Below are 55,482 nucleotides of genomic sequence, written 5' to 3'. Positions count from 1 at the left end.
GCGGCCGTCTCTTACATGTCGTCCCAGGCGGTGAACGCGCGCTTGGGCGACGAGATGTCGGCGATCCAGCGCGTCGCGACCGCCTTCTTGAGGAACTTCGCGCCCGGACCGCCGAAAGTCTGGACGGGCACGCCCTGGACGCCGTGGGCGACGGCCATGTCGCCGACGGAGACGAGCGTCCCCTTGTCCCTGTGGGTCCACGTCTTCAGCGGCTGACCGCGAATCGTGCGGGCGAGGTTCTCGCCGACGACCTCCGCCGCCTGCCACGCCGCCTGCGCGGTCGGCGGGGCGACGTTGTCGTTGCCCTGGTCGACGAGTGCCGAGTCGCCGATGGCGAAGACGCGCTCGTCGCTCGTCGAGAAGTCAGAGCCCGCGAAGATGCGGTTCGAACGCTCGTCCTTGTCGAGTTTCGCCTCCGCAACCTCCTTCTGGCCGGTGATGCCGCCGGTCCAGATGAACACGTCGTAGTCGAGTTCGGTGTCGTCGCCGACGTAGATGGCTTCCTCGTCGACTTTCGAGATGAACTCGCCGGTCATGACGTCGATGTCCTGGATGTCGAGACGCTTGCGGAGCGCGCCCTGCAGTTCGGGGTCGTTACCGGGGAACACCTCGTCGAGCCCCTCGACGATCTCGATTTCGATGGGCGCGCGGTGCTTGTCGCGGAACTCCGCGATTTCGCCCGCCGCCTGGATGCCCGAGAGGCCCGCACCGCCGACGACGACCTGCGCGGGTTCGCTGCGCGAGGCGTCTTCGGAGGCCGCCTTGATCTCCTCGTGAATCTCGCGGGCGTCGTCGAGGCTCTTGAGCGTCAGCGAGAACTCTTCGAGACCCTCGATGCCGTAGAAGGCGGTGTCGCTGCCGAGGGCGACGAGCAGGTAGTCGTACTCGACGGTCCGGTCGTCGCTCAGTTCGACGACGCGTTCGTCGACGTCGACGTTCTCGACGTGACCTTTCACGAAGTCCGTCTCCGGCGATTTCACGTCGTCGATGGGGACGGCGACTTTCGACTCGACGCTCGGGTCGCGGATGACCCGGTGGACCTCGTGGAGCACGAGGTGGTAGTCTCGCTCCGAGACCCACGTGAGTTCGGCTTCGCCGTCTTCGATCTCGTCTTCGAACGCTTTCACCGCGCCGGCACCGGCGTACCCGGCACCGAGAACGACGACCTTCTGAGTCATGCGTCTATTTGCGGAGTCATACGATAAAGGGGCTTTGGAACGAGAACGGCCTCGTCGCGCGCGAGAGCGAACGAATTTTGGGGTGCGTCCCGATTCCGTGACGGGACCGTTCGGGGGAAACGAGGCGGGTGCGCCGGTTTACAGCGAGAGGCCGGCGTGCCACTGGTCGACGCCCGCCTCGCGTTTGACTTCGTCCATCCGCGCGAGAAGCGAAACGGCGAGACTCGCCGTCTCCGCCGCCCGCGACTCGCCCTCGGTTCGGAACTCGCCGGTGATGCGGTTGGCGTACACCGAGCAGACCGCACCCGCGCGGAGGCCGTAGACGTTGGCGATGGTCAACAGCGCGCTGGCCTCCATCTCGATGTTCTTCACGTTCGCCTCCCGCAGTTCCTCGACGAGCGACTCGCTGCCCGCCGCGCGAAAGCCGTCGAGACCCGGCCGACCCTGTCCGGCGTAGAAGCTGTCGGCGCTCATCGTCAGGCCGACGTGGTAGTCGTAGCCGAGTCGCTCCGCGGCGGCGACGAGCGCGGAGACGACCTCGTGGTCGGCGACTGCCGGGTAGTCCTCGCGGACGTACTCGGCGCTGGTTCCCTCCTGTCGCACCGCCCCGGAGGTGATGACGAGGTCGCCGACCTCCATCTCCGGTTGAATCGCGCCGCAGGAGCCGACGCGGATGTACGTCTCGACGCCGACGCGCGCGAGCTCCTCGACGGCGATGGCGGCCGAGGGACTGCCGATACCGGTCGACGTGACCGAGATGGGCGCGTCGTCGTACGTGCCCGTCGCCGTGCGGTACTCGCGGTGGTACGCGACCTCCTCGTAGTCGTCCCACAGCGCGGTTATCTTGTCCACGCGCTCGGGATTCCCGGGGAGCAACACGGCGTCGGCGACGTCGCCCTCGGCGACTTCGATGTGGTACTGGACCTCGTCGTTGGGGTCCTCGCTGGCGTCGGTGTCGGTCATATCCGCTCTCGGGGACGATGCGACAAATAAACCGGTGGTGCGCGGGACCCGACGAGCGCGTCCGACGACGCGGTCGCTCGGTGGACGGAAACGCCCGCGACGGCTCACCGACGACCGTGGACGGCGTCGGCGACGCGCGCTGGTGGGATGACAGACGATAGTATGATATCGCTACGCGGGCGTGTCGCTTGTTACCCGTTAACAGTATAAATCATTCGATTTATACGGGACTCCGCGGGGAAAAATGAACGACGACGCGTTAGCTCTCGTCCGAGCGTTCGGCGTCCGAGAGCGTCCCCTCGGAGATGGTGTTCGGCAGCAGTTGACCGAGGGTGTACTCGGTGGCCCGCTCGCCGCCCTCGTCGCAGACGACGACGAGCCCGTCGTCACAGAACTCGGAGAGCGTCTGTCGGCACATGCCACAGGGTGTGACGCCGTCGCGGACGCCCGAGGAGACGGCGATGCGGTCGAACTCGCGGTAGCCGTTCTTCACCGCCTCGGCGATGGCGACCTCCTCGGCGTGGAGGCTGTTGCTGTAGTTGGCGTTCTCGATGTTGCACCCGACGAACACCGTACCGTCGGCGGTTCGGAGCGCGGCACCGACGCGGTACTCGGAGTACGGAACGTGAGCGTTCGAGAGCACCGCGCGCGCCTTCTCGACGAGTTCGTCGACCATGGGGTTTCGTCATCGCACGCGGCGGGTATAATCGCTCCGCCACGGATCGGTGGATTCCGGCACCGGACTCGGTGTCGTCTCGGCCGCAGTGAGAAAGAGTCTATAGCCGACGCCACAGAGTTCGACCGTGAACGAACTCGACGTGAAGGAATCCGGCCGCGGTCGACGCATCCTCCTCGGCGTCGGTGGCGTCGTCGTGCTCGTCGCGGCGCTCATCGGCCTGTTCGTCGGCGAGAACAGTGCGGGCGCGTCTATCGACCTTCTCGGCGTCGCGACGCTGCCAGTGAGTCCGATACCGATGGCGCTCTACGGCGCGGTTCTGGCGACGGTAGCGCTCGGTGCGCTGTTCGGCGCCGTGGAGTTCGTCTCTCGGGTGGAAGAACGCGACCGAGTGTAGTCGAAGCGTCGAACGGAGCGCGGCTCTTTTCAGGATCGGCCACGGAGTTTCGGTATGGCCGCCTCGACGAGCGACTCCGACTCACCGGAGTCGACGCCGACACCGAAGGAGAACACACCGCTAGCGGAGGAGAGCGGGCGAAACCGGAGACGGGCCGCCCTCGCCGTCGCACCGTTTCTCGCTCTGGGACTCTTCGACGTGGTGCTGCTGCTGTTCTGGGGCATCGAACCGCTGTGGGCGTTCGCCATCCTCCCGCCCATTCTCTTCTGTTCGGTGCTCGCGTGGATCGTCTTCAGCACCGACTTCCTCGACGACCGGACGTAGGCCGGTTCTCCGCCCGCCTATCGGCCGGTGTCGTACTTGTACGTCGCCGACTCCGGGTCGATGCCGAAGTCCTCGGCGCGCTCTTCGGGTTCCGACGCCTGCTCCGCCTTCGGTGCGGCGCGCTTGAACGCCTCGCGCGCCTCGTCGGGCATCTCGAACGCGTCGACGGGAAGCAGAAGCGCCACGGCGTCGGGCATCACGTCTCCGCGCTTGGCTTCGAGCCGCTCCCGGACCGTCGCGGGAAGCGACTCCGACTCGACCGGGGCGAAACCGAACTGGACGAGGTAGTTCGGCTCGTTCGTGAAGCAGTACACTCGCTCGAACCCCTCGTCGCCGGCGGTTTTCACGAGTCGTTCGACGACGTGTGCGCCGACGCCCTGGCCGCGCCACTCCGTCAAGACGCCGATACCGGTGAGCTCGCAGAACTCGCCCTCGTCGTGTTTGTGGATCCGGGTCCGACCGAATCCCGCCCGGGTGTTCGACGCCTCGTCGACGGCGATGACGTAGTCGCGCGAGCGAAACGCGACGTCGTCGAGGTCCATCGCCTCGATGTGATCGAGCAACCAGACCTCGTCTCGGTTCTTGGCGTCTCGAACGTACATGTCACCCAGTAGTCTCCGAGCGGGCAAAAGAATTTACGCAGCCGTCAGCGCCCGCGGCGGTGGCGCCGAGTTTCACATATCCCGGACGACGACACGGGAGTTGGTGACCTCCCGAACGTCGGAGCCCGAGAGGGTGTACGTGTCGTCGTCGACGTCGCCCCAGTCGAGTTCGGCTTTCAACCGGTCGGTGAGACTGGGCGAGGGGTCGACGTGGATGACGTCGCCTTCGACTTTGGCGACGATGCCGACTTCCCGGCCGCTCTCGTCGACGATGTCTTTCCCCTGGTCGTTCTCGTCGAGGTGCGTCTCGGTGTCCGCTTCGGTTCTCGGGTCGCTTTCGGCCTGTGCGCCCTCGTGTCGCTGTTCCTCGGTCGCGTCGGACGACTCGGTCGCGTCGCTCGTGAACGGTTCGTTGCTGTCCTCCGTCTCGGTCGCGTCGCTGCCGAACGGCTCTGCCTCCTCGGTACCGGTAGTGTCGGTCTGTTCGACCGCTTCAGAGCGGTTCTCCTCGGCGGCCGCCGTCCCCTCGGTTCCCGTCGGTGCGGCGGTTCCCTCGCCTCGCTCGGGTTGGTCGGTTTCCGTTCCTTCGGCGGTCGCAGCCATCTCGGCGTCGGCGGTCGTCGCCGTCTCGTGGGTCTCGACCGCCTCCATCCCCTCGTACTCGCGGTCGACGATTTCGCGCTCGACCACGTGGCTCGCGACGACGTTCGTATCGAGTAGCTCCGTCTCCGAGAGGGTGTAGATACCGCGTTTGCGCTCCTCGACCTCCTCTTCGACGATGGTCCGCTGGAACAGTTCGCTCTCGACGATGTCACCTTCGATGACCTGGCTCTCGACGATGCCCGCCTCGACGACCTCGCTCCCGACGGCGTCGCTCTCGACGATGTCGCTCTCGACGATGGTCTCTTGGACGCCTCGGATGTCGATATCCGCCTCCATCGTGTCGCTCTCGACGGTGTCGGTCTCCTCGAGTTCGGTGTCGACGACGCGACTGTGGACGATCATCCGTTCGAGAATCTCGTTGGTGTTCGACCACAGTTCCTCGATAGTCGCCTCGATGCTCTCTTCGTCGACGAACGACGCTTCGACGAGCTCTCGACTGACGAGTTCGCGGTCGACCGTGGTCTCGCCGATGGTCTCGGTGTCGACGACGTCGCTCTCGATAGTGTCGCGCTCGACGATGGTCCGTTCGACGACTTTCGTCTCCGTGACCTCGGTGGTCACCGTCTCGCCCTCCATCAGCGCGCTCTCGACCTCCTCGTTGTCGAGCGCCGCGCGCTCTGCGACGTCGGAGTGGGTGACGAACTCCCACGGTTCGGCGTCGCCTTCCGTCTCGCCTTCGGTGTAGGCGAACGCGACGTTCTCCGAATCGAACGTCTCGAAGAACTCGTCCCAGTCGCGGCGGTCGTGGGTGTCGTCTATCTCGCTCTCGCGGACGAACCGGTAGTTCATCCCACCCGTGTCTTGCTCCTCGTAGACGGGTGCGTACTCGCGCTCGTCGGCCCACTCTCGGATTCGGTCTCGGTCCGTCGTGACGTTTCGTTCACGTGTTGTTGGTTCGTCGGACATCTGTCTCCACCGAGGGTGTATCCCACGGGACAGCACTTAACAGATTGGTGAGATGTATCGGTGAATCCGTATCTTCGGGGTTCGTTACAGTCCGAAGAGACTACGGGAGTGGCCATTCTGACAGCTTCCGCCGACTATCAGATGAGTGTCGTGGTTTTTACATTTGGCGAATCGCGGGGAGCGACGAGGCGTCGGGACCGACCGTGCGGTCGTCGACGGAACGCATCCCGTCGAGCGCTCTCGCGGGCCAGTCGTCGGTCTCGATCGTTCACAGACGATAGTGAGCAAGCTACTTGACGGCGGCAGCAGAAGATGGGTGCGATGAACACGCACCCAGACACCGACGAGGTGGTCCACGAACCGACCCGGGAGTTCGTCGAGTCGACCAACGTCTACGCGTTCATGCAGGAGCACGGAATCGACGACTACGAGGAGCTCGTCGCCCGTACCTGCGGCGACGTCGAGGGCGAACCGGATTCGGGCGTCGACTGGTTCTGGGACCTCCTGCCCGACTATCTGGGCATCGACTTCTACCACGACTACGACTCCGTCCGCGACGACAGCGACGGCCCGCAGTTCTCCCGCTGGTACCCCGGCGGCACCATCAACGTCGCGCACAACACGCTCGACAGACACGCCGCCGTCGACTCCGAGACTCGAAACAAGGTCGCCTGCATCTGGGAGGGCGAACCCGGCGACGTCCGCGAGATAACCTACCACGAACTCCACCGGCAGGCCAACCGCGTCGCCAACGTTCTCGAAGCGCGCGGCATCGAGACGGGCGACACCGTGGGGCTGTACATGCCGATGGTGCCCGAAGTCATCTCGATTCTCTACGGCTGTTTCAAGGTCGGAGCCGTCGCCGTGCCCATCTTCTCGGGGTTCGGCGTCGACGCGACGGCGACGCGAATCGAAGACAGCGAGTGCTCGGTGCTCTTCACGGGCGACGGCTTCTACCGCCGCGGGAGCGAAGTGACGCTGAAAGACGCCGCGGACGAGGCCATCGAGCAGGCCGGCCACGTCGAACACACCGTCGTCTACGAGCGACTCGGTTCGGAGATAGAGTGGCACGAGGAGCGCGACGAGTGGTGGCACGAGACAGTAGAAGAGGCCGACGACGAGTACGAGACGAAGGAACTGCCGAGCGAGCAGGAGTCGATGCTGCTGTACTCGTCGGGGACGACGGGAAAGCCGAAAGGCATCGTCCACACCCACGCGGGCGTGCTGATGCAGACGGCCAAGGAGATCTACTTCGGCTTCGACCACAAGCCGTCGGACCGCTTCTTCTGGGTGTCGGACATCGGCTGGATGATGGGGCCGTGGACGCTCATCGGCAACCACGCCTTCGGCGGCACCGTCTTCATGTACGAGGGCGCGCCGGACCACCCCGAACCCGACCGCTTCTGGTCGATGATCGACCGGCACAAGCTCTCGGTGTTCGGCATCTCGCCGACCGCGATTCGCGCGCTTCGAAAGCACGGTGACGACTGGCTCGACGGCTACGACCTCTCCTCGCTTCGACTGTTGGGGTCGACCGGCGAACCGTGGGACCCCGAGTCGTGGATGTGGTTCTACGAGAACGTCGGCGGCGGCGAAGCGCCTATCGTGAACATCTCCGGCGGGACCGAGATTTGCGGCTGTTTCCTCATGCCGATGCCCATCCAGTCGCTGAAACCCTGCACGCTGGGCGGCCCCGGCCTCGGCATGAACGTCGACATCGTCGACGCGACGGGCGAGAGCATCGCTGACACCAACGAGCGGGGCTACCTCGTCGCGCGCGACTCCTGCCCGTCGACGACCAAGAGCCTCTGGGACGGTGACGAGCGCTATCTGAACGAGTACTGGTCGCGCTTCGACGACATGTGGAACCACGGCGACTGGGCGCAGAAGGACGAGGACGGCTTCTGGTTCCTCCACGGCCGCGCCGACGACGTGCTCAACGTCGCCGGTCGGAAAGTCGGCCCCGCCGAGGTCGAGGGCGCGCTCATCGACCACGACGCGGTGAACCAGGCCGCCGCCGTCGGCGTCTCCGACGACACCAAAGGCACGGCCGTCGTCGCCTACGTCGTCCTCGAAGACGGCGTCGACGCCAGCGACGACCTGCGCGCGGAACTCAGAGAAGTCGTCGGCGAAGAGTTGGGCAAGCCGTTCCGCCCGCGCGAGGTGCTGTTCGTCGATGAGTTCCCGAAGACCCAGAGCGGCAAAATCATTCGAAGAGCTATCGCGTCGGTGTACGAGGGCGAGGACCTCGGCGACATGAGCAGTATCGAGAATCCACAGGCGCTGGAGAAGGTGAAGGCCGCGAAGTGAGGGTGTGAGGAAGTCGACGGACGCTCGAAACGCCGAGCGACCACGGAATGCTTATTCTCTCGCCCTCGGTCGTCGAAATCGTCTATGAGCCCTCCGCTGACACGTCGTCGTGTGGTTCAGATTACTGCTACCACACTCACACTCGGTTTGAGTGGCTGCACCAGTTGGACGGACGCGGCCGGAGACGAAAGTACAGACGAGCCGACGAACGCGTCGTCGACGCTGTCGTCGGAACCCACCACCGAACGGAGCAGAGACGTGGGGAGCGTCGTTCTCGAAAACTCGGATTCGTCGACGCACGAACTCTCCGTCGTCGTCAAACGGTACGGCGAAGTGATTCACGAAGAAAACCACGTCTTGGAGGCCGGGAGCAGTGAGCAGGTTCCGCTCCGAGAGCCGGGTAGTTACAGTGTCACGGTGGCACTCGACGGAGAGACGGTCGCCAAACGGGAGTCGCTCACGAGGACGGACCAGTGTCGGGAGTGGCGACTCTCGTTCGGTGTCTCCTCGGACGGAGTGCTGAAGAAGAGCCGTGGAGTGGCGTGTCTCCAGTAGGAGTCGCCGTTCTATGTGGTCTCGACGCTCGGAGTGAGAGATTCTACTCCCGTCCGCGAAGATCCCACGCGACCGCGACGCACCCGACGCCGACCAGAACGAACAACGCCCGCCAGACGAGGACTTTCTCGGGCGGGCCCGAACTGTAGCTCCGCCCCGTCACGGCGTACACCTCGCCGTCGTGGGCGATGGGGTCGCGGCGCTCGAACTCGGGAATTCGGTGGTCGACGACCGTGACCGAGCCGGTTTCCACGGCCCGACGGACTTCCGGCGAGGTCCTGTCACTCGGAACCGCGATGTGGTCGAGCGCCTCCATCGTCGAGAGTTCGCGGTGGGTCAGAATCGTCCGCTCGCCGTCCTCTCTGACCTCCGGCGCGTAGAACTGGCCGTCGATTGCGACGAGGGTGTATCTAGGGTAGCTCAGACTGAACGGGTTCCACCCCGGGAATCTCTCTTGGACGGTGTGGTTGTATTCGAGCGAACCCCGTTCGGCCACCTCACGTTCGAGCGCGCAGGCTCGTTCGGTTCCGCACGTGAGCGTCTGCTCGGAGATGTAGACGAGCGATTCCGCGACCGTCTCGTTCTCTACCGGTTCGACCTCGTAGGTGACGACGGTTCCGGTGCCGTCGAGGTTGTTCGGATACAGGTATACGGGGTTCAACAGCAACCCGATTCCGAAGATGAGGAGGAGCGTCGTCTTCGTGCTTCTGGAGACCATTCGCTCGCGCGTTTCAGCCGTCAGTAAAAGAAATTTGTCATCAGAAGATAACTACCCCGGAGTCCTCGACGGACGCTCGAAATCGTCGCTCAGTCCGCGTCGCAACCCGTCCGACTCTCCGCGTCGCGGCCGCCGTCGGTCAGCACCGTCGACGGTTCGCCGGTCGATAATCGGGCCGCGAGTTCCGGCAGCCGACCTTCGAGCTCCTCGGAGCCGAGAATCACGAACCCGGCGAAGATGACGCCGAAGCCCGCGACGGTCGACAGCGAGATGGCCTCACCCAACAACGCCCACCCGCCGAGCGTCGCGACGACGGGGCTGACGTAGAAGACGAGGCTCGCGCGAATCGCGCCCACGTCGTCGAGCAGGTCGAAGTAGGCGATGTAGGCGACAGCGCCCGCGAACACGCTGACGTAGACGAGCGCGACGAAGGCGGCGGGCGTCCACGAGACGGCCGAGAGCGATTCGCCCGCGCCGAGGCTCATGCCGTGGACCATCAGCGCGCTCACGGGGAGCGCCCACGCGGTTCGGACGGTGCTCGACAGCGTGCCGTCGGCGCGGCGGATGAGCACCCCGCCGAGCGCCGCGCTCGCCGCACCGCCGAGGACGACGGCCTTGCCGACGACGCCGCCGCCGAGCAGGTTTTGCGGGTCGACGCCGACGACGAGCGCCACGCCGACGAGTCCGACGAGCACGCCGACGCCGCCGCGGCGCGAGAGTCGCTCGTCGGAGAGCAGAAACGCCGCGAGAAGCGGCGTGAAGATGGGCGAGAGGCTGAAGATGATAGAGCCGACGGCGCTGGAGACGTGCTGCTGGCCGACGAACAGGAGACCGTTGGCGAGGCCGATGGCGAGCACGCCGGTGGCGAGAATGCCCGCGACATCGCCGCGCGTCGAAGGGAGGAGGTCCTCGCGGGCCGTCGTGAGCGCCACGTAGCCGAGGAGTACCGCCGCCGCGACGTCGAAGCGGAGCGCGACGAACAGAAGCGGCGGGAAGTACGAGAGTCCGGCTTTGGCGGCGACGAACACGCCCCCGAAGAAGACGCTGGCGAGCGCGAAGAAGACGAGCGAGCGTTTGGTGACCACTACGGGGACACCTCCATCGACGCCGCGAGTTCGGCGGCCCGACCGACCGGCGAAGTGAAGCGAATCGTCATCGACTGTACAGAGGGGCGCGAGGGTTATACATATATTCAGTAAATTTTTCACAGCAAGAAATTCGGGTGGCGTTCGCCGGCCTTTCATATAGTGAAATATATTCACAGTGCGAAAGCCACTTGTGGGAGTCGGTCGAACGTAGTCCCATGGAATCGGCGCTCGAAGATATCGAGTTTCTCGCGCTCTCGGTGAACCGGGTCGAGGTGTTGAACGCGGTGGCCGAAACACCCCACACGCGCCGTGATCTCCAGGAGCGAACTGGCGCGTCACAGCCGACGCTCGGCCGCATTCTCCGGGACTTCGAGGAGCGAAACTGGGTCGAGGCGACGGGCCGAGAGTACGCGGCGACGCCGACCGGACGGTTAGTCGCGGACGGATTCTCGAACCTCCGCGAAATCGTCGAGACCGAACAGAAACTCCGTCAGGTCGCCAACTGGCTCCCCACCGAGGCGATGACGTTCGACCTCAGACGGCTCCGAGACGCGACAATCACGACACCGACGCAGACGCGTCCGAACGCCCCGGTCCAGCGCGTGCTGGAGCTGCTGCGCGACGCCGAACGCGTCGAGATAGTCTCGTACGCGTTCAACGAACAGAGTATGGACGTGGTTCGACGACGCGTCGCCGACGAGGGGCAGACGTTCGAGGGGGTCTTCTCGGCGAGCGCCATCGACGCCATCGCCGACGACTCCGCGCTCCGCGAACGCCTTCGGGAGTTGGTCGACCTGCCCGGCGCGGAACTCCGCGTCGTCGACGACGACGTACCCGTCGCGCTCACCGTCGCCGACGACGTGGTCCACCTCTTTCTGCGCGACGACGACGGCCTCTTACAGGCCTCGGTCGACACCGACGACGAGGCCGTGCTGACGTGGGCGCGCGACGTTCACGGCTGGTACCGGAACGAGGCCCGGCCGCTGGACGCCGACGACTTCGCCGACTGAGTTCACCCGCTGTACTCGCCGACGACCGTCTCGCGCATTCCGCGTACGATATCCAGATACTCCTCGACGGACCGCTTTTCGGCTTTCGCCGCCCGAATCGCGGCCTGCTTCTCGGGGTCGGCCAGGAGGTCGATGGCCAGCATCGCCGTCAGCTTCGCCGGAATCACGTACGCCATCTCCGCGTCGACGACCTCGAAGTCGCGGGCGTGGACCGCCCCCGAGAACCCGCCGACGTAGGGGTGGATGCCGGGGATAATCTGCGTCACGTCGCCCATGTCCGTCGACCCGGTGAGGTGGGGTTTGCCCGGCGTCAGCGCGTCCTCGCCCAGGAGTTCGGAGACGTTCGCGTCGTACGTCGAGACCATCGTCTCGTCGGTCCGCAGCGGCATGTAACCCGGGTAGTCCTCGATTTCGACATCCGCGCCGACGGCCATCGCGCCGGATTTCAGTGCACGATTAGTCTTCCCGTTGGCGTCCTCGACGGCATCGACGGTGCTCGCGCGGACGTACGACTCCATCCGCACGTCGCTGGGGACGACGTTGACGCCGTCGCCGCCGTTCGTGACGATGGGGTGGACGCGGACGTGGTCGTCGTCGGCGAACGTCTCGCGGTTGGCGTGGACGGCGTTCATCCCGAGCATCGCCGCGTTGAGCGCGTTGACGCCCTCCTCGGGGGCGGCGCCCGCGTGCGACTCCTTCCCTTCGTAGGTGACGAACTTGCCGACGAAGCCGTTCGAGGAGAAGTCGCTCGTGACGACGCGCTCGGGGGTGTCGCTCCCGGCGTGTATCATCATCGCGCAGTCGACATCGTCGAGGTGACCGCGGCGGATGAGTTCCTGCTTGCCGCCGAGGAACTCCACCTCACCGTTCTCGACCAGCGTCCGGCGGTAACCCAGGTCGAGATACTCTTCGGCGGGGACGGCGACGAAGTCGATAGCACCCTCCAGGTCGTCGACGACGCCCGCGGCGGTGAGGCCGTACGCCGCGCCGACGAGGTTCGCCAGTTGGGCGTGGTGGCCGCAGGCGTGACACGCCCCCGTCTCGGGGTTGGCTTTCGGGTGTGCGGGGTTGACGAGCGCGTCGAGTTCGCCGAGGACGGCGACGACGAACTCGTCCGCATCGTCCGGTCCGCCGGTTGCGTCGGTTCCCAGCCGCGCCTTCGCTCCGGTGACGGCGATGTTCTCCTCGACATCGAGCCCCATCCCCTCCAGTTCGGCGACGACCTTTCTGGTCGTCTCGGTCTCTTTGAACCCGAGTTCCGGTTCCGCTTCGACGTCTTCGGCGAAGGTGACGATGTCGTCGGCGTGCGCGTCGATGGCTTCGACGGCCCGGCGTTTTCGGTCGGCTACGTCGGTCATGACGGGTGGTTTCGCCCGAAGAACGTAGCGTTTGGGTGTCCGGCAGTTCACGCAGTCGGTTGCGACCCGAGAGCGAGGAGAGCGCTACCGAGCGAGGACGGCCGTCGGGTCGACGACGATGGGTTCCGGCGCGTCGTCCGTCGGACTCACGGCAACCTCTCCGGACTTCCCCGCGTCGGCGTCGGCGAGAACGACCGTCGCACCGGTGAGAAGCGGCGCAACGACGCCCGCGACGACGGCGCCGGGGTGCGACAGCGAACTCCGGACGACGACGCGGGAGGCGTCGGTCAGAGCGTACTCGTCGACGACGCCCTCGGCGAACTCCAGCAGTTCCTCGTGCGCGTACGTCTCGTCGGCGGCGAGCGCCGGTGTGGAGGGAGTCACGTCGTACGGCGGTATCGCCGGGTTCTCGCTCCAGACCTCCGTCTCCCAGTGAGTCGTCTCCGGACGGGTCGGGCGGCCGCCGTAGACGACGAGTTTCGTGCCTGGTGCGGGGTCGAACCCCGTCTCCCGGTCGGCGGTGGTGACGACGAGGCGCGTCCCGGCGTCGCCGCGGACCTCGAATCGGACGGGCGACCCGAGCAACGCCGCGCCGAAAAATGCGAGCAGTGACTCCGGCGACTCCGCGGGTTCGACTTCGACGCCTCGGCCGCTCGCGAGGCCGAGATGTCGAAAGACGTTCCCGGCTTTCCACGCCGTCGTACAGAAGTCGTGGTAACTCATCGTTCGGTCGGCCGCCGGAACGTGGACCGCCGAGCGGTCGGACCGCCGGTCGCGCGCGACAATCTCTCCCAGAACGTTCACGACCGCGATACGGCGAGTCCGTAGAAAAACACACCGAGCCGTCGGCACCGAGGATATCGTTCCGAATTACTGATTGTGTACCGAAACGATAACAACTCACCTGCGGAAGATGCTACCATCTCGGCCGTAACTCAAATTGTCTTGAATTAGATATATGATGGTGTCTGATGGGTTACCACGTGAGGTTCTAACGAATGTCAATGAACGCAGTGGTTTACAAAGGACCGAACGAGGTCGCCGTCGAGGAAGTGGACGAACCGGAACTCGAACACCCGAACGATGTCATCGTCGACATCACGACGTCGGCCATCTGTGGGTCGGACCTCCACATGTACGAGGGGCGAACGTCGGCGGACCCGGGCATCGTTTTCGGGCACGAGAACATGGGCATCGTCGAGCAAGTCGGCGAGGGTGTCGACACGTTGGAGGAGGGAGACCGCGTCGTCATGCCGTTCAACGTCGCCTGCGGTTTCTGTCAGAACTGTGAGAACGGCTACACGGGGTTCTGTACGAACGTCAACCCCGGATTCGCCGGTGGCGCGTACGGCTACGTCGCGATGGGTCCGTACAAGGGCGGACAGGCCGAGAAGCTTCGGGTACCGTACGCCGACTTCAACGCGCTGAAACTGCCGGAGGGTGACGAACACGAGGACGCGTTCGCGCTCCTCGCGGACATCTTCCCGACGGGATGGCACGGAACCCGACTCGCGGACCTCCAGCCGGGCGAGTCCATCGCCGTCTACGGGGCGGGTCCGGTCGGGCTGATGGCGGCGTACAGCGCGAAGATTCAGGGTGCCTCCGAGATCTACGTCGTCGACCGCGTCGACAGTCGCCTCGAACTCGCCGAGCAGCACTGCGACGCGATGCCCATCAACTTCGAGGAGTCCGACCCGGTCGAGCAGATCAAAGACGCCCACGGCGAAGGTGTCGACAAAGGCGTCGACGCGGTCGGCTACCAGGCTATCGACCCCGAGACGGACGTCAGCGACGACGCGTACGACCCGGCGCGGGAGAACCCGGCAGTCGTCCTCAACCAGCTCATCCAGACCGTCCGCGCGACCGGGAAGCTCGGTATTCCGGGACTCTACGTCCCCTCCGACCCGGGTGCGCCCGACGAGATGGCCGCGCAGGGTCGACTCGGTATCGACTTCGGAAAACTGTTCGAGAAGGGTATCGCGCTCGGCACTGGACAGTGCAACGTCAAGCGCTACAACCGACAGCTCCGGGACATGATCATCGAGGGTCGCGCCGACCCGACGTTCGTCGTCTCGCATCGCGTCGGCCTCGACGAAGCGCCCGAGATGTACGAGCGCTTCGACAGCCGCGAGGAGGGCGTCACCAAGGTGCTACTGGAGCCGTAGTCGACGGACACTACCTCGGTTTTTTTCAGGTGCGAAGCCACGTCTGGTGGTGGTTCTCTCGGAGGTGCGTCTGATACGCTCGCACCATCTCCGAGTACGATGTCGTTATCATCGACCAGTCACAGTGGTCGCAACGTCCGGTTATCACAGTTGGTCACACGCCCCTCGCTCACACCCACTTATCAATTTTCTTATTGCGTCGTCTCGGAAGCGTCACAGATGGTAGATATAAACGTGAACGCATCGTATCTATCGTGACAATGTGCCAGTACTGTAACTACGCGATGGAGGGATGGACGGAGCTCCTTCAGTACGACACCGTCTACCAGGACGCTATCGGGAAGCGGAAGGCGGCAAACGCGAACTACGGTTTCGACGAGTCGTGGGACGAACTCCGCGAGGAGTTCGCGTGAGCGGCGGGTCTGCCACCTCACTCGTCGACGGTCGTCGCTAGCGGGAACGGGTCGTCGCGCGCTGCGGGTTCGGCGCGTTCGCGCTCGTCGACGAGACAGTCGTCGAGCTCCGTTCGGAGTCTCGTCTCGTCCATCTCGCTCCCGATGAAGACGAGTCGCGTCCGCGGGGTGTCCGCGTCGTCCCAGTCGCCGATGGGACCCGCCTGCACCGACGGCCCCGCCTGACTCAGCCCCATCACCGACTCCTCGCGGCCCGCGAGGAGGAAAAACCCCTTCGCGCGGACGATACTCCCGTCCCAGTCTCGGAGCCACGCCGCGAACCGCTGCGGATGAAACGCCGTCTCGTCCGCGTAGACGAACGACGAGACGCCGTGGGCTTCGGCGGCGGTCAGTCCGCCGTGGTCGTGCTCGTGACCGCCATGGTCGTGCTCGTGATTGCCTTCGTCGTGCTCGTGACTGCCTTCGTCGTGGTGGCTCTCCGTCTCCTCACCTCGCTCGTGTTCGGCGAGTCGCCGTTTCCAGCCGACGTTCTTCCGGGCTTCTCCCACGTCGAACCGACCGGTACCGAGGATGCGCTCGGGGTCGACCTCCGAGTAGGTCGTTCGGGTGAGGTCCGCCCGAGGTTGCAGTTCACGAACCACCGACTCGATGCGGTCGAGTTCGTCGTCGGGCACCATGTCGCACTTGTTCAACAGCAGCACGTCACAGAACTCGATCTGGTCGACGAACACGTCGGCGAGCGGGCGGTCCACCGACGCCGACTCCTTGCGCGTCGTCGGGTCGAACTCCTTCCAGAACCCGTAGGCGTCGACGACCGAGACGGTGGTGTCGAGTCGGTAGTGGTCGGTCGGGTCGACGTCGCTCTCGGGCGAGCCTTCGACGAACGACCGCGCGACGGGCAGCGGTTCGCTGATTCCGGAGGACTCGACCAACAGGTAGTCGAACGACCGCGTCTCGGCCAGTTCAGCCGTTTGTTCGAGCAGGTCGCCCTGTAACTCGCAGCAGATACAGCCGTTCGAGAGGTCGAGAACGCCCTCGTCGCTGTCGCCGTCACCACTGTCCGCGGCGTCGGCGAGCAGTTCGGCGTCGACGTTCACCTCGCCCATGTCGTTGACGACGACGGCGACTTCCATGCCGCGTCGGTTCTGCAGGACGTGGTTGACGAGCGTCGTCTTCCCCGCGCCGAGGTAGCCGCTGACCACGGTGACCGGGATTCGGTCGGCGTCGGTGTCACTCATATCGCGTGAGACGGTACCGAGTAACGTATCCTCTGGCACCGTCACTCGACGGTGACACTCACCGCGTCGGGAACGTAGCTACGGTGCGCCCGCGAGTACGAGCGTGCTGTCCTCGTCGCCGACGTTGATCTGCCGCGTCGCATCCGGCGGAATCCGAACGGCGTCGCCGGGTTCGAGCGATACGTCGACGCCGTCGACGGTGACCGTCGCCGCGCCGTGGACGAGAAGATAGATCTCCTCGTGGTCTTCCTCGCCGTGGTCGTGTTCCATTCCTGACCAGCCCGCCTCGCAGTCGAGCACCGTCACGCCGAGGTTGTCGGCGTCGAGCGCGTCGCGCAGGAAGTGCATGCCGTCGGCTTTCGGTTCGACGTCGCGGTAGTTGACCTTCGAGTAGGGCACACGGAGGGTTCGGTGGCGAATTCCAAGTAAGTTGGTCGCGGGGGGGTCGAGACGACTGTTCTGTACCGCGAGCGACCGGAATTCCCGTGAGCGACTGGAGGGAGCGAACGGGTGCACGGAAGAGCGAGGCTCTTCCGGAGGGAGCGAGCGGGCCGAGGAGCGAACGGAGAGACGGCGTTGCCGTCTCGAAGTGAGCGACGGGTGTCCTCGTGAACGAAGTGAACGAGGGCTCGTCAGAGCTCCGCTCTGACGGTGCTTTTGGTCCGAGAGCAGACGCTTCGCGTCTGCTAAGCCTTCGCGGTGGAACCGCGAAGAGAACTTTTGCCGAGGGGTGGCGAAGCCACCCCGCAGCGCAAAAGGTCGGTCTAGAAGGAGTTCTTGATCTTCTCGAAGAAGCCTTCCTTCACGTCGACCTCCTCGCCGCCGGCCTCGGCGAACGCTTCCAGCGCCTCGCGCTGCTCTTTGTTCATCTGCTCGGGCGTCACGATCTGCACCTGCACGTAGAGGTCGCCCTCACCGCGACGGCGGAGTCGGGGCATCCCCTTTCCCTTCAGTCTGAACGTCTCGCCGCTCTGGGTTCCCTCCGGGATATCCATCTCGACGCTGCCGCCGAGCGTCGGAACCTCGACGGTCGACCCGAACACCGCCTGCGGGAACGAGATGGGGTGCTGATAGTGCAGGTCGTCGCCGTCGCGCTCGAAGTCGTCGTGCGGGCGAATCTGCACATCGATGAGCAGGTCGCCGTTCGGGCCGCGATTCTCGCCGGGCGCACCCTCGCGCTCCATCCGGAGCGTTTGGCCGTTCTGGATTCCGGCGGGCACGTCGACGGTGAGCGTCGCCTCCTCGCGAACGGTGCCGTCACCGCCGCACGTGGCGCAGGTCTCGTCGTACAGCTCGCCCTCGCCGCCGCAGCGCCGACACGTGGTCGTCTGCTGGACGCGACCGAACGGCGTCTGCGACACCTGCGTGACCTGCCCTTGGCCGTTGCACTCGGGGCAGGTTTGCGCCTCGGCGTCGGCAGGGTGGCCCTCGCCGTCGCAGTCCGAACAGCGCTCGGGTCGGGTGATGGTCACCTGCTTCGTGACCCCCTCGTACACGTCTTCGAGGTCGAGCGTCACGTTCGTGCGGAGGTTGCGGCCCTGCCGCGGGCGGTTCTGCTGGCCGCGGCCGTTGCCGCCCGCGCCGCCGCCGAAGAACTGGTTGAAGATGTCTTCGAAGCCGCCGCCGCCCCCGCCGCCGAAGGGGTTGCCGCCGCCGAAGCCACCGCCCCCGCCGCCGACGCCGCCGCGTTTCTGGGCCTCCTCGAAGCGGTCGTGGCCCACCTGGTCGTACATCCGGCGCTTCTCGTCGTTGGTGAGCACCTCCTTGGCCTTCTTGACCTTCTTGAACTTCTCGTCGGCGTCTGGGTCGTCGCTCACGTCCGGATGGTACTCCGCGGCCTTCTTCCGGTACGCCTGTTTTATCTCGTCCTCGTCGGCGTCGCGCGACACCCCGAGTACGTCGTAGAAGTCCTCGCTCATCAGTTGTCTCTGGTTATTCGGGGGAACTACTTGAACGGAATGGCTCGGCGCGGAACGAGACGGCGTCGTTCAGCGCGCGAGTGCTGTGTTGCTGTCGTTACTTCTCGCCCTCTTCGTCTACGTCACCAGAAATCTATGATTTCTGGTTGGCGGATGAGACGACTCTACGAGTTGTCCTCGTCTACGTCCTCGAAGTCGGCGTCGACGTACTCGTCGCCGTCGTCCGACTCGTCGCCGCCCATGTCGCCCATACCGCCGGGACCCGCGCCGCCGGGGCCGCCCGCGGCCCCGCCTGCGCCACCCGGTCCGGCCTGGGCCTGCTGCTGGTACATCTGCTTGCCGATCTCCTGCAGTTCCTGCGAGAGGTCCTCGGTCGCGTCTTCGAGTTCCTCGGTGGAGGCGTCCTCGTCTTCGAGCGTCGCCTCGACGTCCTCGATTGCCGACTCGATATCCGCGTAGAGGTCGTCGTCGATGTTCTCCTCGTTCTCGTCGAGCAGTTTCTCGGCGCGCTGGACCGCGCCCTCGGCCTCGTTGCGAGCCTCGATGCGCTCGCGGCGCTGCTTGTCCTCCTCGGCGTGCTGTTCGGCTTCCTCCTGCATCCGCTCGACCTCTTCGTCGGAGAGCCCCGCGCCGCCCTCGATGGTGATGTCCTCCTTGTTGCCGGAGCCTTTGTCCTCGGCTTCGACGTTGACGATGCCGTTCTCGTCGATGTTGAACGTCACCTCGATCTGCGGCGTTCCGGCGGGTGCGGGCGGGATGCCCGTGAGCTGGAACTCGCCGAGCAACTCGTTGTTCTGCGCCATCTCGCGCTCACCTTGGAAGACGCGGACCTGGACGGAGGTCTGGTTGTCCGCCGCCGTGGTGAAGATTTTCGACTCCTCGGTCGGAATCGTGGTGTTCTTCTCGATGAGGCGCTCGAAGAGACCTCCTTTGACCTCGATACCGAGGCTGAGCGGCGTCACGTCGAGCAGGACGATGTCGTCGACTTCGCCGCCGAGGACGCCGCCCTGAATGGCCGCGCCGAGCGCGACGGCCTCGTCGGGGTTGACGTTCTTCTTCGGTTCCTGGCCGACGAGGTCGCTCACTTTCTCCTGAACCTGCGGCATCCGGGTCGACCCGCCGACGAGGATGACCTCGTCGATGTCGGATTTCGAGTAGCCGGCGTCCGAGAGCGCCTGCTCGGTGGGTTCGACCGTCCGGTCGATGAGGTCGGAGGTGAGGCTCTCGAACTTCGCGCGGGTGAGCGACTGTTCGAGGTGGACGGGACCCGAATCCGTCGCCGTGACGAACGGGAGGTTGATGTCGGTCTCCTTGCGCGAGGAGAGCTCGATCTTCGCCTCCTCCGCGGCGTCCTTCAGGCGCTGCAGCGCCTGTCGGTCCTCGCGGAGGTCGATGCCGTGGTCGTTCTCGAACTCCTGGGCGAGGTAGTCGATGATGGCCTCGTCCCAGTCGTCGCCGCCGAGGTCGTTGTCACCGTTGGTGGCGACGACCTCGTAGACGCCCCCGCCGAGGTCGAGGATAGAGACGTCGAAGGTGCCGCCGCCGAGGTCGTAAACGAGAACCGTCTGGTCGGAGTCGTCGTCGAGACCGTACGCCATCGACGCCGCCGTCGGTTCGTTGATGATGCGCTCGACTTCGAAGCCGGCGATCTCGCCGGCGTCTTTCGTCGCCTGGCGCTGTCGGTCGTTGAAGTACGCGGGGACCGTGATGACCGCCTTCTCCACGTCGTCGCCGAGATACTCCTCGGCGTCGCGCTTGATCTTCTGGAGGATCATCGCCGAGATCTGCTCGGGCGTGTACTCCTCGCCGTCGACGTCGACCGTGAACTCCTCCTCGCCCATGTGGCGCTTGATGGAGCGGAACGTCCGGTCGGGGTTCTGAATCGCCTGGTTCTTCGCCGGTTTGCCGACGAGTCGCTCGTCGTCGGTGAACGCGACGACGGAGGGAGTCGTGCGGTCGCCCTCGGCGTTGACGATGATTTCGGGGTCGCCACCTTCCATCACCGCGAACGCGCTGTTCGTGGTACCGAGGTCGATACCGAGAATCTTGTTACTCGCCATTTGCCGACAACTACCGGTTTGCGCCGGTTAAAGGTTACTAGACTAAACGGCGACCGCGAGGAAAACACCTCGCTCCCCTCGTGCGATTTCGTCTCGCCGCGTCGGACGAGGTCGGCGGATTTTTATCGACGCGCTTTCCGAGCGAACGACCCGCACGGCCGCCCGTGAGAGATCACTCGTCGCCTTTGCTCACCGTCACCTGCGCCGCACGGATGACCTTCTCGGCCATCTCGTAACCCGGTTGGTAGACGTCGGCGACGGTGCCCTCGGGGTGGTCGCTGTCGACGCGCATCATCACCTCGTGGCGCTGCGGGTCGACGGGTTCGCCGGCGTCGGGTTCGATGGGTTCGACGTTCTCGTCGTCGAGGACGCGGTCGAACTCCTTGAGCGTCGACTCGACGCCGGGACGGATGTCGGCACCCTCTTCCTGGTCGAGCGCGCGCAGGAGGTTGTCGCGGACGCCGACGAGACGGGCGACGAGGTCCTCGGTCGCCCGGTCGCGGATGTCGTCCTGTTTCTTCTTCGCGCGCTTCTTGTAGTTCTTGAAGTCCGCCTGCGTGCGGCGCAGGCCCGACTCCAGTTCCTCGACGCGCTCGTCCTTCTCCGCGAGTTCGGTTTCGAGTTCCTCGACCCGCGACTGCAACGCGGCCACGTCGGCGGCGAGTTCGTCGTCGTACTCCGCCGCGCGCGCGGCGGGGTCGGCATCGTCGGCCGTCGGTTCGGCTTCGACCGAACCCGCCGCGTTTTCGTCGCTCTCGACGCGCTCACCGCTCGGGTCGTTCGCGCCGTTCTCGGTCGCCTCGGCGTCCGCCGCCGACGCGTCCGTAACCGACTGCTCGGTGTGCTCCTCGGCTTCTCGCTCCGCCGCTGACTCGTCGGGTGCGTCGTCGGTCATAGTCGGACTGTGCCGCTGGTTCGGCTTAAGGATTGCAGAAACAAACGGCGGGGTAGGGGTAGCGGTAGCGGTGGTCGGTGAGTATAGCAAGCCTATTTATCGGCCGTTTCATCATAGGCGGTATCGAACAAAGAAATATTTCAAGAGAATCAATTTATTTTATAGGTTGGGAAGGGCGTTGAGCCGGAGTCACGCATCTCTCGCTTCGGTCTTCACCGTAGCTTGCTGTTCCTCAATCTCCTGTTCGACCGCCTCCTCGACTAAATTGAAGAACGTATTGAGTTCTCTGACAATCTTCCTCGGTCGTGTTGAGAAAATCTCTATATTCTGTTTACCGAACCCAGAACGGAATATCTTTCCGCCAAACTCTCCGGCGTCATCCAACCGACTGATGGCACGTTCCAGATTTAGACCCTTGAGTTCGGACATCTCGTCGGGGATTTCGCCCCATTTGAGTGATAGTTTGATTGCAGTATTACCATTGCTCCCGTAAATGAGTCGTTTGAGGCGGTAGCGTCGGGTTGGCTTGGGTTCGTAACATTTGATGTAGTCTATTGAAATTATCAAAGACAGATGGGTGCTGCTGGCGAAGAACGGAATCGCTATTGGGTCGTTATCTTCATTGTTCAGGTGTTCGTTTCGGATAATTTCTTGCTGTGAATAGAGATCTCTGGATTCGCTACTTCGCCAAATTAAGAAAGAGAATAGGGCACCGATGATAGAGAAGAAGAGTATTGGAAGATTCAGATTCATCGTGTTGATGTGAGAATCTGGGCTTCTGTATTAAAAATTTGTGTGGGGTCTCACCGTCCTGCCGGTCGCGACGCAGCCCTACTTAGCAGTTGGTTCAGCCCTGGTAGGGCGGGATAAGCGAACTCCCCGTGATGAATCCACCCTCTGTATTCAGCACAGTTTCGCCAAACGGTCGGTGGTCAAGGTTTTCTCACAGAGCCTGGTCGACCGAACTGTGCGGAGCGGTGTAGTCGCGGCCGCGGCCACAACGAGACGTCGTACCGCGAGCGAGTGAAACGAGCGAGCGGGCCGAGGAACCCTCGAAGGCGCGGAGCGCCTGAGGGGGTGACGCTGTGCTTTTGGTCGAGCTTTTGCCGAGGGCACGCGAAGCGCGCCCGCAGCGCAAAAGGTCGCTACTGATACATCCGAAGCGGCTGCGCCTGCGAACTCTCGTCGTTCTCGGCGTTCTGAAGGCGCTGGGCGAGACGCTGCTTGGCCTCTCGAATCTCCTCGGCGCGGTCGACGAGGTCGTCGGTCGGCACCGCCACATCCGAGAGCGCGTTGAGTCCCTCGGTGACGACGACGCGGGCCGCCTCCGGGTCCGGGAACTGCGGGTCGGACTCGACGACGAGGCCGACGGCGTTCTGGTCGTTCTCGACGGCGTAGCTCAGCAGCGCGCCGGTCGGACCGGAGACGAGTCCCATCTCCGAGGGGGCGTCGATACCGGCGTCGTCGAGCATCGACGCGGCGTCGCCGGTGCCGATGCCGTAGAGCGCCGGGGGTTCGTCGTCCTTCTCACGGGGGAGTCCGCTGATGTAGACGGGCGTGAGGCTGATCTCGTCGAACCAGTCGCCGAGGCAGTCGGCGAACTCGGTGGCCGCGCCGGGCGAGATGGGCACGTCGCTCTGGAGGACGAGCTGGTCCCGCTCTGCGTCGCCGTAGATTCGGACTGGCGGGTGGACGCTCCGGTCGGCGTCGCGGTAGACGGCGACCTTCGGGATGCTCTCGCAGTGGACGTTCGCGTAGTGAGTCATCTCGAACGTCTCGACGAGGTGGTCGGCGGCGATCTTCCCGACCAGTCCGACACCGGGAAGCCCCTCTACGAGCAGCGGTTCGTCGAACTCCAGGTCGTCGGCGAGCACGTTGATTCGAGCCATGGGCGAGGTAAGCGCGCCATCGTTGTAAAACCGCCCTGCGAGGGCGGCAGGGCGTCCCGTCGAACGTCGCCACGACCGGTCAACTCCGAAACCGACAAGCGCGCCGCCGGGAAAGTCGACCCATGAATCCCTTGGAGCGGTACGCGCCGCTCGTCGACGACGAGGAGGCGTTCTTCGCCGCCTGCGAGCGACCGCTTCCGTCCGTCGTCCGCGTGAACACCATCAAGACCACGCCCGCCCGCGCCCGCGAGGCGCTCGACGAGGAGGGCGTCGGCTACGAACCGGCCGGCTGGCACGACGAAATCCTGAAACTCGACGGCCGCAGTCCGGGGACGACGTGGCCGTACTTCCACGGCTGGCTCCACGGCCAAGAGGAGGTGTCGGCGCTGCCGGCGCTGGCCGTCGACCCCGAACCGGGCGAGTTCGTCTGGGACGCCTGCGCCGCGCCGGGCAGTAAGACGACCCAACTCGCCGCGCTGATGGACGACACCGGACTCCTCGTCGGCAACGACAACAACCTCGGACGCCTCTCGGCGCTCCGACACAACGCCGAGCGACTCGGCGTGACCAACCTCGCGGTGACGAACCAGGACGCCCGAAACTTCTCGCTCAAACCGTTCGGCTCCGGCCAGTTCGGCGGCTACGGATACGACGGTGACGACGGCGACAGCGACGACGATAGCGACGATGCGCCCGACGACGCCGCCCGCGAGGCGTTCGACCGGGCACTCGTCGACGCGCCCTGTTCGTGTGAGGGAACGGTCCGAAAGAACCCCGACGTGCTCGACCAGTGGACGATGGACCACGTCCACAGCGTCGCAGGTATCCAGAAGGGAATCCTCCGGCGGGCGATTCAGGCGACGAAACCCGGCGGCACCGTCGTCTACTCGACGTGCACCTTCGCACCCGAGGAGAACGAGGCCATCCTCAGCCACGCGTTGGAGGAAGAAGCGTGCCGGATGGTCGAGTTCGATTCGCCGCTCGAAGCGGTGCCCGGCGTCACCGAGTGGGAGGGCGAGGAGTACCACCCCGACGTGACGAAGGCGCACCGCGTCTACCCACACCACAACGACACGGGCGGGTTCTTCTGCGCGAAACTGGAGGTGGAAGCGTGAGCGACGGTGCGGACGGGGTCGACGATGAGGGTTCGGACGCGCCGACGAACTCCGGCCAGCGGTTCGACCGCCTCCCCGCCACCGACGACGAGCGCGAAGTCCCGGGCCGGGCGACCCGCGAGGAGGTCGTCGGCTGGTGGGAGGAGCGCTTCGGCATCCCCCCGGAGACGTTCGACGGCTTCACGTTCTGGGAGAAAGGCAAAGGCAAAATCTGGGCGTTCCACGGCGACACCGTCGACCCGATACGCATCGAGGGTCTCGGGATGTCGTTCCTCCGGACACGTCAAGAGCACTGGAAGCCGACGACGAACGCCGTCCAGCGCTTCGGAAAGAAGGCGAACAGAAACGTCGTCGAACTCTCGGGCGAGACAGCAAAGCGGTTCGCCGCCGGTGAGGACCAGGAAGTGGAGTGGGACGGCGACTGGGGTTATCTCGTCGTCGCTCACGAACTCGTCGGCGAGCGCGAACCGATGGGGGTCGGCCTGTATCTCTACGGCGAACTTCGGTCGACGGTGCCGAAGGGTCGACAGGAGTCGCTGCCGGTGCTGGACTGAACGATTTCGCTCAGACTGAACGACTCTCGCTCGGTTACTCGCGCTCGGTCGCCGTGAAACGCCGCTCCGGAACGTCGCCGTACAGTGCCTCCACGTCGTCGCCGAGGCTGGCGAGCGCACCAGTTCTGCCGGAGGCGACGCGGAACAGCGACACCGCGTCGAACACCGAACCCAGCCAGACGGCGTCGTCGTAGAAGACGCCGAAACGGTGACCCGTCGCCTCGAACGGGTACGTGTCGTGGTCCTGGCTGTCGAGACGCCACGCGACGTACACCGCACCGCCGTTCGGCGGTCGCCACGGCTGGAACCAGCCTCGGAACTGCCCCTTCCGGCCGACCAGTTCGTGGTGGTGAATCTCGCCGGTATCGGCGGCGTCCGGCGGGGCCAGAAACACCTCGCTGTCGAAGACGGTGGGTATCGCGCCGAGGTGCGGCGACAGCATAGGCTCGGTGAGCGCGTCGAGCTCTGACCGAAGTCGCCCCGAGACGGCGTCGGAGAGCGCCGCAGCGTATCGTCGCGTTTCAGGCTGTTCCGGGAACGCCCCGTAGCCGAACCGGAGTTCGTCGTGCGCAGCGCGGTACGTTCCCAGTCGACCCGCCACCGGTCCGACCCGCCACGCGACGTAGAGGCCGCCGGTCCGACCGGCCCACGGTTGTATCTCCCCCTCGTACTCGGCGTCGTCACCCCCGAAGGTGCACGGAATCAGTTCGCCGCGTCGAGCGTTCTCGGTCGGCGCTGGTCCCGCTGAGTCGGTCATATCGTCGGAACGCAGGCGAGCGGTAAGTGCTTTTTATCGGTTGGTTGTCAACCGCGAGCGGCCCGGCGACGCCCCCGCGGTCCGAGAGGCGGATTAGCCTCCGCACTTCCAGACGACTACTGACCCGATGCCGGTGTCGCAAACAGCGACCCGAACACTTTCTGCTGAGCCTTCCGGAGGTGCTGGTGGAACGTCGGAGACGCGATGCCGATCGACTCGGCGATACGTTCGCCGGTTCTCTCGCGCGGCCACGCGAAATATCCCGCGTAGACGGCCGCCTCGAGTGCGGTTCGTTGACGTTCGGTCAAGTCTTCGGTCACCAACCGATGGACCCTTTCGAGACTGTCGTCGTCCCGCGTAATCTGTCGGCGTGAGGCCATCTTCGCCGTCGGATAGGTCCCTCGAACCGTGTCGATGATGCTTCGAGCGGCGACGCTGGTGGGGAGGTGGATCGTCATGTGGCAGTCGCCGTCTTCGACCTTCATCTGCTTCACGTGACCGCCGTGAGACGCGACGGCCGACACGACAGGTGGCTCGGAGACCTGTAGTTCGAACCAGTTCGTGTCGGTTTCTCGGTCGACGACCGTCATATCCGTGAAGTGAGGAATCTGTTCGGTGAGCCCCTTCACGACGTCGATGGCCGTCGCGTCGACGGTTCCGTACTGGAGGAAATCGTCGTCGCCGATTGTTGTGGTCTGTTCGAACGTGATCGTCCCATCGACGTCGAAATCGACTCCGAAGGTCTCGAGGATAGACGGGATGATAAACTGTATCTCGGTGATCTCGTCGCTCATCAGCGCCTGTTTGCGCTCGATAGCCGCGATAGCGTGACCGACGACTTCGCCGAGTTGAGCGATCACCTCGCGCTCCTGACCGTCGAACGCTTTCGGGCGGTCCGCGTATATCGCGAGCAGTCCGTACAGGTTTCCGTCGTGGACGAGCGGAATCGCGGCGCACGAGCGGTAGCCGTACTGCTCGGCGAAGTGGCGCCAGGGCTCGAAGTCGGGGTCCGACAGGGCGTCTTGGAGAACCCGTATCTCCCCCGTTCTGACGGCTTTCCCGGCCGGCCCTCGCCCCGTCGAGTCGTCCGGGTCCACGGAGATCGGAACCTCGTCGAGATACCCCTCCACGCCGGCTTCGGCTCGCACTTTCACCGCCTGGGAAGCGGCGTCGACGTCGCCGATCCAGGCGAATTCGTACGAGTCCACGTCGGCGAGGCGCTCACAGACGGTCGCCTCGATTTTCTCGCGAGTGGGCTGGTCGATGACCGTGTCCGTGATATCACGGATGATGGCGTTGAGGTCGTTCAGCGCGGCGAGTTGGTGTCTCTGCTTTTCGAGGGCTATCTCGGCCTGTTTCCGTTCCGTGATGTCGACGAGTGCGCCGAGGAAGACGACGGGGTCGCCGTCGTCGTCGCACTCGACGTGACCGCGAGCAGCCACCCATCGGAGTTCGCCGTCGGCGTTCCGGACGCGGTACTCCTCTTTGTGCTCCCCGCAGGATGCAACCGCCTCCTCTACTTTTCGCACGATTCGCTCACGGTCGTCCTCGTGGATGGCCGCGACGAATAGGTCGGACGACACACCCTCTTGGGCCAGGTCGGGGTCGACGCCGAACTGGTCGGCGAACGAGGGCCCCACGACTACCCTGTCTTCGGGGATGTACCACTCGAAGGTACCGACCGCGCCGGCCTCGGTTGCAGCCTGTAGTCGGGATTTGGCGTCGCGGATGGTCTGTTCGTACTCTTTCCGTTCGGTGACGTCCTGGCTCGTCGCCATGGCCGCGAACACGTCGCCGTCGTCGGTGGTCAACGGGAGCGTTTGGAACGCGAACGTCCGCCCCTGGACCTCCAACTCGAACGAGTTTGACTCGCCTTCGAGTGCGGCGCGGTAGTTCGGTTCGACGACCTCTAAGAGCTCTTCGGAGTACACGTCCTGTACCCGTTTACGCCGGAGATCAGCGGCGCTAAAGTCGAGCTTCTCGAAACCCCGTCCCTCGACGAGCGTGTGCCGCAACTCCTCGTCGAGGAGCGCGACCGCTCCGTTCGGAAAGTTTTCCGCGAGGGTGCGGTAACGCTGCTCGGACTTTTCGACCTCGCGCTCCTCGCGGCCGGTCGTCTCCCGAACGACCGTCACGTAGCCCTCGAGTTCGCCGCCGTCGTCCCTGACGGCCGCAATCGTAACGCTCGCCCAGAAGCGCGAGCCGTCGGACCGGACGCGCCATCCGTCGTCTTCGAGGAGACCCGTTTCGGCGGCGATGGACAGGTGTTCTTCGGGGACTCGCGCGTCCCGTTCCGTCTCGGTGTAAAACGTCGAAACGTGTTCGCCGACGACCTCGTGGGCGTCGTACCCCTCGATTCGCGCGGCGCCTCGGTTCCAGGTTCGGACGCGTCCCTCCGGGTCGAGTACGAAGATGGCGTACGCTTCGACCGCCTCGACGAGAGACGCGAACCGCTCGTGGTCCCGCCGAGTGTCGAGAGAGTGATCGACCGACGCCGATGGCGGCAGCCACCACACGCGCGCGTTCGCTCCGACCTTCTTGGTTTCGAGTTCGCCGTGCTCGACGAGCCGTTCCAGGCGTTCGTACGTACTCCGACGACCGAGGTCGAGGAGGTCCGCCACCTCGGGCGTCGTCCGCGGTTCCCCGGAGCCGTCGAAGAGGTCGAGCGTCTCCCGAAGGCTCTCGGTCAGCGAATCGGGCATTACGCTGTACCAGGCGGTTCGCACTCATCAACCCTCCGCCGATGGAGTCAAACGAGTGTAGACGACGGTGAGCGAGCCCGAAAACTACTCCCGTCCCCGCGTCCGCGAGGCGGATGTGAGGACGCACGGGGCTATTTTGAGGAAGTCTGACTCGACCGGACCTACTCAGTTTTAGTGCAGTCTTACGCGTGCGCGACCCCTTGGCGAAAGCACGACCGTCGAGATAGCCGAGAGAACGGAGACTAACTCTCATATGACTCAATATTCGCACAAATTTGCACTGAAGCGGTCGAGGGCAACCGAGTTGACTGCGACCGAGTATCACCGACTGCACGCCTCGAAGCAGCGTCGAACCGCGCTCGACGTCCTCGAGAGCAGAAATCCCCCTGTCGACCTCGAGGAGTTGGCGGCGGCGATCGCAGCGAGAGCGGAGGGGATGGGGACGGCTGACGACGAGGCCATCGACCGGATAGCGCTCCGGCTCCACCACGCTCACCTCCCGATGATGGCCAATCTCGGCGTCATCGACTACGACCCGGACGTGAAATCGGTCGAGTTCTGCCCTCGTCGCTCCGACTCTCGGACGACGTAGCGCATTCTGCTCGGTGGCTCGACGACGACTTCGCCGAGTCGGTGCGCCGAGTCTGACTCACGACGTACGCCTCGAACTCGATAGTAACGGTGGCGCGCTCGCGGGGTCTCTCCGCGCCTGTTCCGGGGCCATCCGAAACCGCTACGGGGACGTTTGAAGCAGGTGCCCGACGTCCTCTTCACCCACCGCGTCCGGTCGTTTTCACTCCTTTCGCCGAAGCGTCCCGCCGCTGAGCCCCTCCCAGGCCACTTCGTACCCGGCCTCCGAAAGCACCGAACTGGAGTCGGTGACGCCCCTGCTCGACAACAGCGCCTCGGCGTCTTCGAGCGACATCCCCGGTTCGAGCGCCGCCGCGAGTTCCTCCAACAGTTCCGAGCGAATCAGCGTTCGGCCGACGCGCCGGTGGTCGGGGAACTCGACGTCTTCGAGGGCAGCCTCGCTCACGCCGTGCGCTTCCGCCAGCGCCTCGAAGGAGGTGACGTCGGCGTCGGGCCGCAACTCGGCGGGAAGGTCCGAGGCCGATTCCGTCACCAACTGCTCTTCGTAGCTCCTGAGCGCGTCGCGAACGTCCTTCAACCGCACCGAACCAGAGTACGGAATCGCCCGGTGGTCGCGCGCCTCGATCTCCTCGCTGACGCCGAGACTCTCGTCGACGGCGACGAGCATCTCGACTCCCTCGACTCCCTCCAGCTGCGAGAGCTTCTTCTCGACGTATTCGGGCGTCCAGAAGCCCATAATCTCGAAGTAAATCCGGAAGTCGGCGAACTTGTAGTCGAACGCGAAGTCGGGAATCATCACGCGATAGCCCGTTTCGAGCGGTTCGGGTTCGCGGACGAGCGCCCAGTCGAGGTCCAAGGAAGCGAAGCGAGCGGCGAAGTCGGATTCGACGCCGCTGTCGTACGTCGGCTCGGCGACCGGTTCGACGCCCGGAACCGACACGTCCGCGTCCGTGAGCGTCAGCTCGCGGTCGGTCCCCCGGTCGTCGATGGTCGCCGTGAGCGACCAGTCGGTCGACCTAGCGACCGTCCGAAGCAAGCGAGCGAAGCCCGTCCCGTAGCGGCGAGTGCGCCGAAACAGCGCGTCGGGACCGGTGACGACGACCTCTCTGCCCCGCTCGGTCCTATGAATCTCGTACATCAGCCGGAGTCGCTTCACCGCCGAGACGAGCGCCTTCGGGTCCGAACTCCGAACCCTGACTTCGGTGGCGTCGAAGAGCGCCGTTTGCGCGAGCGAGAGGTTGTACTGAGCGAGCAGTTCGTCGGGCGACCACCGCGAATCGAACGCCGCGAGTCGCTGGTTCACGTCCCGGTCGGCGTACAGCGACGTTTCGAGCGCGCCGGTGGCGACGCCCAGCCTGTCCGCCGCGGCGTCGAGCGCCGCCGCTCGTTCCTCGTCGGTGGCGACGCCGCCGACGGCTTCGGCGCTCTCGAAGACGACGCGGCGGGTTCGCTCGGGCGGCAACGCCGCGTCGGTTTCGAACGTCGCCTCCCGCTCGGCCAGCGCCGCGAATCCGCGGACGAGTTTGAAGTCGTCCGACTCGGCTTCGAGGTCGTCCAGCGCCGCCGTGAGCGTCCCCCGACGCTCGCCGACGTGCTCCTCGTACGTGCCGAGCACCGTCGCCGCCAGGGGACGACGCGACGAGTCGACGAACTGGGGGCGGTAGCCACCGCCGCGGCGCGACACCCGGAGGAGGTCTTTCGTCAACACGGGCGTCGTTTCGTGTCGAGTGATAAAAGCGCCGCGGGGTTCGAACTGCCGGGTTCGGGCGGACGGCGTCGACGGCGAGGGCGACGCCGACGGAGGACAAGGCTCATACGGGCCCGTGCAGACGCTCGGCTATGAAGCGACGGACGTTCGTCACTGCGCTCCTCCCGGCGCTGTCAGCGGGCTGTCTCTCCTCGCTCCCGCGGGCGACGGGTCCGCGCGGGCCCCCCGAAGCACCGGCGAGCGAACCCGGCGAGACGCCCGAACCGGACCACCTCTCCATCGAGACGTTCGACTACGAGGGAACCGACGACGACCAACTGCGGGCGTTCGGCACCGTCGACAACCGAAGCCCGGAGGAACGAACCGGCGTCGTGCGCGTTCGCGTCACCGTCGACGACGAGGAGACCGTCGGGACGGCGGAAGTGACGGTTCCGGGCGATTCGACCGCCGAGTTCGAGACGGTCGTTCCGGTGTCGTTCGAGACGTTCCGGCGAAACGGACAGTTACAGGTGACCGTCGAAGCGGCCGGGTCCGACTGACTCCTCGACTACCGCCGCCGCGCCGCCACCCGTTCTTCGGCGGTTTCGGCGCTCACGAGTTCGTACAGCGTCGCCGTCTGTCCGTCTTCCTTCGGGCGTAGAATCCGTCCGAGTCGCTGCGTGAACTCGCGTTCGCTCCCGCTGCCCGAGAGCACGACGGCGACGTTCGCGTCGGGGACGTCGACGCCCTCGTCCAACACGTTCGCCGTGACGACTCGGGAGTAGGTGCCGTCGCGGAACCGCTTCAGAATCTCTCGGCGTTCGGGCGCGCCCGTCTCGTTCGTGATTGCGGGGAGCAGAAACCGCTCGGAGAGCCGGTAGACGAGGTCGGTGTGGGCGGTGAAGACGATGACGCGGTCCTCGCGGTGGCGGTCCAGGATGCGACCGAGTTCTCGCACCTTCTCGTCGGCGTTCATCATGATGTCGCGGGCGCGCTGCTTCGCGAGCAGCGCCTCGCGGGCGCGCGGGTCGTTCCCCGAGCGCTTCACGAGTCGCTGGTAGTCGCTGCCGCTTCGGAACGTGATGTTCGCCGTCCGGAGGTAGTCGACGAACGTCCCCTGGGCCGCTTCGTAGCGTTCGCGCTCCTCCTCGGTGAGTTCGACTTCGACGCGGCGAATCGCGTAGTCGGCGAGGTGGTCGCCAGCCAACTCGTCGACGGAGACGTCGTACACCCTGCTGCCGACCAACTCCTCGACGATCTCGTGCGCGCCGTCGGGTCGCTCGAACGTCGCCGTGAGACCCATCCGGGCGGGCGCGGCGAGGAGGCGACCGATGTCGCGGTACCCCTCGCCGCCGAGGTGGTGGACCTCGTCGAAGACGACGAAGCCGAACTCGCCGCCGATATCGTCGGCGCGCAAGTAGGCGGAGTCGTACGTCGAGACGGTGATTTTTTCTCGCTTCTGCTCGCCGCCGCCGAACTGACCGATAGGAATCTGAAACTCCGTTTCGAGTTCGCGCCGCCACTGTTCGAGCAGGTCGATGGTCGGAACGACGACGAGCGTCGGCACGCCGAGTTCGACCATCGCGGCGATGGCGACGACGGTTTTCCCGCTCCCGGTGGGTAGTTCCAGGATGCCGCGCCGACTGTTCGACAACCACGCCTCCAGCGCGTCGCGCTGGTACTCCCGGAGGTCGTACGTCGTCGAGAGGTCCACGGTGGTGTCGGGTAGCACCCGGTCGTCGTAGTCGGCGCCGCACTCGTCGAGAACGCGCCGCAGTTGTGCGTATCGATAGGCGGGCGTACGGGCGACGCCGCTTCGCGGGTCGTCCTCGACGAACGGAAGCGACGGCACCGAGTCGCCGCCCTCGGCGTCGATACGGATGGTGCCGTCCTCGTAGCGCAGTGTGACCGTCACTACTCCGAGATTTGCGGGTGGAGATTAAAGGCGCTCCGGAGAGCTATCGGTCCCTCGGGGACGCGGACCCGATGAGACAAGAGGCTCCGAGTCGACGGGGCGAGTATGGCAGACGAACTCGAAACCGCAGTCGAAACGTTCCTCGACGACGCCGACACCGTCCTCGGCGAGTACGAACAGGGCTACATGGACGCCGACGCCGCGTTAGGACTGCTCCGGTCGCACGTCGAAGACTTCAGGGACGAGTACGAAGGCTAACGACCGGGAGAGACGGGTCAAACACCGTCTCTCGCCGTTTCAATCGTCCTGAATTCGTGAAATACTGTTATCTCCTGAACCGCCGTCATTAGTAACATGAATATTCGTGAAGTAAGTGTGTCTGCCGTCGTGATGCTACTCGTCCTCTCGACACTCGGCGGATTCGTCGGCGTCGTCGCGGGGCAGACGGCGACGCCGCTCGACGAGTGTACCGTGATTTCGGAACCGGGACGGTATGTACTAACGGGTGATATCAGGGACGCGACCGCGGATGGAGAGGCGTGTATCGTCATCGAATCCGGTGATGTCGTCTTCGACGGCGACGGTTACGTCGTCGATGGGCGAAGCGATATGCGTGAGGGGAACACCGGTATCAGCGTCGGGGGGAGTTTCGACCCCGCCGACGATGTCACCATCCGCGACGTCGTCGTCTCCGACTGGGACACCGGTATCGAGGTTCTCTTCGATAGTCGAGTGACTCTCGAGAACGTCGTCACCGAGAGTAATCGAGTAGGAATCTACGCGCTGGGAAGCGACGTAACCGTCCGGGAGAGCGTCGTTCGCGATAACGACTTTATCGGAATTTCCGGGTCGTCCGGGACGTTCGTCGTGGAATCGACCGAAGTCGTGTCCAACGAGTTCGGCGTCGAACTCTTCGAGACCGTCGATTCGGTCGTCGTCGGGAGCAGAATCGCCGGGAACGACCGGTTCGGCCTCTCGGTGAACGTCGGCTCCGAAATCGAGGTTTCGGGCAACGTAATCGAGGACAACGAGTTCGGCGTTCTCATCTGGTCGATTTACGGAGACCTGATCGTCGAGAACAACACCATCGAGAACAACGACCGACACGGCGTGTACCTCGTCGGTGACGTCGACTTCGGTGACTCGACCGAGAACGTCGTTCGCGACAACCACGTCGTCGGTAACGGCGTCAACGGGATTTTCATCTCGTCACACACCGCCGACAACGTCGTCGAGCGCAACGTCGTCAGCGGAAACGGCAACGACGGAATCAGTGTTCAGGCCGAGTTCGAAGATTTCGGCTCCGCCGAGCGTAACGTCCTCCGCTCGAACCTCGTCGAGAACAACGGTGACGACGGTATCAGCCTCGGCGAAGGCGCCCTCGACATCGAAGTCTCGGAGAACACCGTCCGCAGCAACGGCGGTGACGGCGTCTTCGTCCGCGGTGCCGAGGGAACGACTCTCGACGGCAACGAACTCGTCGGCAACGGCGTCAACGGCATCAACGTCGTCGCTGCCCCCGGCACGACCGTCGTCGAGAACGTCGTCGACGCGAACCGCAACGACGGTATCGGACTCACGAACACCGACGGCGCGACCGTCGAACGCAACCAGGTCACGAACAACCGCGACGACGGTATCGGAGCGGGCGAGAGCGACGGGAACCAGTTCGTCGACAACGTCGTCACCGGCAACGACGACGACGGGTTCTTCCTGCGCGGGTCCGGTGGGAACGACCTCTTCGGGAACGTCGTCCGCGACAACGGTGACGACGGCGTCTACCTCCTCCGCGCAGACGAGAACGAACTCGTCGACAATGAGGTCGCGAGCAACGACGACGAGGGCATCGAACTCAGCAACTCCGACGACAACCTCGTCGAGAACAACGACGTGCGCGACAACGGCGGCCGCGAGATACTCGTCCGCAACGGTTCGAACGGCAACGTCGTTCGCAACAACTGAGTTCGACCCGTTTTCCCGGTTATAACTCGATGGTTCGACGCCCCAGAGTCACCGCTGGCCGCCCCAGCGACGCCCGTCCTTCCGCGGAAGCAAGAACTATGCTGGCGGCACACACGGATAGGTGCATGACGGAGTTCTCCGAGCGAGTCGAGCGAATCTCTATCAGCGGCATCCGGAAGGTGTTCGAGGCGGCCGGCGAGGACGCTATCAACCTCGGCATCGGCCAACCCGACTTCCCGACGCCCGAACACGCGCGGGCGGCCGCCGTCGACGCCATCGAATCCGGGAAGGCCGACGGCTACACCGGAAACAAGGGGATTCTCCCGCTCCGGGAGGCTATCGCCGCCAAACACGAGGCCGACCAAGGGGTGAGCCTCTCGCCCGAACAGATAATCGCCACCGCGGGCGGCAGCGAGGCGCTGCACATCGCCATGGAGGCGCACGTCGACGACGGCCAAGAGGTCCTCATTCCCGACCCCGGCTTCGTCTCCTACGACGCGCTGACGAAACTCGCGGGCGGCGAACCCGTCCCCGTACCGCTCCGCGAGGACCTGACGCTCTCGCCCGCGGCGGTCGAAGACGCCATCACCGAGGACACGGCGGCGTTCGTCGTCAACAGCCCCGGCAACCCCACCGGAGCGGTGTCTCCCGAGGAGGATATTCGGGAGTTCGCCCGCATCGCCGACGAACACGACGTGCTCTGTATCTCCGACGAGGTGTACGAGTACACCGTCTTCGACGGCGAGTTTCACTCGCCGATCGAGTACGCCGAGACCGACAACGTCGTCGTCGTCAACTCCGCCTCGAAACTGTTCTCGATGACGGGGTGGCGGCTCGGCTGGGTGTACGGCTCCGAGCGCCGCGTCGAGCGGATGCTGCGCGTCCACCAGTACGTCCAGGCGTGTGCGAGCGCACCGGCGCAGTACGCTGCCGAGGCGGCGCTGTCGGGGCCGCGCCACGTCGTCGACGAGATGACCGCCTCGTTCCGCGAGCGACGCGACCTCGTCGTCGACGGTCTCACCGACGCTGGTCTGGAGGTGCCGACGCCCGGCGGCGCGTTCTACGCGATGCCCAAGGTTCCCGACGGGTGGGTCGACGAAGTGCTCTCGCGGGGCGTCATCGTCGTCCCCGGCGACGCCTTCGGCGAGCACGGCGCGGGCTACGCGCGCCTCTCGTACGCGACGGGGACGGAGGAACTGAAAGAGGCCATCGAGATCATGACCGAGGCCGCCCGCGCCGTCCGCTGAGCGGGACGCTCTCGGCGCGGATGCGGTTCGTCGCGGACAGGATTTATCCCCTCGTTCGCTGGCAACTAGCCCATGGGAGTCGCACGACACGGAACCGGACCGATGGCGGCGCTTCGGGCGTTCGGGTCGCAGGTGCACCCGGTGTTCATGCTGCCGCCCGTCGCCGCGTCGTGGTTCGGCAGCGTTCTCGCCGGGTCGTTCTCGCCTGCGGTCGGAGCGGTCCACGCGCTCGCGGTGTTCTTCGCCGTCTACACGGCCCACGTCAAGGACGGCTACGTCGACTTCCACCTCCGCGGCGAGGACGACGACCACCCGCTGTCGGTCGGCGGCTGCCGACTCGCGCTCGTCGGCGCGACGCTCGGATTCGTCGCCTGCCTCGCCGCGCTCTGGGCGCTCGTCGGCCCCGCCGCCGCCGCGGTGACGCTTCCCTGCTGGGTCATCGGCTACCTCCACGCGCCGCAGTTAGACATGCGCGCGGCGACGACGACGCTCGGCTATCCGACGGGCATCTCGCTGGCGATTCTCGGCGGTTACTACGTTCAGACGGAGTCGTTCGCGGCGACGCCGCTCGCGTTCGCGCTCGTGTTTCTCGTGATTCTCACGGGGGTGAAGATCATCGACGACTCGAAGGATTACGCGTACGACCGCTCCATCGACAAACAGACCGTCGCGGTGCTGTTCGGCCGACGCGACGCGCGTCGGCTCGCTTACGGGTTCCTCGTCGCGGGACTGAGTCTCGTCGCCGTCTTCGCGCTGGTCGGCGTGTTCCCGACCGGGGCGGTTCTCGCGGCCGCGGCGTTGGGCATCGTCGTCGCCGTCTCCGCGCGGACGACGGACCCGGCGCTGGCGACGATGCTCCTAGTTCGCGGGGCGTACGTCTTCCTGGCGCTTCTCGTCGTCGCGGTCTGGTATCGACCGTTCTCGTGAGGAAGGGTCCGCCCGTCGGCCGTCGACCGTTCAGTCCGCGATGGACGGTTCGTCGCCGAGCTGGACCTCTTCGTTGATGAGCGCGACGAGGTTCGCGTACGGGATGAAGGCGATGAACTCCTCGTCGTCGGTGAAGATGTCGACACCGTAGTCGCCGTGTTCGTACTCTGCACACTCCATATCGCCGTCGGGGAGGATCGCCCTGTACATAGGTTACCAACCAGCGAGGAGATACTTGAAACGTCGGTCCACTCCTTCCCGTCTTCGCCCGTCGTCTCATCTTCGTCCGTCGTCTCGTCGAGGAATCCGTCCCCGTCGAGGAGTCCGTTCCCGTCGCGTCGCAGAGAAGTTCATATCCCGTCGAAACCTGCCGGCGTACGAGCAGTATCTATATCTACGCCCCCGGCGAGGTAGCGTCACGAAAGTGTCTTCGAAACTGAGTTTCAGATATTCGGGCTCGTTCCGCGACGGACGGAGGGAAGACGGTGTCGACGAGGGCGATTAGAGTCGTCGCGGTGCTTCTCGTCGTGATGGGCGTCGAGACGACGGTGTATCTCTGGCAGCTCAAAGAGCTGCAGGTCGGCGGCACCGACGTCGAGTATCTCGGAACCATCGCCGTCGTCTTCTTCGCCTGCTGGGTCGTCATCTTCTCGGCCGTGTTGCTCCGCATCGCAGCGACGGGGGACCCGCGGTTCGTGTAGGCGATACGACACCGGTTTAGGAGGAGCGTATGAACGGACGAAACCGCACGACTGCGTCGTGTTGCAACGGTCCGAAACGGTCCGAAACGGTCCGCGACTGACCGCCGGGAGCGACGACAAGCAACTACTAACCTCGCGGTGAAATTCATGTTCTATTGCTTAGCAGCTCGATAACTAACATCCTGAGTGTCCTCCGCTTTGATGTGAACGACCTAACTGGCTTCCAACGAGACTTGCTGTTCGTCTGTGCGGGACACGACCACCCCTCGGGGCAGGACATCAAAGCCCACATCGAAGAGTACCTCGGCGGCGAGGTCAACAACGGTCGTCTGTACCCGAACCTCGACATCCTCGTCGAAGCGGGACTCGTCGAGAAGGGCACGCTCGACCAGCGGACGAACTACTACGAGCTGACCGAAGAGGGCCGTCGCGCTATCCGCCAGCGCTGGGCGTGGGAGCGACGCCAGCACAGTCGCGCGTCGGACGCACGAAGCGACAACACCGTCGGCAGCAGCGCCGACTGAACACGCGGCTCCAGCGGATTTTTCGAGCGTCGTAGTCGAGAGCGGAGCGTCGGTGCGTGCGGTCTGTCCCTCGGGACGGTCGCCGATTCGCCGCTATGTCGCCGTGCTCACGATTTTGATGACGTCGCCCTCCTCCAGTTCGTAGGAGTCCGAGATGCGTCGCTTCGATTTGGCGTCGACCGCGTGGAGATAGCCGTCACCGATGTCGGAGTGGACGGCGTAGGCCAGGTCCGCGGGCGTCGACCCCCGAGGTAAGAGAAACGCATCGGGCAACACGTTCCCCTGTCCGTCGGTCCACTTCGACTCGTTCTGGACCGGGTACGCCGTGAGGTGGTCGAGTAAGTCGTACACCGCCGCGTTTATCGCCTGCTGGACGCCGGTGCCGCCGTACTCGGCCATCACGTCGCGAATCTGTTCGAGCCCTCTCCGCTGGGCGTCGTTCACGTCGCCGACGAGTTCGAAGTCCTCGTCGCCGGGGTCGTAGTCGACGATTCCCGCCTCCGCCGCTCGACGGAGCGCGAGCTCGCCGTCGGCGGTGGCCGGAATGACGAGTTTCTCCGTCTCGCGCAGTCGGCGGATGTTCTCCTCGGGCGCGATGTCGACTTTGTTGGCGACGAGCACGATAGGCTTCGTCCGCGCGCGCACGTCCCGGGCCAGCGCCTCGCGGTGCTCGTCGCTCCACTGCATCGGGTCCGCCGGGTAGTCGAGTTCGCGCAGGCTGGCGGCGACTTCGTACTCCGACGCGCCGAACCCGGTGAGCAGGTCGGCGAGCGCGTCGTCGATGTCGAAGTCGGGAGAGCGGGATTTGCGCTCGATGGACTCCCAGTTGCGCTCGACGATGCCCGCGAGCCACTGGTCCATCTCCTCCTCGATGAAGTCGACCTCGTCGAGGGGGTCGTACGTCCCGACTTCGACGGGTTCGCCCTCCTCGTCGGTGCCGCCGGAGGCGTCGACGACGTTGACGATGACGTCGGCGTTCGTCAGTTCGTCGAGAAACTGGTTGCCGAGTCCTTTCCCCTCGTGCGCGCCGGGAACGAGTCCGGCCACGTCGAGCAGTTCGACGGGGACGTAGCGCTTTCCGCCCTCGCAGTTGCCGCAGCGCTCGTCGCGTTCCAGACAGGGGCACTCCGTGCGCGCGTACGTGACGCCGCGGTTGGCGTCGATGGTCGTGAAGGGGTAGTTCGCCACGTCCACGTCAGCCATCGTGGCCGCGGTGTAGAACGTCGACTTGCCCGCGTTCGGCTTCCCCGCGAGCGCGATGGTGAGCATACCCTCCCTTCCGCAGTCGCGGGGAATTTCCTTTCGGTTAGAGGAGGCTACTCGATCTCGCGCGTCATGTCGGTGCGAACCAACCGCACCTCACCGCGGGCGCGCATCGACCCGTCGACGGTCGCACCCTCGTGGACGACGAGGTCGGAACACACGACGTCGCCGAGGATGCGCGCGTCGTCGGCGACGTGTACGGTTCCCGACCGGGTCGTCACGTCGCCGTGGACCCGAGTCCCCGAGCCGACGAAGATGTCCTCGCGGGCGCGCAGACTGCCGAAGATGTTGTTCCGTTCGCCCACCTGGATGGACTCCGCGCGGACGTTGCCGTGGAGTCGGCAGTCGCCGCCGATGCGGGCGGGCGTCGAGACGCGCCACGCGTCGTCGGAGACGTGGCCGCCGCGCGGGACGACGAGCGGGTCGCGCTGTTCGTCGCCGTCGGCCATCGCCGCCGCGAGTTCGTTGGCCGCGTCGCGCTCGCCGAGTTTCAGGAGCTGCGAGAGGACGATGAAGTAGAAGACGAGCGTCGGCACCGGGTTGCGGATGACGATCCAGCCGCTGGCCTCGAACCCTTCCTCTATCTCGACGTCGTCGCCGATGTCGAGGTCGCCGGAGACCATCAGGCGGCCGCCGATGTGGACGCGCTCGCCGAGGTAGGCGTCGTCGCCGACGAGGACGTTGCCGGCGACGTCGCACCACATGTCGAGGCGGCAGTCGCCGTCGGCTTCGATGTCGCCGCCGAAGGTGACGCGCTCGCCCGCTGCGAGGTTCCGGCCGCGGACGCCGAAGTCGACGGTGGCTTGGCTCCCGACGATGACGTCGCCGTCGGTGACCAGGTCGTGTTCCTCGACGGTCGTCCCGTCGGGGATGCGGAGGGCGTCGAGCGGGTCCTGACCGGGTGGCACAGTGCGCACCAAAACGTCAGGGATAATAAACCGTCCGCAAGACGCCCGGCGGACAACGAGCCACGTTTTTACGTTGCGGTGGCCAACGGCGGGTATGACCGTTCTCTCTTTCGACGAAGAAGGCGTCGACGTCGTCTACGACGGCACCGAGTTCCGCCTCGAAAAGAAACTCATCGAGGACGCGACGCAGAAGTCCTACCCCGACGTAACCGACCACGAAGTGCTCAAAATCGTCGAGAAACAGCCCGAGCTAAGCGGCGAGGCGCGACGCATCGGCGACATTCTCGCGTGACTGCTCCCACGATTTCGGTCGTGTGCTCTCTCCTCGAATCTGTGTGATCGGGAGCGACCCGGTCAGTCGCTCTCGGCGACTGGAACCATGTTCTCCGCGTCGAACAGCGTTTCTAACGACGGAATAGACCCGGGCCGAACCGTCAGTTCGTCGGCGTCGAACGCGACGAGCCCCGCCTCGTCGAACTTCGGGAGATGGACGTGGTACAGGTTGTGGGCGAGACGGTCGGCCTGCGGTGATTCCGCGTCGTTCGTCTGTGGCTCTCGCTCTTCGATGAGACGTGCGAGTTCGTCGACCGAGAGAACGTCGGCCGTCGTCGAATCGAGACACTCCCAGAGCTGTCGGCGGCGGACGTCGGAGAGCAGGTCGAAGAGAACGTCGGTCGAGGTCGAGTCGAAGTCTTCGCCAAACACTGCGCGTAGCTACTCCCTCGCACACAATGAGGTAACAGCGTGCATTTTCCCGCATCTTATATACGGATGACTGTTCTCTGGTATCGATGTCGAGCGATTGGAGGGCAGTGCGGTGATCGTCGTCGAGTTTACCCTCGACCATCCGATACTGCGCCGGGCGTTGCAGCGGGAACCGGGAACGAAGATCGTCTGGGAACGGTCCGACGCCGTCGACGGCGACCGCGTCCGGCTCCTCGTCTGGGCCGAGAGCGACGAGTTCGAGACGTTCGAGCGGGCGGCCGAGGAGGACCCGACCGTCGAGTCGCTGTCGGTGGTCGCCACCGCCGGCTCCAGACGGCTCTATCAGACGGAACTACGCGGCGAAGGACTCGCGACGAGCATCTATCCGCTGGTCGTCGAGGAGGGGGGCGTCATCCACGAACTCACGGCGACGCACGACGGATGGCAGTTCCGCGCGGAGTTCCCCGACCGGGAGTCGTTCGCCCGCTGTCACGCGTTCTGCCGCGAGCGCGACGTCGACTTCGAGTTTCACCGACTCTTCGAGGAGCGCGAGACCGCGTCGGTCGACGAGTACGGACTGACGGACGAACAGCGCGAGACGCTCCTCGCGGCGGTGTCGAGCGGCTATCTCGAAATCCCGCGCGAACAGTCGCTGTCGGAACTCGCCGACGAACTGGGAATCTCCGGGAACGCGGCGTCCGAGCGGTTCCGCCGAGCGGTGAAGACGCTGGTCGAGAACGCGCTCTCTCCTGTCGACGAGCGCAAGCGAGCGAGCGACGGCCGGCCCGAACAGGAGCGTTCCCCCGCGAGCTAAACGAGCGCTCCGTTTCGACTACTACGACAGGACGTCCGCGAAGACGTTCTCGTGGAGACGGGTGGAAACGTCGTCGGCCAACGCCCGGAGGTTCTCCGTGTCGTCGCGGTTGTACGAGACCAGCGTGTCGAGGGCGTCGTCGTCGCCGCGTTCGTACTGCCGCCAGAGACGAACCGCGTCGCGACCCGAGAGGTCCGGTCGGTCGCGGTCGATACCGACGTCTCTCTCGATCTGCTTGAGGCCGCCCGAGAGACCGAGCGTCTTACACGGGTACATCAGGTCGAGGTGCGGTGCATCGACGTCGATGCCGAACGACTCCTCTAAGAAGGGCGCGTCGAAGCGGATGCCGTTGAACGAGACGAGAAGCGGCACCTCCGCGAGGTGTTCGCGTAGCGTCTCCGCGGAGAGGTCCTGCCCGCGGACGAGCGTCGTCGTCTCGCCGCCGCGGCAGAGACTCACCGTCGTCACGTCGGCGTAGGAGGCGTCGAGACCGGTCGTCTCGATGTCGAAGAAACAGGCGTCGTCGCGGAAGTTCTCGTACAGCCGCCAGCGCGCGCTGCTCGGGAGGGCAGCGTCGAAGTAGCGCGAGTCGCCGGCGTCGAGGCGGTCGGTCGCTTCGTCGATGAACGTCTCGATTCGGTCCGCGGTCGTCTCGCCGACGGCCGACGGCTCGAACTCGTCCCAGTGAGTGACACCCGACTCCCACAGTCGACGCTCGGTTTTCTCGCCGACGCCGCGAACGGGGATGAAACTGTTCTCGATTCGCACGCCAGTACGACGGTGACGGGGAAACCTAAACCCGTCGCACCGTCACGGAGAGCGGACGGACCGACGACCTAACTCGCTCGGCGTCCTCCTCTCGAGTATGTGTGGCCGCTACACCCTCTTCACCCCGCAACCCGAACTCGAAGAGCGATTCGAGGTGACCGCCGAGCGCCCGCTGAAAGCGCGGTACAACTGCGCTCCGGGCCAGCGACTGCCGGTCGTCACGAACGACGCGCCCGACACCCTGCGGTTCGTCCAGTGGGGGTTCATCCCCGAGTGGGCGGAGTCGCGTTCGAAGTCGTTCATCAACGCCCGCGCCGAGAGCGTCGCCGAGAAGCGGAGTTTCCGCGACGCGTTCGAGCGGCGTCGCTGTCTCGTGCCCGCCGACGGCTTCTACGAGTGGACCCCGCGCGAGAACGGCGACGGCAAACAGCCGTACCGAGTGGCGTTCGAGGACGACCGCCCGTTCGCCATGGCCGGTATCTGGGAGCGGTGGACGCCGCCGGAGGCCCAGACCGGACTCGACGAGTTCACCGACGACGGGGCGGGTGACCCTGAGCCGATAGAGACGTTCGCAATCATCACGACAGAGCCCAACGGCGTCGTATCGCCGCTTCACGACCGAATGGCCGTCGTCCTCTCGCTCGAGGAAGAAGAGAAGTGGCTCTCCGCCGACGCCGACACCGCGTCGACGCTCTTGGACCCCTATCCCGAAGCCGAGATGCGTGCGTATCCGGTCTCGACGCGGGTGAACAGCCCCGCGAACGACTCTCCGACGTTGGTCGAAGAAGTGAATCCGGCGTGACGGTGTCGGCGTAGTTTGGGTATAGCGATATGGGATATACATGGCGTCGTAACGACGGACCGCGAGTTCGGAGAGTTCGGTAACGTCCCGCCGCTCGTCGGAACTGGCGCTCTCAGACGAGTTGCCGCGTGACACCCTCAGCGGACTGCTACCGGAGTTCTCCGTCACCCGGACATCGGGTCGGGTACCGCGTGAGAACGAATATGGAAATCTCTCTGGAAAGATAGACAGATATCTTTACGGGCGGCTGTCGGGAGTGTCCTCCGAAAAGCCATCCGAGGCGGTGTACTGATCCGGTCTTCCCGAACGCGGTACAGAGGCCGACGACTCAGAGTATCGAGTAGATGTTCGACTCGTACGTCTCCCGAACCTGTCCCCCCCAGTTGTGGGTGTACGTATCGATGATGTCGGTTGCGACGTCGCCGCGAAGATACTTGACGATACCCCGGTCGCCGGTCCGGTCCCGGAGATGGGTGGTGAAGAAGTGCCGGAAGTAGTGCGGCGTGACGTTCTCGGTCGCACCGCCCCCGGAGCGGTACCACCCCGCCTCGCTCGCGTACGTGGTGACGATATTGTGGACGGCGTTCGGCGTGAGTCGTTCACCCCATCCCTCGCTCGTCCCCACGAACAGCGGGTCGGCGGGTGAGACGGAGTCGGGACGGATCGCCAGCCACGATTTCAGGAGCCGAGAGAGTTCGTCGTCGACCGGTATCACGGTGTCGCGTTTCCGCTTGTTCGACGCCGACCGGACCTCGCCGTTGTGTCGTTCGCCGACCGTCGGACTCGAAGAGACGAAAATCGAGTTCGGGCGGGCGTCCAGTTGGGGTCGTCCGCCGAGGTCGTAAGCGTTCGTCAGCTCCGAGTCCTCGAGCGACACGTCCCGGAGGTCGAGGTTACAGAGCTCGCCCACTCGGATGCCGGTTTTGAGAAACGTCCCGACGAGCGCGTGGTGGAGCGGATGTCGAACGTCGGCGACGAACGCCCGCATCGTCGGGACGTCGATGTCGCGGCGGGTCGGGTCTTTCTCGATGGACTCGTCCATCTCCTCGGTGACGAGCGTCATCGGGTTGGAGTCGAAGACGCCGACCTGCGTCATGTAACCGTAGAATCTGTGGAGGTACGCGGCGTAGATGGCGACCGTACTCGACGCGACGGTGCCGCGAAGCGAGTGGACCCACGCCATGCAGTCGCGGTGGGTGGCGTCGGCGGGGACGACCGACCGGCCCGCCGGATTCCGGTCCGGGTCGGCGAGGAACGATTCGAACCGACGCAGCACCCGTTCGTACTCGGTTCTCGTTCGTTCGGACTTGCCGTGGTACACCATGTCCTGGAGGAAGTAACCGATGGGGTCGTCGGTTTCTTCGCCCGTTCCGGTCGACTCACTCGCCATCAGTCACCACGTATCCTCCTTCCCGTCCGTTGTACCGGACGCGGTTCGCCGACTGCAACGAGTCGAGGGCGTCTTCCAACCGACTCTCGAAATCTCCCGAGAGCGCCTCGACGAGTTGGTTCCACGACATGACGCCCCGTCGGTGGAGTACTTCTTGCACCCGGTCTTCGAGCACGTCACCCCCGGGGTTCGAGCCCTCGACAGGGGCCTCCAGATTCTCGTCCGACGCGTCGAGATCGAAGTCGCGCCGACCCGCCTGGACCATCGTCCGAACGAACTCGCTTTGGGTCATCCCGAGTTCGGCGGCGTGGTCGGCCCACTGTTCTTTCTGGTACGTCGGCACGTACGTCTTCACCGACGACCGACTGGTGTCCGGTTCGCTCACGGTTTGGCGTCGGAGCGACCCCACATCAAGTTATCCCTACGCACGAATCTTAGCGCACTAAGATGTGCTATTGGGACCACCGAGGCGGCCGCCAAAGGCTACAAAGATTGGACTGTATGTCTATAGAATCCGGGTGTGGCTCTAGAATGCAATCTGCAGAGGAGTCGGAGAGGAATCTCAGTCGGACGATTCGAGAACACCGGAGCGTCGTCAGCAAAGTTGGAGCGGTCCGTGTTACGCTCGAATAGCCGTCTCCTCGGAGACGTCGGAGAGAATCGCCTTGACCCGGTCGATCGCGCTGCCCCGTTCGGCATCGTTCTCCATCAACACGGTTTCACTCGGGAACAGGTGGTCGCCGAGGACGAGACCGTGGTCGCGAGCGGTCGACCCCGTCATCGTGAGATAGACGCCGAGGCCAGTGTCGGCGATGGCGGCTTCCTCTTCCCTCCCGTCGTCTGCGTCGGGGTATCGGAACGCGACGTTTTCGATGGTGTCCGTTCCGAGCACCGCCTCGACGAGCCGTTCGTACCGCGGCGAGATGCACAGTGGTCCCTCGTAGTCGGCGACGAACGAGCGGTCGAGCGTCGCTCCCGCGGGCAGCACCTCCGGCGTCGCCATCAGCGTGTGGTAGACGGTGTCGCCGAGGCCGGTGACGACACGAACGTCGGACTCCATCGGGTCGATTCGGGCGTTGATGTCGTCGATACTGCCGATACCGTCGGGTTCGAGGCTGACGACCTCTTCGAGAACGAGATCCGCGCTGTCGAATCCGAGGGCGAACTCGTGGGTCCGAAGCGCGCGGAACGGTTCCTCGCGGCCGACGAGTTGGACGTCGACGCCGTCGAGTGAGAGCGTGACGCTGTCGAAGACGATGCGTCGCGGCAGTCCGGCGCGTCCGTCTCGTAACAGGGTGTACTCGGGTTCGTTCGGGTCCGAGAGCTCGCTGTACTCGCCGAGCCGTTCGTACACTGTCCGGTCGTCGTCGGTGTTCCCTTTCGTGACCGACTTCTCGTAGCGGAGTGTCGAGGAAATCTCGTCGGCGACCGAATGCGAATGCGTGCCCGCCACGGTCGCGAAACGTTCGAGTACCGCTTCGAGCGGGCGTCCCTTCCGTGGGACGGCGACGGACACGGTCTGCGTCATTGTCCGCTGAGAGGGGGCGGCGTCGTAAACCGATTACGTTTCGGGAGATTCTCCAGAGAACTCGTGTCCGGGTCGACGGGACTACTGTTCGCCGCCGAAAACGCTACTGAGGCGGTCGCGGAACGAATCGAGCGCCTCCAGTTCCTGACGAATCTGTTCGAGTTCGGCTTCCAGTTCGGCGCGTTCGTCCGCGCTCAGTTCCTCGACGGAGACGATGTGCGAATCGAGGTCCGCGAGGTCGCTTCTGACTTCGCCCATCTCGTCGTCGAGCGATTCGACGCTCGTCTCGACGGTATCGACGCGCTCGTCGACGTCGTCGAGGCGACCCGAGACGTCGTCGACCGTCGATTCCAACTCGGAACGGTCCTCTCGCAACGCGGCGACGTCGGTCTCCAGTTCGTCGGCTGTCGCCGACAGCGACTCCTGTTCCGCTCGGAGGTCGGTGACGAGTTCGTCGGCCGTGCCGTTCTCGTCGATGAACGTCTCGAGTGCGTCGGAGTACGCATCGAGGTCGTTCATCTGCGATTGGAGGCGGCGAATCCGCACGTCGACACTCCGTGGAAGGCCGAGGTCGAGCTCGTCGCGGAGCAGTTCGAGGTCGTCGTCGTCGACCGCCCCCGACCGAATCTCCTCGGCGAGCGCCGCGGCGACGCCCGTCTGCGGAGATGGTGCGGCGTCGGACGCGTCGACGGTGTCGGAAGCGTCGACGGTATCGGAAGCATCGACGGCATCGGAAGCGTCGACAGGGGCGGCCGGAGTCTCTTCGACGTCGGCGTCGGGGGTCGGCGTACCCTCCGGTACTTCGTCGAACTGCGCGCCGAGCGGTGCTGCGTCCGGCGGGCGAGCGACGACCGCTGCGGAGAGGCCCGACGAGAGCGAACGGGGGCCCGACGTCCGCTCGTCGGGACTCTCGTCGACGGATTCAGCGGGTGATTCGGGCGACCCGCCCGTCTCGTCGGGCGTCGAAAGCGGGTCTTCGAGCGTCAGCGGTTCGGGGTCCTCGTCGGCGTCGGCGCCGGTGGCTGGCTCCGTCGACTCTGCCGAGTCCTCGGCTGTCTCTACCGGAGCGTCGGTCGTCTCCGTAACCCCGGACAGCGGGTCCTCCGCGAGGGGGTCTTCGAGTTCGAGTGGCTCCGGTGCGTCGGCGTCGTCCGACGCGGATTCCGGCGACTCCGGGGCGTCGAGGCCGTCCGCTTCCAGGCCGGGCAGTGCCGTCGCCTCGTCCGCGAGCGCGTTGCGGACCACTTCGGAGCTGTCGTCTCCGACGACGGAACTGACGGTGTCGCCGCCGTCGCCGGGGACGACCGTCTCCAGCATCGGGTCGGTGAGAAACGCCGAAACGTCCTCGTCGTCGCCGACTCGAACGCCGTAGACGGTTAGAACCTCCTCTTTGGGGTCCAACGTGCGCTCGTACTCGACGAACTGGTCCTCGTACGCGGTCCAGTTCGCGCTCTCGTAGTCGGGGTGAAAGCCGACACGCTCCATCGAAAACGACTCCGGGATGTCGTCGGAGAGTCGAACGTCGACGACGTCGTCTCGCTCAGATCGGATGACGAACTTGATCGCAGGAACCGGGAACTCCTCGGCCGCGAACGTCTTTTCGACGCTCACCCCGCCCGCCGAGACTGTCACCGTCCCTTCGTGGTCTGACTCGTGGTTCATCTACCGGGGTATCCCGGAGACAGTACATAAAACAACCGACGGATATACTGTTACCAACGATAGTTCCCGAATCGAACGAGTCGGCCGCGACGCGAGTGCAGACGGACGAGCACGGAACGAGGCAAAGCAGAGAAAAGCGGAGAAAAGCGGAGAAAAGCGGGAGTAGAGAAAGAGGGAGAAAAGCGGCGACAGCGGCGTCTCAGAGGTCGACGCGGTCGCCGATGGAGACGATGGTCAGCGCCCGCGGGTACGCGTAGCTGGCGGCGTGTTCGTGCAGCGCCGTCGGGTCGGCGGTCATCCCGCGCCACATGTCCCAGTGGCTCGGCAGCAGGCGGTCGAACTGGAGACTGCTGGCGGCTTCGACGATCTCGTTTTCGGTGCTGTACCACTTCGTGCGGACCATCTCACCGGTCTCCTTGTTGGGGATGTTGCCGATCGAGCCGAACGCGAGGATACCGAGGTCGATGTCGTACTTCTCGCCGATATCCTCGAACGCGTCGCTCGGTTTCGTGTCGCCGCCGTGGAAGATGGTGCCCGCGTCGTGTTCGACGACGTAGCTCACCGGGTGCGTCGCGTCGGCGTCGGCGGCGAGTTCGACGTGGACCGTGAACTCGCCCACCTCGAAGGAGTCGCCCTCCGAGACTTCGGTGAACTGGTCGTCGCTGACGTCCCAGACGTCCGTCCAGTTCTCTTCTTCGCGGGCGACGGCGAGACTGTCGTCGGGCGCGTAAAACTGTGCTCCCGTGTGTTCGAGAATCGGCGCTTGGCTCGGACCGTGGACGTGGTCGGTGTGCTCGTGGGTCGCGAGAATCGCGTCCGCTTCTTCGACGTCTTCGGGGTTGAACGGGACCGGAATCATCCGGACCGTCCGCGGCGGGTCGCCGACGCCGAGATACGGGTCGACGAGCAGCGTCGTCCCGCGGTTCCCCTTGATGACGAAGCCGTTACAGCCGAGATACCAGACGGCGACAGTCTCGGGTTCGGCCGTCGCGACGGCGCGCGGCAGCCAATCACCCCAGTCACTACCGGTCATACCTCTCCATCCACGGCCGACGGGCTAAGTGTTGTGGACTCTTCAGAGCGGTTCGTCGCCCTCGATGATGCGCATCGCTCGGTCGCCGAGCGCGGGTACCTGCGTCTCCATCTGCGGGTAGAGGTCGTCGTCGGAGTTGCCCTCCAGGTACCGCCGGAAGAACATCTCGCCGAGCGCCGCGAGTTTGTACACCGCGAGCGTCCGGTAGAAGCGGTCGTGTTCGTACTCGAAACCGGTCTGCTCTTCCCACCGCGAGACGAGTTCGCGGCGAGTCGGATACTCCGGATGTTCCATGAACGTCGTCGTCAGGTCCGGAACCGCGGGTTCGGGGTCGTCGGCGTCGCGCCAGTACGAGAGCATCCACCCCACGTCGGTTCGCGGGTCGCCGAGCGTCGACAGCTCCCAGTCGAAGACGGCGTCGATTTCGGGCGGCGTTCCGGGCGCGTACATCACGTTGTCGAGTTTGTAGTCGCCGTGGACGAGCGTGTGTGGGTACGCTTCGGGGACGTTGTCGGTGAGCCACGACATCACGTCGTACAGTACCGGTACTTCGCGCTCCTCTGTCGTTCTCGAAAAGGCCCACGTCAACTGTTCGGACCACCGCTCGACCTGGCGTTCGGTGAAACCGTCGGGGTACCCGAACTCGCCGAGGCCGACGGAGTCGGGGTCGACAGCGTGAATCGTCGAGAGGGTGTCGACGAGTTCCGTCCCGATTCGTTCGCGGTGGGCGGCAGCGGCGAACCGCTCGGGTTCGGCCTCGCGGAGCACGTCGCCGTCGATCCGCTCCATCACGTAGAAGTCGCTGCCGAGCACGTCGTGGTCGTCGCAGGCGAGAACCGTCGGCGCCAGCGGGACGTCGGTGCCCTGCAGTGCGTCCATCACTCGATACTCCCGGAGGACGTCGTGGGCGCTGGACGCCGTCTCCCCCGGCGGCGGGCGACGAATCACGAGTTCTCGGTTCCCCCACGTGACGAACAGCGTCTCGTTGGAGTGGCCTTCCTGGTGGTGGTCGACGGCGTACTCGTCGTCGGCGACGGGACCGAGTTCCGCGGCGAGGTACTCGCGGAGGCGTTCGGGGTCGACGAGACGGGTGAAGTAGTCGCCCTCGCGTGTCATGGGAGTACACGCGCACCCGAAGCATGAATAACTGTGTGTCGCGGCCGACGTGAGGACGCAGTTTCGAGGCGTTCGACCGCTCTCGTCGCCGGGTTCCCGAAACCGCTGCGTCTGTCTGGTACCTTGTAAACTGTATTTCGCTGTACGAAGTTCGTGGTCGGCGGTGAGACGAGCCGAGTTCACGCAGCGTCGGAAATCGGCGACAGCCGGGCACACCGGCGCGTATCCCCGCATCGCTGCCTCCGAGTCCCTTCACCCCGGGACGCCGTCGGGACGGTTCCGGCGAATCTCCGCTTCGAGTCAGTATTGCACCGGTGATGCAAACGGTTTTGAGCGAGCGTCGCCTAGCGCCGCCAAGCGATGGCGAATTCGATGGGCGAGATGCTCCGGCAGGACATGCAGTGCGAGGGACTGCTGGAGTGTTTCCACGACCTCAAGGAGATCGACAAGGACGTCTTCCGACTGCTGAACGGGACCGAAGACCCCCTCACGGTCGACGAAATCGCCGACGAAATCGACCGCGAGCGGTCGACGGCGTACCGTTCGGTCCAGCGGTTGCTGCAGGCGGGCTTTCTCCAGAAGGAGCAAGTGAACTACGAACAGGGCGGCTACTACCACGTCTACCGGCCGCGCAACGCCGACGAAATCGCACAGGAGATGCAGCGGATGCTCAACGACTGGTACGCGAAGATGGGACAGCTCATCGGCGAGTTCAACGAGAAGTACGACGACGAACCCGTCCCCTCGCCCCCGGCCGAGAGCTGAGACGGCGATTGCCCCGGTCGTCCATCACCTCGCTCGAGAGACGGAGAGCTGCGCGGGTTTCGGCGGCGACGACGTTACGTCTGTGTCACTCGCGTTCGTGTCGTCCTTCTTCGAACTCCTCGACGATTTTCTCGCAGAACGCGTCCAAATCGCCGGGGTTCCGGCTGGTGACGACGCCCGCGTCGACGACGACTTCCTCGTCGACCCACTCGCCGCCGGCGTTTCGGATGTCGGTTCGGAGGCTGTGATAGGAGGTGAGCGTCAGTCCGTCCGCCACACCTGCTTCGACGAGCGTCCACGGGCCGTGACAGATGACGCCTATCGGCTTGTCCGCGTCGAACATCTCGCGGACGAACGTCACCGCGTCGTCGTCGGCGCGGAGTCGGTCCGCCCCGACGCAGCCGCCGGGGACGACGAGCGCGTCTTACTCCTCGGCGGAGACGTCGGAGAACGTCGCGTCCACCTCGAAGCTCTCTCCCGCGTCGAGGTCGTCGTTGACGGTTTCGGCCTCCTCGGTCCCGCTGCTGACGACGTCGACGGTGGCCCCGGCGTCTTCGACGGCCCCCTTAGGCTCGGTGAACTCGACCTGTTCGGTACCTCGCTGTGCGACGAAGAGCGCGACGGTCGTGTCGGCGAGTTCGTCTGCCATCGTGGAAGAGACGGCCGCCGCGCGTGTAAACGACGGGGCGGCAAATACAAGCCCTCTCGCCGCGTCCGGCGTCCGGCTACCTTCTGTTCGTGTCGCCTCGAAGTGACCACCGTGACCGACCGACCGACTCACCGCGCTCGTCCGCGCCGTCGAGCGGGTCGGACCGTGAACGAGTGAAGTGGGGTGTCGAGCGGGTCGGACCGTGAACAAGTGAAGTGGGGTGTCGAGCGGCCGCGTTCGAGCCGTGGACCAGACCCGCCAGTCCTCAGTGGAGTCATTCCTCCTGTCCGGGCGTCGTGAACGGGATCATCGCGGAGGTCCGTTGGGTGACCGTCGCCGTCCGGGTGATGTACGAGAACAGAACCGCGAGCGGGGCGAGACCGACGACGGCGATGCCCGGGAGTACGACGTCTCTGGCGAGCGGTGGGATGGCGCTCGGCGTCGTCGTCAACGACAACAGAACGAGGATACAGAGCGCCTCCGCCGGGACGCCGACGTAGAGGAGCATCCGCGACAGCGACGAGAGTTCGTCCTGCAGGTAGACGGTCTTGAAGTACTGGCGCGCGACGTCGACGTCTTCGAGCCTGTCGACGAGGCGGTCCAGCGCCGCGTCGGTCTCGTCGGTGAGGTCGCGCTGCTCTCGAATCGCCCGCGCCCGGTAGATCTGTTCGGCGTAGTTCGTGGTCAGGGTCGCCGAGAGCGCGCGGAACGGACTGTCGTCGGTGTTTTCGATGAGTTCGACGACCGAGTCGACGTGTCTCGTCACGGACGCAACGAGGTCGTCGATCTCCTCCCACGCGTCATCGTTTCCCGGGCCGATCGTGAGGCCGCCGAGGCGCTGGGCTTCCCGCCGCGTGTTCTCCATCAGTAGGTCGAGAAACGCCGTCGGACGGACGGGAGCGACACGGCCGGCCGCGTTCTCCACGCGGTGTTTGAACCCCTCCGTGTTCTCTATCTGGGACTCCAGTTCGCCCGGCGTCCGGAGCGTCCGCGAGAGCAGCAGTTGGTTGATAGAGACGACGACGGTGACGAGCGTGAGGTTCCCGCTGATCAACCCGCCGAAGACGTAGTAGACCGGTTGGAACTGGTCGAACTGCACCAGTCCGACCGCGACGAAGAGATACACCACCGAGAACAGAATGGCCAACACGAGCGCCGAGAGCGTGACTCTGTTCCCGCGGAGGAGAACCCAGTCGTGCGCTCTCTGGAGCGCTGAACGGTCGCCGAGTTGGGACAATCCGCCGTCGCTCACGTCCGGTTCTGTCATGGGTGAGGGACGTACCACGAGTTATCGCAAGAAAGTTGGTCGGCCCGGGAGCGCGTGGCTCCGGTCGGAGACTCCCGGGTGGAGTGACGGCCACGCTGTCACCTTTATCAATCCGGCAGCCGTGGGTTCTGTCATGTCTACGGACAGGTTCAGCGTCGCCGGACAGACCGCCATCGTCACCGGGGCGTCGAGCGGCATCGGGAAGGCAATCGCCGAGGAGTTCGCCGACGACGGCGCGAGCGTCGTCGTCTGCTCGCGCGAGCAGGGCAACGTCGAACCGGTCGCAGAGGGAATCCGCGAATCGGGCGGTAACGCGCTGGCCGTCGAGTGCGACGTCACCGACCGCGACGCCGTCGAAGCGCTCGTGGAGGCGACCGTCGAGGAGTTCGGCGGCGTCGACACGCTCGTCAACAACGCGGGCGCGTCGTTCATGTCCTCGTTCGAGGACATCTCGCCGAACGGCTGGAACACCATCGTCGACATCAACCTCACCGGGACGTTCCACTGCACGCAGGTCGCCGGCGAGCACATGCGCGAGAACGGCGGCGGCAGCGTCGTCAACCTCGCCAGCGTCGCCGGACAGCAGGGGTCGCCGTACATGAGCCACTACGGCGCGGCGAAGGCGGGCGTCATCAACCTCACCACCTCGCTGGCGTACGAGTGGGCCGACCACGACGTGCGCGTCAACTGCATCGCCCCCGGGTTCGTCGCCACGCCCGGCGTCGAGAGCCAGATGGGCGTCTCCGGCGACGACATCGAGCGCGACGAGGTGAAGCGACGTATCGGCCTCAGCGAGGAAATTGCTGACATTGCACAATTTTTGGCCGCGCCCGCCTCCTCGTACGTCGTCGGCGAGACCGTCACCGCCCGCGGCGTCCCCGACGTGATGGAGACGCCGGACGTCTGAGTCGGGGCCGGTCAGTCAGGTTGGTTCGTCTCGTCGTCGCCGACGAGCGAGTCGACGACTCTGAACAGTAGGTAGAACGGCAGTAACGGGAACGTCAGCACGGCGATGAGCACGCCGATGATGCCGCCGACGAGTCCCATCTCCGCGTCCGGGGTGAAGTTTCGCTGTCGGGAAATCTGATTCTCCTCGTCGCTCGGTTGGTCGTTGTCGGGTGGCGCGCGGGACACGTTCGAACGTCGGGACCGCGAACGGTTGGCTTCCGACGTGGAGAATACAAGCGGACGAACGAGGGACGTGGCGGCAGTCGGTTCGAACGAACCATGGCGATGTGTCCAATCTGCGAGTCGCTGATCGACGAGCACAACCCGCCCACGCAGGGCCACTACCAGGGCGAGACGTACTACTTCTGCAGCGTCGAACACCAGTCGGAGTTCGAAGACGAACACGTCCAGTGAGCGAGGGTTCGGGGGTCGCCCGTCCGCGGGCTACTCGCTCGTTTTCTCGTCCGTTCGGTCGCGCTCTCGGGCCTCTGGGTCGCGGTCGTCGGGGTCGCCGTAGCCGCCGCCGCCCGGCGTGCGGACGGTGACCGTCGTCCCCGCGGAAATCTCCCGGGTCGTCTTCGCCGGGACGGCCTCGCCATCGACGAGGTTCTCGCCGACCGCGCCCGGTCTCCCGCCGGCGACGCCCGCCGGAGCGGTGCGTCGGCGCTCGGTCAGAAGCGAGACGGTGGCGTCGACGCCGACGGTGACGGCGCGTTCGACGCCGAGGCCGCCGCGGAACTGGCCGTCGCCGCCGCTGTCGGGCCGGAGCGCGTAGCGTTCGACCCGGAGCGGGTACTCGGCCTCCATCGCCTCGACCGGCGTGTTCAGCGTGTTCGTCATCCCGACCTGGACGCCGTCCATCCCGTCCTTCGTCGGACGCGCGCCGAACCCGCCCGCGATAGTCTCGTAGTAGGTGAACCCGCCGGCCTCGCGGTTGCCGAGGATGAGGTTGTTCATCGTGCCCTGTCCCTGCGCGGGGACGCGGTCGGGGGCGGCGTCGGCGAGCGCAGTGAGGACTACGTCGGTGACGCGCTGACTGGTTTCGACGTTGCCGCCGACGACGGCCGCGGGCGGCACGGGGTTCAGCAGCGAGCCCTCGGGCGCGGTGACCGAGATGGGGTCGTAACAGCCCTGGTTCGGTGGGATGTCCGGGTCGGTCACCGCGCGGACGACGAAGTAGACCGCGCTCTTTGCGACCGCGAGCGGCGCGTTGACGTTGCCCGCGACCTGGTCGGCGGTGCCCGAGAAGTCGACGCGAACCTCGCTTCCCTCTATCTCGACTTCGACTTCGATTGGCACGTCGTCGTCGGTGATTCCGTCGCCCTCCATCGCGTCGACGGCGCGGTACGTACCGTTGGGGAGGTCGGCGAGTTCGCTCGTGATGCGCTGGCGGGAGTAATCGATGACCGCGCCGAAGGCGGCGAGGAGGCGTTCGCGGCCGTGCTCGGAGGCGAGGTCGGAGATGCGGGACTGCGCGCGGTCGTTGGCGGCGATCTGCGCGCGGAAGTCCGCGCGGCGCTCGCTCGGACTGCGGACGTTCGCCAAGAGGAGGCTCATCACGTCGTCGACGACCTCGCCCTCGGAGACGAGTCGGACGGGCGGCAGGCGGAGGCCCTCCTGGAAGATTTCGCGCGCGCCGGCGGGCATGCTCCCGGGCGTCATCCCGCCCACGTCGGCGTGGTGGGCGCGCGAGACGGCGTAGCCGAGAATCTCGCCGTCGACGGCGACCGGCGAGACCATCGTCACGTCCGGCAGGTGCGTGCCGCCCTCGAACGGGTCGTTGAGGACGAACACGTCGCCCGGTTTCGGATTTCGGTCGAGGATGGTCGCGACCGAGGCGGGCATCGCGCCGAGG

At 65.2% G+C, this 55,482-nt stretch carries 57 protein-coding genes and 1 pseudogene (1 of these 58 only partly in view); 23 read left to right on the top strand and 35 right to left on the bottom strand.

Going from position 1 to position 55,482, the window contains the following annotated elements; translation table 11 throughout:
• Window positions 1–11: 11 nt before the first annotated feature.
• The 3 genes from DV709_RS00830 to cdd all read right to left on the bottom strand — a co-directional run bounded on the left by DV709_RS00830 (window position 12) and on the right by cdd (window position 2,817).
• On the bottom strand, window positions 12–1,178 hold the full coding sequence (locus tag DV709_RS00830; protein WP_117591090.1) for an NAD(P)/FAD-dependent oxidoreductase: 1,167 nt from the start codon (window positions 1,176–1,178) through the stop codon (window positions 12–14).
• Window positions 1,179–1,316: 138 nt separating this feature from the next.
• Window positions 1,317–2,141, bottom strand: a complete 825-nt coding sequence (locus tag DV709_RS00825; RefSeq protein ID WP_117591089.1) for a nucleoside phosphorylase — start codon at window positions 2,139–2,141, stop codon at window positions 1,317–1,319.
• Between the two features lie 259 nt (window positions 2,142–2,400).
• Entirely contained in the window at window positions 2,401–2,817 is a 417-nt protein-coding gene (gene cdd, locus DV709_RS00820) for a cytidine deaminase (protein ID WP_117591088.1), read from the bottom strand.
• A gap of 127 nt (window positions 2,818–2,944) precedes the next feature.
• Here cdd and DV709_RS00815 point away from each other — a divergent pair, with 127 nt between their 5' ends.
• Window positions 2,945–3,214, top strand: coding sequence for a DUF7520 family protein (locus DV709_RS00815; protein ID WP_232819681.1), 270 nt, complete (start codon window positions 2,945–2,947; stop codon window positions 3,212–3,214).
• 54 nt (window positions 3,215–3,268) lie between these two features.
• Entirely contained in the window at window positions 3,269–3,538 is a 270-nt protein-coding gene (locus DV709_RS00810; protein ID WP_117591087.1) for a hypothetical protein, read from the top strand.
• A gap of 17 nt (window positions 3,539–3,555) precedes the next feature.
• Here DV709_RS00810 and DV709_RS00805 read toward each other — a convergent pair whose 3' ends face one another.
• Window positions 3,556–4,140 carry a GNAT family N-acetyltransferase gene (locus DV709_RS00805; RefSeq protein ID WP_117591086.1) on the bottom strand — a complete coding sequence of 195 codons (585 nt, stop codon included), beginning with the start codon at window positions 4,138–4,140 and terminating at the stop codon, window positions 3,556–3,558.
• A 72-nt stretch (window positions 4,141–4,212) separates the two neighbouring features.
• Entirely contained in the window at window positions 4,213–5,709 is a 1,497-nt protein-coding gene (locus DV709_RS18150; RefSeq protein WP_117591085.1) for a hypothetical protein, read from the bottom strand.
• Between the two features lie 321 nt (window positions 5,710–6,030).
• Here DV709_RS18150 and DV709_RS00795 point away from each other — a divergent pair, with 321 nt between their 5' ends.
• A complete protein-coding gene (locus DV709_RS00795) occupies window positions 6,031–8,019 on the top strand; it encodes an AMP-binding protein (protein ID WP_117591084.1) in 1,989 nt (662 codons plus the stop codon).
• Between the two features lie 258 nt (window positions 8,020–8,277).
• The gene (locus DV709_RS00790) at window positions 8,278–8,574 is read left to right on the top strand and encodes a hypothetical protein (RefSeq protein WP_157972615.1); all 297 of its coding nucleotides are present in this window, start codon (window positions 8,278–8,280) and stop codon (window positions 8,572–8,574) included.
• 43 nt (window positions 8,575–8,617) lie between these two features.
• Here DV709_RS00790 and DV709_RS00785 read toward each other — a convergent pair whose 3' ends face one another.
• Together DV709_RS00785 and DV709_RS00780 are read right to left on the bottom strand one after the other, a co-directional pair.
• Window positions 8,618–9,292, bottom strand: coding sequence for a hypothetical protein (locus DV709_RS00785; protein ID WP_117591082.1), 675 nt, complete (start codon window positions 9,290–9,292; stop codon window positions 8,618–8,620).
• An 89-nt stretch (window positions 9,293–9,381) separates the two neighbouring features.
• The gene (locus tag DV709_RS00780) at window positions 9,382–10,377 is read right to left on the bottom strand and encodes a DMT family transporter (protein WP_117591081.1); all 996 of its coding nucleotides are present in this window, start codon (window positions 10,375–10,377) and stop codon (window positions 9,382–9,384) included.
• Window positions 10,378–10,595: 218 nt separating this feature from the next.
• On the opposite strand from DV709_RS00780, the gene DV709_RS00775 reads away from it, so the two are divergent.
• Entirely contained in the window at window positions 10,596–11,390 is a 795-nt protein-coding gene (locus DV709_RS00775) for a helix-turn-helix transcriptional regulator (RefSeq protein ID WP_117591080.1), read from the top strand.
• Between the two features lie 2 nt (window positions 11,391–11,392).
• On the opposite strand, the gene DV709_RS00770 is transcribed toward DV709_RS00775, so the two are convergent.
• Both DV709_RS00770 and DV709_RS00765 read right to left on the bottom strand, forming a co-directional pair.
• On the bottom strand, window positions 11,393–12,748 hold the full coding sequence (locus DV709_RS00770; protein ID WP_117591079.1) for an amidohydrolase: 1,356 nt from the start codon (window positions 12,746–12,748) through the stop codon (window positions 11,393–11,395).
• 84 nt (window positions 12,749–12,832) lie between these two features.
• On the bottom strand, window positions 12,833–13,552 hold the full coding sequence (locus DV709_RS00765; protein WP_117591078.1) for an acetyl-CoA synthetase: 720 nt from the start codon (window positions 13,550–13,552) through the stop codon (window positions 12,833–12,835).
• A gap of 200 nt (window positions 13,553–13,752) precedes the next feature.
• Here DV709_RS00765 and DV709_RS00760 point away from each other — a divergent pair, with 200 nt between their 5' ends.
• Both DV709_RS00760 and DV709_RS17890 read left to right on the top strand, forming a co-directional pair.
• On the top strand, window positions 13,753–14,913 hold the full coding sequence (locus DV709_RS00760; protein WP_117591077.1) for a glutathione-independent formaldehyde dehydrogenase: 1,161 nt from the start codon (window positions 13,753–13,755) through the stop codon (window positions 14,911–14,913).
• 260 nt (window positions 14,914–15,173) lie between these two features.
• Complete coding sequence (locus DV709_RS17890; protein ID WP_168191268.1) at window positions 15,174–15,326, top strand: hypothetical protein; 153 nt, start codon at window positions 15,174–15,176, stop codon at window positions 15,324–15,326.
• A 17-nt stretch (window positions 15,327–15,343) separates the two neighbouring features.
• Here the strand turns inward: DV709_RS17890 and DV709_RS00755 are convergent, their stop codons facing one another.
• The 7 genes from DV709_RS00755 to DV709_RS00725 form a co-directional block, all read right to left on the bottom strand.
• Window positions 15,344–16,564 carry a CobW family GTP-binding protein gene (locus DV709_RS00755; protein ID WP_117591076.1) on the bottom strand — a complete coding sequence of 407 codons (1,221 nt, stop codon included), beginning with the start codon at window positions 16,562–16,564 and terminating at the stop codon, window positions 15,344–15,346.
• Window positions 16,565–16,642: 78 nt separating this feature from the next.
• A complete protein-coding gene (locus DV709_RS00750) occupies window positions 16,643–16,912 on the bottom strand; it encodes a cupin domain-containing protein (RefSeq protein ID WP_198665677.1) in 270 nt (89 codons plus the stop codon).
• 416 nt (window positions 16,913–17,328) lie between these two features.
• On the bottom strand, window positions 17,329–18,483 hold the full coding sequence (dnaJ, locus tag DV709_RS00745; RefSeq protein ID WP_117591074.1) for a molecular chaperone DnaJ: 1,155 nt from the start codon (window positions 18,481–18,483) through the stop codon (window positions 17,329–17,331).
• Between the two features lie 164 nt (window positions 18,484–18,647).
• Window positions 18,648–20,543 (bottom strand): molecular chaperone DnaK, encoded by a 1,896-nt coding sequence (gene dnaK / locus DV709_RS00740; RefSeq protein WP_117591073.1) that lies wholly within the window; start codon window positions 20,541–20,543, stop codon window positions 18,648–18,650.
• Between the two features lie 172 nt (window positions 20,544–20,715).
• Window positions 20,716–21,438, bottom strand: coding sequence for a nucleotide exchange factor GrpE (gene grpE, locus DV709_RS00735; RefSeq protein ID WP_117591072.1), 723 nt, complete (start codon window positions 21,436–21,438; stop codon window positions 20,716–20,718).
• 189 nt (window positions 21,439–21,627) lie between these two features.
• Window positions 21,628–22,191 (bottom strand): hypothetical protein, encoded by a 564-nt coding sequence (locus DV709_RS00730; protein WP_117591071.1) that lies wholly within the window; start codon window positions 22,189–22,191, stop codon window positions 21,628–21,630.
• A gap of 392 nt (window positions 22,192–22,583) precedes the next feature.
• A complete protein-coding gene (locus DV709_RS00725) occupies window positions 22,584–23,327 on the bottom strand; it encodes a proteasome assembly chaperone family protein (protein ID WP_117591070.1) in 744 nt (247 codons plus the stop codon).
• Between the two features lie 122 nt (window positions 23,328–23,449).
• Between DV709_RS00725 and DV709_RS00720 the strand changes: the two genes are divergently transcribed.
• Window positions 23,450–24,442 (top strand): RsmB/NOP family class I SAM-dependent RNA methyltransferase, encoded by a 993-nt coding sequence (locus tag DV709_RS00720; protein WP_117591069.1) that lies wholly within the window; start codon window positions 23,450–23,452, stop codon window positions 24,440–24,442.
• Entirely contained in the window at window positions 24,439–24,996 is a 558-nt protein-coding gene (locus DV709_RS00715; protein ID WP_117591068.1) for a DUF7122 family protein, read from the top strand. The genes DV709_RS00720 and DV709_RS00715 overlap by 4 nt, the downstream gene beginning before the upstream one ends.
• Before the next feature lie 34 nt (window positions 24,997–25,030).
• On the opposite strand, the gene DV709_RS00710 is transcribed toward DV709_RS00715, so the two are convergent.
• Both DV709_RS00710 and DV709_RS00705 read right to left on the bottom strand, forming a co-directional pair.
• The gene (locus tag DV709_RS00710) at window positions 25,031–25,753 is read right to left on the bottom strand and encodes a hypothetical protein (RefSeq protein WP_117591067.1); all 723 of its coding nucleotides are present in this window, start codon (window positions 25,751–25,753) and stop codon (window positions 25,031–25,033) included.
• A 116-nt stretch (window positions 25,754–25,869) separates the two neighbouring features.
• Entirely contained in the window at window positions 25,870–28,455 is a 2,586-nt protein-coding gene (locus DV709_RS00705) for a PAS domain S-box protein (RefSeq protein ID WP_117591066.1), read from the bottom strand.
• Window positions 28,456–28,759: 304 nt separating this feature from the next.
• On the opposite strand from DV709_RS00705, the gene DV709_RS00700 reads away from it, so the two are divergent.
• Window positions 28,760–29,047 (top strand): DUF7344 domain-containing protein, encoded by a 288-nt coding sequence (locus tag DV709_RS00700; RefSeq protein WP_198665618.1) that lies wholly within the window; start codon window positions 28,760–28,762, stop codon window positions 29,045–29,047.
• 201 nt (window positions 29,048–29,248) lie between these two features.
• Here the strand turns inward: DV709_RS00700 and DV709_RS00695 are convergent, their stop codons facing one another.
• Window positions 29,249–30,754: a DUF790 family protein gene (locus DV709_RS00695; RefSeq protein WP_117591064.1), complete on the bottom strand. Its 1,506-nt coding sequence runs from the start codon at window positions 30,752–30,754 to the stop codon at window positions 29,249–29,251.
• Between the two features lie 131 nt (window positions 30,755–30,885).
• Between DV709_RS00695 and DV709_RS00690 the strand changes: the two genes are divergently transcribed.
• The gene (locus DV709_RS00690; protein ID WP_117591063.1) at window positions 30,886–31,293 is read left to right on the top strand and encodes a transcriptional initiation protein Tat; all 408 of its coding nucleotides are present in this window, start codon (window positions 30,886–30,888) and stop codon (window positions 31,291–31,293) included.
• Window positions 31,294–31,301: 8 nt separating this feature from the next.
• Here DV709_RS00690 and DV709_RS00685 read toward each other — a convergent pair whose 3' ends face one another.
• Complete coding sequence (locus DV709_RS00685; protein WP_117591062.1) at window positions 31,302–32,648, bottom strand: DEAD/DEAH box helicase family protein; 1,347 nt, start codon at window positions 32,646–32,648, stop codon at window positions 31,302–31,304.
• Window positions 32,649–32,753: 105 nt separating this feature from the next.
• Here DV709_RS00685 and DV709_RS17885 point away from each other — a divergent pair, with 105 nt between their 5' ends.
• From DV709_RS17885 to DV709_RS00670, 4 genes are all read left to right on the top strand, one after another.
• Window positions 32,754–32,906 carry a hypothetical protein gene (locus DV709_RS17885; protein WP_168191269.1) on the top strand — a complete coding sequence of 51 codons (153 nt, stop codon included), beginning with the start codon at window positions 32,754–32,756 and terminating at the stop codon, window positions 32,904–32,906.
• A 117-nt stretch (window positions 32,907–33,023) separates the two neighbouring features.
• Window positions 33,024–34,610: a right-handed parallel beta-helix repeat-containing protein gene (locus tag DV709_RS00680; RefSeq protein ID WP_157972614.1), complete on the top strand. Its 1,587-nt coding sequence runs from the start codon at window positions 33,024–33,026 to the stop codon at window positions 34,608–34,610.
• 125 nt (window positions 34,611–34,735) lie between these two features.
• Window positions 34,736–35,857: a pyridoxal phosphate-dependent aminotransferase gene (locus tag DV709_RS00675; protein ID WP_117591060.1), complete on the top strand. Its 1,122-nt coding sequence runs from the start codon at window positions 34,736–34,738 to the stop codon at window positions 35,855–35,857.
• A 72-nt stretch (window positions 35,858–35,929) separates the two neighbouring features.
• Entirely contained in the window at window positions 35,930–36,784 is an 855-nt protein-coding gene (locus DV709_RS00670; protein WP_117591059.1) for a UbiA family prenyltransferase, read from the top strand.
• 30 nt (window positions 36,785–36,814) lie between these two features.
• On the opposite strand, the gene DV709_RS00665 is transcribed toward DV709_RS00670, so the two are convergent.
• Window positions 36,815–36,994 carry a hypothetical protein gene (locus DV709_RS00665; protein ID WP_117591058.1) on the bottom strand — a complete coding sequence of 60 codons (180 nt, stop codon included), beginning with the start codon at window positions 36,992–36,994 and terminating at the stop codon, window positions 36,815–36,817.
• A gap of 275 nt (window positions 36,995–37,269) precedes the next feature.
• Here DV709_RS00665 and DV709_RS17525 point away from each other — a divergent pair, with 275 nt between their 5' ends.
• Both DV709_RS17525 and DV709_RS00660 read left to right on the top strand, forming a co-directional pair.
• Entirely contained in the window at window positions 37,270–37,485 is a 216-nt protein-coding gene (locus DV709_RS17525) for a hypothetical protein (protein ID WP_137049264.1), read from the top strand.
• A gap of 203 nt (window positions 37,486–37,688) precedes the next feature.
• Entirely contained in the window at window positions 37,689–38,009 is a 321-nt protein-coding gene (locus DV709_RS00660; protein WP_117591057.1) for a PadR family transcriptional regulator, read from the top strand.
• A gap of 93 nt (window positions 38,010–38,102) precedes the next feature.
• Here DV709_RS00660 and DV709_RS00655 read toward each other — a convergent pair whose 3' ends face one another.
• Window positions 38,103–39,278, bottom strand: coding sequence for a redox-regulated ATPase YchF (locus DV709_RS00655; protein ID WP_117591056.1), 1,176 nt, complete (start codon window positions 39,276–39,278; stop codon window positions 38,103–38,105).
• A 47-nt stretch (window positions 39,279–39,325) separates the two neighbouring features.
• The gene (locus DV709_RS00650; RefSeq protein ID WP_117591055.1) at window positions 39,326–40,180 is read right to left on the bottom strand and encodes a polymer-forming cytoskeletal protein; all 855 of its coding nucleotides are present in this window, start codon (window positions 40,178–40,180) and stop codon (window positions 39,326–39,328) included.
• 94 nt (window positions 40,181–40,274) lie between these two features.
• On the opposite strand from DV709_RS00650, the gene DV709_RS00645 reads away from it, so the two are divergent.
• Window positions 40,275–40,472, top strand: a complete 198-nt coding sequence (locus tag DV709_RS00645; RefSeq protein ID WP_117591054.1) for a DUF5800 family protein — start codon at window positions 40,275–40,277, stop codon at window positions 40,470–40,472.
• A gap of 62 nt (window positions 40,473–40,534) precedes the next feature.
• On the opposite strand, the gene DV709_RS00640 is transcribed toward DV709_RS00645, so the two are convergent.
• Window positions 40,535–40,885: a DUF7344 domain-containing protein gene (locus DV709_RS00640; RefSeq protein WP_117591053.1), complete on the bottom strand. Its 351-nt coding sequence runs from the start codon at window positions 40,883–40,885 to the stop codon at window positions 40,535–40,537.
• A 112-nt stretch (window positions 40,886–40,997) separates the two neighbouring features.
• Here DV709_RS00640 and DV709_RS00635 point away from each other — a divergent pair, with 112 nt between their 5' ends.
• Entirely contained in the window at window positions 40,998–41,699 is a 702-nt protein-coding gene (locus tag DV709_RS00635; RefSeq protein WP_117591052.1) for a helix-turn-helix domain-containing protein, read from the top strand.
• Window positions 41,700–41,720: 21 nt separating this feature from the next.
• Here the strand turns inward: DV709_RS00635 and DV709_RS00630 are convergent, their stop codons facing one another.
• Window positions 41,721–42,467 carry a ribonuclease H-like domain-containing protein gene (locus DV709_RS00630; protein ID WP_117591051.1) on the bottom strand — a complete coding sequence of 249 codons (747 nt, stop codon included), beginning with the start codon at window positions 42,465–42,467 and terminating at the stop codon, window positions 41,721–41,723.
• 97 nt (window positions 42,468–42,564) lie between these two features.
• Between DV709_RS00630 and DV709_RS00625 the strand changes: the two genes are divergently transcribed.
• Window positions 42,565–43,269, top strand: coding sequence for an SOS response-associated peptidase (locus DV709_RS00625; protein WP_117591050.1), 705 nt, complete (start codon window positions 42,565–42,567; stop codon window positions 43,267–43,269).
• Between the two features lie 328 nt (window positions 43,270–43,597).
• Here DV709_RS00625 and DV709_RS00620 read toward each other — a convergent pair whose 3' ends face one another.
• From DV709_RS00620 to DV709_RS00595, 6 genes are all read right to left on the bottom strand, one after another.
• Window positions 43,598–44,659, bottom strand: a complete 1,062-nt coding sequence (locus DV709_RS00620) for a tyrosine-type recombinase/integrase (RefSeq protein WP_117591049.1) — start codon at window positions 44,657–44,659, stop codon at window positions 43,598–43,600.
• Complete coding sequence (locus DV709_RS00615; protein ID WP_117591048.1) at window positions 44,649–45,044, bottom strand: DUF5805 domain-containing protein; 396 nt, start codon at window positions 45,042–45,044, stop codon at window positions 44,649–44,651. The genes DV709_RS00620 and DV709_RS00615 overlap by 11 nt, the downstream gene beginning before the upstream one ends.
• A 234-nt stretch (window positions 45,045–45,278) precedes the next feature.
• Window positions 45,279–46,187, bottom strand: a complete 909-nt coding sequence (locus DV709_RS00610; protein ID WP_117591047.1) for a hypothetical protein — start codon at window positions 46,185–46,187, stop codon at window positions 45,279–45,281.
• Window positions 46,188–46,268: 81 nt separating this feature from the next.
• Window positions 46,269–47,849 (bottom strand): hypothetical protein, encoded by a 1,581-nt coding sequence (locus tag DV709_RS00605; RefSeq protein WP_117591046.1) that lies wholly within the window; start codon window positions 47,847–47,849, stop codon window positions 46,269–46,271.
• A 199-nt stretch (window positions 47,850–48,048) separates the two neighbouring features.
• Window positions 48,049–48,882, bottom strand: a complete 834-nt coding sequence (locus DV709_RS00600; RefSeq protein WP_117591045.1) for an MBL fold metallo-hydrolase — start codon at window positions 48,880–48,882, stop codon at window positions 48,049–48,051.
• Window positions 48,883–48,924: 42 nt separating this feature from the next.
• Window positions 48,925–49,998 (bottom strand): phosphotransferase family protein, encoded by a 1,074-nt coding sequence (locus tag DV709_RS00595; RefSeq protein WP_117591044.1) that lies wholly within the window; start codon window positions 49,996–49,998, stop codon window positions 48,925–48,927.
• A 360-nt stretch (window positions 49,999–50,358) separates the two neighbouring features.
• On the opposite strand from DV709_RS00595, the gene DV709_RS00590 reads away from it, so the two are divergent.
• On the top strand, window positions 50,359–50,763 hold the full coding sequence (locus tag DV709_RS00590; RefSeq protein ID WP_117591043.1) for a helix-turn-helix domain-containing protein: 405 nt from the start codon (window positions 50,359–50,361) through the stop codon (window positions 50,761–50,763).
• Between the two features lie 85 nt (window positions 50,764–50,848).
• Here DV709_RS00590 and DV709_RS18350 read toward each other — a convergent pair.
• Together DV709_RS18350 and DV709_RS00580 are read right to left on the bottom strand one after the other, a co-directional pair.
• A pseudogene (locus DV709_RS18350) lies at window positions 50,849–51,412 on the bottom strand (type 1 glutamine amidotransferase domain-containing protein).
• A 274-nt stretch (window positions 51,413–51,686) separates the two neighbouring features.
• Window positions 51,687–52,679 carry a hypothetical protein gene (locus DV709_RS00580; protein WP_117591042.1) on the bottom strand — a complete coding sequence of 331 codons (993 nt, stop codon included), beginning with the start codon at window positions 52,677–52,679 and terminating at the stop codon, window positions 51,687–51,689.
• Between the two features lie 133 nt (window positions 52,680–52,812).
• Between DV709_RS00580 and DV709_RS00575 the strand changes: the two genes are divergently transcribed.
• Window positions 52,813–53,586 carry an SDR family NAD(P)-dependent oxidoreductase gene (locus DV709_RS00575; RefSeq protein WP_117591041.1) on the top strand — a complete coding sequence of 258 codons (774 nt, stop codon included), beginning with the start codon at window positions 52,813–52,815 and terminating at the stop codon, window positions 53,584–53,586.
• 11 nt (window positions 53,587–53,597) lie between these two features.
• On the opposite strand, the gene DV709_RS00570 is transcribed toward DV709_RS00575, so the two are convergent.
• Window positions 53,598–53,813: a hypothetical protein gene (locus DV709_RS00570; RefSeq protein ID WP_117591040.1), complete on the bottom strand. Its 216-nt coding sequence runs from the start codon at window positions 53,811–53,813 to the stop codon at window positions 53,598–53,600.
• 93 nt (window positions 53,814–53,906) lie between these two features.
• Here DV709_RS00570 and DV709_RS18280 point away from each other — a divergent pair, with 93 nt between their 5' ends.
• Complete coding sequence (locus DV709_RS18280; RefSeq protein ID WP_117591039.1) at window positions 53,907–54,041, top strand: YHS domain-containing protein; 135 nt, start codon at window positions 53,907–53,909, stop codon at window positions 54,039–54,041.
• Between the two features lie 30 nt (window positions 54,042–54,071).
• On the opposite strand, the gene DV709_RS00560 is transcribed toward DV709_RS18280, so the two are convergent.
• Window positions 54,072–55,482: the 3' portion of a hydantoinase B/oxoprolinase family protein gene (locus DV709_RS00560; RefSeq protein WP_117591038.1), read on the bottom strand. It continues 200 nt past the right edge of the window; 1,411 of the gene's 1,611 nt are visible here — the last part of the coding sequence; its start codon lies beyond the right edge, outside the window — the gene reads right to left on this strand; its stop codon occupies window positions 54,072–54,074.

This window comes from Haloprofundus halophilus (assembly GCF_003439925.1).
Taxonomy (GTDB): Archaea; Halobacteriota; Halobacteria; order Halobacteriales; family Haloferacaceae; genus Haloprofundus; species Haloprofundus halophilus.
Note: the sequence above shows the minus strand (reverse complement) of the source record. Positions and strands in the feature narration are given on the sequence as shown.

What these genes read in the sequence shown, in the direction of transcription:
- DV709_RS00605 (WP_117591046.1), bottom strand. Translation starts at nt 47,849, where the DNA reads ATGAACCACGAGTCAGACCACGAAGGGACGGTGACAGTCTCGGCGGGC.
- DV709_RS00785 (WP_117591082.1), bottom strand. Translation starts at nt 9,292, where the DNA reads ATGGTCTCCAGAAGCACGAAGACGACGCTCCTCCTCATCTTCGGAATC.
- DV709_RS00655 (WP_117591056.1), bottom strand. Translation starts at nt 39,278, where the DNA reads ATGCTCACCATCGCGCTCGCGGGGAAGCCGAACGCGGGCAAGTCGACG.
- DV709_RS00670 (WP_117591059.1), top strand. Translation starts at nt 35,930, where the DNA reads ATGGGAGTCGCACGACACGGAACCGGACCGATGGCGGCGCTTCGGGCG.
- DV709_RS00825 (WP_117591089.1), bottom strand. Translation starts at nt 2,141, where the DNA reads ATGACCGACACCGACGCCAGCGAGGACCCCAACGACGAGGTCCAGTAC.
- DV709_RS00830 (WP_117591090.1), bottom strand. Translation starts at nt 1,178, where the DNA reads ATGACTCAGAAGGTCGTCGTTCTCGGTGCCGGGTACGCCGGTGCCGGC.
- DV709_RS00805 (WP_117591086.1), bottom strand. Translation starts at nt 4,140, where the DNA reads ATGTACGTTCGAGACGCCAAGAACCGAGACGAGGTCTGGTTGCTCGAT.
- DV709_RS00775 (WP_117591080.1), top strand. Translation starts at nt 10,596, where the DNA reads ATGGAATCGGCGCTCGAAGATATCGAGTTTCTCGCGCTCTCGGTGAAC.
- DV709_RS00770 (WP_117591079.1), bottom strand. Translation starts at nt 12,748, where the DNA reads ATGACCGACGTAGCCGACCGAAAACGCCGGGCCGTCGAAGCCATCGAC.
- DV709_RS00665 (WP_117591058.1), bottom strand. Translation starts at nt 36,994, where the DNA reads ATGTACAGGGCGATCCTCCCCGACGGCGATATGGAGTGTGCAGAGTAC.
- DV709_RS18280 (WP_117591039.1), top strand. Translation starts at nt 53,907, where the DNA reads ATGGCGATGTGTCCAATCTGCGAGTCGCTGATCGACGAGCACAACCCG.
- DV709_RS00575 (WP_117591041.1), top strand. Translation starts at nt 52,813, where the DNA reads ATGTCTACGGACAGGTTCAGCGTCGCCGGACAGACCGCCATCGTCACC.
- cdd (WP_117591088.1), bottom strand. Translation starts at nt 2,817, where the DNA reads ATGGTCGACGAACTCGTCGAGAAGGCGCGCGCGGTGCTCTCGAACGCT.
- DV709_RS00710 (WP_117591067.1), bottom strand. Translation starts at nt 25,753, where the DNA reads ATGACCGACTCAGCGGGACCAGCGCCGACCGAGAACGCTCGACGCGGC.
- DV709_RS00690 (WP_117591063.1), top strand. Translation starts at nt 30,886, where the DNA reads ATGAAGCGACGGACGTTCGTCACTGCGCTCCTCCCGGCGCTGTCAGCG.
- DV709_RS00590 (WP_117591043.1), top strand. Translation starts at nt 50,359, where the DNA reads ATGGCGAATTCGATGGGCGAGATGCTCCGGCAGGACATGCAGTGCGAG.
- grpE (WP_117591072.1), bottom strand. Translation starts at nt 21,438, where the DNA reads ATGACCGACGACGCACCCGACGAGTCAGCGGCGGAGCGAGAAGCCGAG.
- DV709_RS00610 (WP_117591047.1), bottom strand. Translation starts at nt 46,187, where the DNA reads ATGACGCAGACCGTGTCCGTCGCCGTCCCACGGAAGGGACGCCCGCTC.
- DV709_RS17890 (WP_168191268.1), top strand. Translation starts at nt 15,174, where the DNA reads ATGTGCCAGTACTGTAACTACGCGATGGAGGGATGGACGGAGCTCCTT.
- DV709_RS00625 (WP_117591050.1), top strand. Translation starts at nt 42,565, where the DNA reads ATGTGTGGCCGCTACACCCTCTTCACCCCGCAACCCGAACTCGAAGAG.
- DV709_RS00795 (WP_117591084.1), top strand. Translation starts at nt 6,031, where the DNA reads ATGAACACGCACCCAGACACCGACGAGGTGGTCCACGAACCGACCCGG.
- DV709_RS00620 (WP_117591049.1), bottom strand. Translation starts at nt 44,659, where the DNA reads ATGGCGAGTGAGTCGACCGGAACGGGCGAAGAAACCGACGACCCCATC.
- DV709_RS00725 (WP_117591070.1), bottom strand. Translation starts at nt 23,327, where the DNA reads ATGGCTCGAATCAACGTGCTCGCCGACGACCTGGAGTTCGACGAACCG.
- DV709_RS00810 (WP_117591087.1), top strand. Translation starts at nt 3,269, where the DNA reads ATGGCCGCCTCGACGAGCGACTCCGACTCACCGGAGTCGACGCCGACA.
- DV709_RS00595 (WP_117591044.1), bottom strand. Translation starts at nt 49,998, where the DNA reads ATGACACGCGAGGGCGACTACTTCACCCGTCTCGTCGACCCCGAACGC.
- DV709_RS00760 (WP_117591077.1), top strand. Translation starts at nt 13,753, where the DNA reads ATGAACGCAGTGGTTTACAAAGGACCGAACGAGGTCGCCGTCGAGGAA.
- DV709_RS00750 (WP_198665677.1), bottom strand. Translation starts at nt 16,912, where the DNA reads ATGCACTTCCTGCGCGACGCGCTCGACGCCGACAACCTCGGCGTGACG.
- DV709_RS00600 (WP_117591045.1), bottom strand. Translation starts at nt 48,882, where the DNA reads ATGACCGGTAGTGACTGGGGTGATTGGCTGCCGCGCGCCGTCGCGACG.
- DV709_RS00720 (WP_117591069.1), top strand. Translation starts at nt 23,450, where the DNA reads ATGAATCCCTTGGAGCGGTACGCGCCGCTCGTCGACGACGAGGAGGCG.
- DV709_RS00580 (WP_117591042.1), bottom strand. Translation starts at nt 52,679, where the DNA reads ATGACAGAACCGGACGTGAGCGACGGCGGATTGTCCCAACTCGGCGAC.
- DV709_RS00675 (WP_117591060.1), top strand. Translation starts at nt 34,736, where the DNA reads ATGACGGAGTTCTCCGAGCGAGTCGAGCGAATCTCTATCAGCGGCATC.
- DV709_RS00645 (WP_117591054.1), top strand. Translation starts at nt 40,275, where the DNA reads ATGACCGTTCTCTCTTTCGACGAAGAAGGCGTCGACGTCGTCTACGAC.
- DV709_RS18150 (WP_117591085.1), bottom strand. Translation starts at nt 5,709, where the DNA reads ATGTCCGACGAACCAACAACACGTGAACGAAACGTCACGACGGACCGA.
- DV709_RS00755 (WP_117591076.1), bottom strand. Translation starts at nt 16,564, where the DNA reads ATGAGTGACACCGACGCCGACCGAATCCCGGTCACCGTGGTCAGCGGC.
- DV709_RS17885 (WP_168191269.1), top strand. Translation starts at nt 32,754, where the DNA reads ATGGCAGACGAACTCGAAACCGCAGTCGAAACGTTCCTCGACGACGCC.
- DV709_RS00705 (WP_117591066.1), bottom strand. Translation starts at nt 28,455, where the DNA reads ATGCCCGATTCGCTGACCGAGAGCCTTCGGGAGACGCTCGACCTCTTC.
- DV709_RS00730 (WP_117591071.1), bottom strand. Translation starts at nt 22,191, where the DNA reads ATGAATCTGAATCTTCCAATACTCTTCTTCTCTATCATCGGTGCCCTA.
- dnaK (WP_117591073.1), bottom strand. Translation starts at nt 20,543, where the DNA reads ATGGCGAGTAACAAGATTCTCGGTATCGACCTCGGTACCACGAACAGC.
- dnaJ (WP_117591074.1), bottom strand. Translation starts at nt 18,483, where the DNA reads ATGAGCGAGGACTTCTACGACGTACTCGGGGTGTCGCGCGACGCCGAC.